General features: G+C 52.3%; 54 protein-coding genes, 14 tRNA genes, 1 rRNA gene and 1 pseudogene (1 of these 70 only partly in view). 14 read left to right on the top strand and 56 right to left on the bottom strand.

The genetic code is table 11. The annotated features are described in order from the left end of the window. The 16 genes from KNP85_RS12870 to KNP85_RS12795 form a co-directional block, all read right to left on the bottom strand. A protein-coding gene (locus tag KNP85_RS12870; RefSeq protein WP_021066691.1) for a hypothetical protein crosses the window boundary here: on the bottom strand, positions 1-169 show its 5' end (the start). Its footprint begins 242 nt before the window's first position; only the first 169 of its 411 coding nucleotides appear in the window; it begins with the start codon at positions 167-169; its stop codon lies beyond the left edge, outside the window. A gap of 130 nt (positions 170-299) precedes the next feature. After that, positions 300-3,368, bottom strand: coding sequence for an efflux RND transporter permease subunit (locus tag KNP85_RS12865; RefSeq protein WP_214803353.1), 3,069 nt, complete (start codon positions 3,366-3,368; stop codon positions 300-302). Between the two features lie 108 nt (positions 3,369-3,476). Beyond that, the gene (locus KNP85_RS12860; RefSeq protein ID WP_021066693.1) at positions 3,477-3,926 is read right to left on the bottom strand and encodes a competence protein ComK; all 450 of its coding nucleotides are present in this window, start codon (positions 3,924-3,926) and stop codon (positions 3,477-3,479) included. A 122-nt stretch (positions 3,927-4,048) separates the two neighbouring features. Then, the gene (locus tag KNP85_RS12855) at positions 4,049-5,428 is read right to left on the bottom strand and encodes a sensor histidine kinase (protein ID WP_058765793.1); all 1,380 of its coding nucleotides are present in this window, start codon (positions 5,426-5,428) and stop codon (positions 4,049-4,051) included. Beyond that, the gene (locus KNP85_RS12850; RefSeq protein ID WP_021066695.1) at positions 5,425-6,087 is read right to left on the bottom strand and encodes a response regulator transcription factor; all 663 of its coding nucleotides are present in this window, start codon (positions 6,085-6,087) and stop codon (positions 5,425-5,427) included. The genes KNP85_RS12855 and KNP85_RS12850 overlap by 4 nt, the downstream gene beginning before the upstream one ends. 345 nt (positions 6,088-6,432) lie before the next feature. After that, on the bottom strand, positions 6,433-6,639 hold the full coding sequence (gene copZ / locus KNP85_RS12845) for a copper chaperone CopZ (RefSeq protein WP_021066696.1): 207 nt from the start codon (positions 6,637-6,639) through the stop codon (positions 6,433-6,435). Further along, positions 6,636-8,747 (bottom strand): heavy metal translocating P-type ATPase, encoded by a 2,112-nt coding sequence (locus KNP85_RS12840; protein WP_214803350.1) that lies wholly within the window; start codon positions 8,745-8,747, stop codon positions 6,636-6,638. Before KNP85_RS12840 ends, copZ begins: the two co-directional genes overlap by 4 nt. A gap of 12 nt (positions 8,748-8,759) precedes the next feature. Beyond that, entirely contained in the window at positions 8,760-9,062 is a 303-nt protein-coding gene (locus KNP85_RS12835) for a metal-sensitive transcriptional regulator (protein ID WP_021066698.1), read from the bottom strand. A 96-nt stretch (positions 9,063-9,158) separates the two neighbouring features. Then, positions 9,159-10,706 carry a long-chain-fatty-acid--CoA ligase gene (locus KNP85_RS12830; protein WP_214803347.1) on the bottom strand — a complete coding sequence of 516 codons (1,548 nt, stop codon included), beginning with the start codon at positions 10,704-10,706 and terminating at the stop codon, positions 9,159-9,161. Positions 10,707-10,809: 103 nt separating this feature from the next. Beyond that, the gene (locus tag KNP85_RS12825) at positions 10,810-11,283 is read right to left on the bottom strand and encodes a PTS sugar transporter subunit IIA (protein ID WP_214803344.1); all 474 of its coding nucleotides are present in this window, start codon (positions 11,281-11,283) and stop codon (positions 10,810-10,812) included. Between the two features lie 157 nt (positions 11,284-11,440). Beyond that, positions 11,441-12,430 carry a lipoate--protein ligase gene (gene lplA, locus KNP85_RS12820; RefSeq protein WP_214803341.1) on the bottom strand — a complete coding sequence of 330 codons (990 nt, stop codon included), beginning with the start codon at positions 12,428-12,430 and terminating at the stop codon, positions 11,441-11,443. A gap of 68 nt (positions 12,431-12,498) precedes the next feature. Then, positions 12,499-13,386, bottom strand: coding sequence for a Cof-type HAD-IIB family hydrolase (locus KNP85_RS12815; protein ID WP_251136295.1), 888 nt, complete (start codon positions 13,384-13,386; stop codon positions 12,499-12,501). 89 nt (positions 13,387-13,475) lie between these two features. Beyond that, positions 13,476-14,861, bottom strand: coding sequence for a protoporphyrinogen oxidase (gene hemG, locus KNP85_RS12810; protein ID WP_214803336.1), 1,386 nt, complete (start codon positions 14,859-14,861; stop codon positions 13,476-13,478). Then, positions 14,854-15,783, bottom strand: coding sequence for a ferrochelatase (hemH, locus tag KNP85_RS12805; protein ID WP_021066704.1), 930 nt, complete (start codon positions 15,781-15,783; stop codon positions 14,854-14,856). The genes hemG and hemH overlap by 8 nt, the downstream gene beginning before the upstream one ends. Then, positions 15,780-16,829 (bottom strand): uroporphyrinogen decarboxylase, encoded by a 1,050-nt coding sequence (gene hemE / locus KNP85_RS12800; RefSeq protein WP_021066705.1) that lies wholly within the window; start codon positions 16,827-16,829, stop codon positions 15,780-15,782. Before hemE ends, hemH begins: the two co-directional genes overlap by 4 nt. A gap of 116 nt (positions 16,830-16,945) precedes the next feature. Beyond that, complete coding sequence (locus KNP85_RS12795; protein ID WP_021066706.1) at positions 16,946-17,251, bottom strand: MerR family transcriptional regulator; 306 nt, start codon at positions 17,249-17,251, stop codon at positions 16,946-16,948. Between the two features lie 129 nt (positions 17,252-17,380). On the opposite strand from KNP85_RS12795, the gene KNP85_RS12790 reads away from it, so the two are divergent. Next, a complete protein-coding gene (locus KNP85_RS12790; RefSeq protein WP_035385685.1) occupies positions 17,381-18,679 on the top strand; it encodes an ammonium transporter in 1,299 nt (432 codons plus the stop codon). 39 nt (positions 18,680-18,718) lie between these two features. Here the strand turns inward: KNP85_RS12790 and KNP85_RS12785 are convergent, their stop codons facing one another. Together KNP85_RS12785 and KNP85_RS12780 are read right to left on the bottom strand one after the other, a co-directional pair. After that, a complete protein-coding gene (locus KNP85_RS12785) occupies positions 18,719-19,849 on the bottom strand; it encodes an ABC transporter permease (protein WP_029595972.1) in 1,131 nt (376 codons plus the stop codon). Beyond that, complete coding sequence (locus KNP85_RS12780; RefSeq protein WP_029595973.1) at positions 19,846-20,583, bottom strand: ABC transporter ATP-binding protein; 738 nt, start codon at positions 20,581-20,583, stop codon at positions 19,846-19,848. Before KNP85_RS12780 ends, KNP85_RS12785 begins: the two co-directional genes overlap by 4 nt. Before the next feature lie 167 nt (positions 20,584-20,750). On the opposite strand from KNP85_RS12780, the gene KNP85_RS12775 reads away from it, so the two are divergent. Further along, entirely contained in the window at positions 20,751-21,005 is a 255-nt protein-coding gene (locus KNP85_RS12775; RefSeq protein ID WP_021066710.1) for a GlsB/YeaQ/YmgE family stress response membrane protein, read from the top strand. A gap of 47 nt (positions 21,006-21,052) precedes the next feature. Here the strand turns inward: KNP85_RS12775 and KNP85_RS12770 are convergent, their stop codons facing one another. Then, on the bottom strand, positions 21,053-22,102 hold the full coding sequence (locus KNP85_RS12770; protein WP_214803333.1) for a hypothetical protein: 1,050 nt from the start codon (positions 22,100-22,102) through the stop codon (positions 21,053-21,055). A 132-nt stretch (positions 22,103-22,234) separates the two neighbouring features. Here KNP85_RS12770 and KNP85_RS12765 point away from each other — a divergent pair, with 132 nt between their 5' ends. Beyond that, on the top strand, positions 22,235-22,663 hold the full coding sequence (locus tag KNP85_RS12765) for an HIT family protein (RefSeq protein ID WP_214803330.1): 429 nt from the start codon (positions 22,235-22,237) through the stop codon (positions 22,661-22,663). A 54-nt stretch (positions 22,664-22,717) separates the two neighbouring features. Here the strand turns inward: KNP85_RS12765 and KNP85_RS12760 are convergent, their stop codons facing one another. Then, positions 22,718-23,047, bottom strand: coding sequence for a hypothetical protein (locus KNP85_RS12760; RefSeq protein ID WP_235045179.1), 330 nt, complete (start codon positions 23,045-23,047; stop codon positions 22,718-22,720). A 174-nt stretch (positions 23,048-23,221) separates the two neighbouring features. On the opposite strand from KNP85_RS12760, the gene KNP85_RS12755 reads away from it, so the two are divergent. Together KNP85_RS12755 and KNP85_RS12750 are read left to right on the top strand one after the other, a co-directional pair. Further along, positions 23,222-23,578, top strand: a complete 357-nt coding sequence (locus KNP85_RS12755) for a hypothetical protein (protein WP_021066714.1) — start codon at positions 23,222-23,224, stop codon at positions 23,576-23,578. Positions 23,579-23,637: 59 nt separating this feature from the next. Continuing rightward, positions 23,638-24,201: an HTH-type transcriptional regulator Hpr gene (locus KNP85_RS12750; RefSeq protein ID WP_021066715.1), complete on the top strand. Its 564-nt coding sequence runs from the start codon at positions 23,638-23,640 to the stop codon at positions 24,199-24,201. Here the strand turns inward: KNP85_RS12750 and KNP85_RS12745 are convergent. Beyond that, positions 24,185-24,523 carry a DUF1878 family protein gene (locus KNP85_RS12745; RefSeq protein WP_236355805.1) on the bottom strand — a complete coding sequence of 113 codons (339 nt, stop codon included), beginning with the start codon at positions 24,521-24,523 and terminating at the stop codon, positions 24,185-24,187. The two genes, KNP85_RS12750 and KNP85_RS12745, sit on opposite strands and share 17 nt — an antisense overlap. Positions 24,524-24,674: 151 nt before the next feature. On the opposite strand from KNP85_RS12745, the gene KNP85_RS12740 reads away from it, so the two are divergent. Beyond that, on the top strand, positions 24,675-25,661 hold the full coding sequence (locus KNP85_RS12740; protein ID WP_214803328.1) for a peptidylprolyl isomerase: 987 nt from the start codon (positions 24,675-24,677) through the stop codon (positions 25,659-25,661). A gap of 126 nt (positions 25,662-25,787) precedes the next feature. Here the strand turns inward: KNP85_RS12740 and KNP85_RS12735 are convergent, their stop codons facing one another. Continuing rightward, on the bottom strand, positions 25,788-26,006 hold the full coding sequence (locus KNP85_RS12735; RefSeq protein ID WP_214803325.1) for a hypothetical protein: 219 nt from the start codon (positions 26,004-26,006) through the stop codon (positions 25,788-25,790). A 277-nt stretch (positions 26,007-26,283) separates the two neighbouring features. Continuing rightward, positions 26,284-27,156, bottom strand: a complete 873-nt coding sequence (locus KNP85_RS12730; RefSeq protein WP_051627804.1) for an HD domain-containing protein — start codon at positions 27,154-27,156, stop codon at positions 26,284-26,286. Positions 27,157-27,328: 172 nt separating this feature from the next. Between KNP85_RS12730 and KNP85_RS12725 the strand changes: the two genes are divergently transcribed. From KNP85_RS12725 to KNP85_RS12715, 3 genes are read left to right on the top strand one after another with little or no spacing between them, the layout of a single operon-like run. Continuing rightward, positions 27,329-28,240: a magnesium transporter CorA family protein gene (locus tag KNP85_RS12725; RefSeq protein WP_214803320.1), complete on the top strand. Its 912-nt coding sequence runs from the start codon at positions 27,329-27,331 to the stop codon at positions 28,238-28,240. 59 nt (positions 28,241-28,299) lie between these two features. After that, positions 28,300-29,388, top strand: a complete 1,089-nt coding sequence (gene dinB / locus KNP85_RS12720) for a DNA polymerase IV (protein WP_021066720.1) — start codon at positions 28,300-28,302, stop codon at positions 29,386-29,388. Positions 29,389-29,431: 43 nt separating this feature from the next. Then, positions 29,432-29,650, top strand: a complete 219-nt coding sequence (locus tag KNP85_RS12715; RefSeq protein WP_021066721.1) for a YhzD family protein — start codon at positions 29,432-29,434, stop codon at positions 29,648-29,650. A 32-nt stretch (positions 29,651-29,682) separates the two neighbouring features. On the opposite strand, the gene KNP85_RS12710 is transcribed toward KNP85_RS12715, so the two are convergent. The 4 genes from KNP85_RS12710 to KNP85_RS12695 all read right to left on the bottom strand — a co-directional run bounded on the left by KNP85_RS12710 (position 29,683) and on the right by KNP85_RS12695 (position 33,641). Then, positions 29,683-30,174, bottom strand: coding sequence for a hypothetical protein (locus KNP85_RS12710; RefSeq protein WP_214803318.1), 492 nt, complete (start codon positions 30,172-30,174; stop codon positions 29,683-29,685). Positions 30,175-30,236: 62 nt separating this feature from the next. After that, a complete protein-coding gene (locus tag KNP85_RS12705; protein WP_251136296.1) occupies positions 30,237-32,012 on the bottom strand; it encodes an SLC13 family permease in 1,776 nt (591 codons plus the stop codon). Positions 32,013-32,142: 130 nt separating this feature from the next. Beyond that, complete coding sequence (locus KNP85_RS12700; protein ID WP_021066724.1) at positions 32,143-32,514, bottom strand: YlbF/YmcA family competence regulator; 372 nt, start codon at positions 32,512-32,514, stop codon at positions 32,143-32,145. Between the two features lie 35 nt (positions 32,515-32,549). Then, a complete protein-coding gene (locus tag KNP85_RS12695) occupies positions 32,550-33,641 on the bottom strand; it encodes a DUF445 domain-containing protein (protein ID WP_131472313.1) in 1,092 nt (363 codons plus the stop codon). A 76-nt stretch (positions 33,642-33,717) separates the two neighbouring features. Here KNP85_RS12695 and KNP85_RS12690 point away from each other — a divergent pair, with 76 nt between their 5' ends. Both KNP85_RS12690 and KNP85_RS12685 read left to right on the top strand, forming a co-directional pair. Further along, complete coding sequence (locus tag KNP85_RS12690) at positions 33,718-34,569, top strand: PucR family transcriptional regulator (RefSeq protein WP_214803313.1); 852 nt, start codon at positions 33,718-33,720, stop codon at positions 34,567-34,569. 103 nt (positions 34,570-34,672) lie between these two features. Next, the gene (locus KNP85_RS12685; RefSeq protein ID WP_021066727.1) at positions 34,673-35,773 is read left to right on the top strand and encodes an ABC transporter ATP-binding protein; all 1,101 of its coding nucleotides are present in this window, start codon (positions 34,673-34,675) and stop codon (positions 35,771-35,773) included. Positions 35,774-35,819: 46 nt separating this feature from the next. Here the strand turns inward: KNP85_RS12685 and KNP85_RS12680 are convergent, their stop codons facing one another. The 3 genes from KNP85_RS12680 to KNP85_RS12670 form a co-directional block, all read right to left on the bottom strand. Continuing rightward, complete coding sequence (locus tag KNP85_RS12680; protein WP_021066728.1) at positions 35,820-36,470, bottom strand: amino acid ABC transporter permease; 651 nt, start codon at positions 36,468-36,470, stop codon at positions 35,820-35,822. Beyond that, the gene (locus KNP85_RS12675; protein WP_029595989.1) at positions 36,467-37,225 is read right to left on the bottom strand and encodes a transporter substrate-binding domain-containing protein; all 759 of its coding nucleotides are present in this window, start codon (positions 37,223-37,225) and stop codon (positions 36,467-36,469) included. The genes KNP85_RS12680 and KNP85_RS12675 overlap by 4 nt, the downstream gene beginning before the upstream one ends. Positions 37,226-37,350: 125 nt before the next feature. Next, positions 37,351-39,078: a phospho-sugar mutase gene (locus KNP85_RS12670; protein WP_029595990.1), complete on the bottom strand. Its 1,728-nt coding sequence runs from the start codon at positions 39,076-39,078 to the stop codon at positions 37,351-37,353. A 99-nt stretch (positions 39,079-39,177) separates the two neighbouring features. On the opposite strand from KNP85_RS12670, the gene KNP85_RS12665 reads away from it, so the two are divergent. Continuing rightward, positions 39,178-39,996, top strand: a complete 819-nt coding sequence (locus KNP85_RS12665) for a sulfurtransferase (protein WP_029595991.1) — start codon at positions 39,178-39,180, stop codon at positions 39,994-39,996. 13 nt (positions 39,997-40,009) lie between these two features. Here the strand turns inward: KNP85_RS12665 and KNP85_RS12660 are convergent, their stop codons facing one another. The 4 genes from KNP85_RS12660 to KNP85_RS12645 are packed head-to-tail and all read right to left on the bottom strand — an operon-like array spanning position 40,010 to position 46,204. Beyond that, positions 40,010-42,442, bottom strand: a complete 2,433-nt coding sequence (locus KNP85_RS12660; protein WP_214803311.1) for a glycogen/starch/alpha-glucan phosphorylase — start codon at positions 42,440-42,442, stop codon at positions 40,010-40,012. Positions 42,443-42,464: 22 nt separating this feature from the next. Next, complete coding sequence (gene glgA / locus KNP85_RS12655) at positions 42,465-43,904, bottom strand: glycogen synthase GlgA (RefSeq protein ID WP_029595993.1); 1,440 nt, start codon at positions 43,902-43,904, stop codon at positions 42,465-42,467. A gap of 10 nt (positions 43,905-43,914) precedes the next feature. Further along, the gene (gene glgD / locus KNP85_RS12650) at positions 43,915-45,015 is read right to left on the bottom strand and encodes a glucose-1-phosphate adenylyltransferase subunit GlgD (protein WP_021066734.1); all 1,101 of its coding nucleotides are present in this window, start codon (positions 45,013-45,015) and stop codon (positions 43,915-43,917) included. Between the two features lie 34 nt (positions 45,016-45,049). After that, a complete protein-coding gene (locus tag KNP85_RS12645; protein ID WP_029595994.1) occupies positions 45,050-46,204 on the bottom strand; it encodes a glucose-1-phosphate adenylyltransferase in 1,155 nt (384 codons plus the stop codon). A gap of 152 nt (positions 46,205-46,356) precedes the next feature. Here KNP85_RS12645 and KNP85_RS12640 point away from each other — a divergent pair, with 152 nt between their 5' ends. After that, positions 46,357-48,144, top strand: coding sequence for a transglycosylase domain-containing protein (locus KNP85_RS12640; protein ID WP_236355803.1), 1,788 nt, complete (start codon positions 46,357-46,359; stop codon positions 48,142-48,144). A gap of 30 nt (positions 48,145-48,174) precedes the next feature. Here KNP85_RS12640 and KNP85_RS12635 read toward each other — a convergent pair whose 3' ends face one another. The 7 genes from KNP85_RS12635 to desA all read right to left on the bottom strand — a co-directional run bounded on the left by KNP85_RS12635 (position 48,175) and on the right by desA (position 53,295). Next, positions 48,175-49,065 carry a hypothetical protein gene (locus tag KNP85_RS12635; protein ID WP_058765770.1) on the bottom strand — a complete coding sequence of 297 codons (891 nt, stop codon included), beginning with the start codon at positions 49,063-49,065 and terminating at the stop codon, positions 48,175-48,177. Continuing rightward, positions 49,062-49,619 (bottom strand): DUF5366 family protein, encoded by a 558-nt coding sequence (locus KNP85_RS12630; protein ID WP_021066738.1) that lies wholly within the window; start codon positions 49,617-49,619, stop codon positions 49,062-49,064. Before KNP85_RS12630 ends, KNP85_RS12635 begins: the two co-directional genes overlap by 4 nt. A gap of 225 nt (positions 49,620-49,844) precedes the next feature. After that, complete coding sequence (gene trmL / locus KNP85_RS12625) at positions 49,845-50,318, bottom strand: tRNA (uridine(34)/cytosine(34)/5-carboxymethylaminomethyluridine(34)-2'-O)-methyltransferase TrmL (RefSeq protein ID WP_021066740.1); 474 nt, start codon at positions 50,316-50,318, stop codon at positions 49,845-49,847. Positions 50,319-50,328: 10 nt separating this feature from the next. Continuing rightward, positions 50,329-50,772: a methylated-DNA--[protein]-cysteine S-methyltransferase gene (locus tag KNP85_RS12620; RefSeq protein ID WP_214714060.1), complete on the bottom strand. Its 444-nt coding sequence runs from the start codon at positions 50,770-50,772 to the stop codon at positions 50,329-50,331. Next, positions 50,753-51,901: a tRNA epoxyqueuosine(34) reductase QueG gene (gene queG, locus KNP85_RS12615; protein ID WP_031200100.1), complete on the bottom strand. Its 1,149-nt coding sequence runs from the start codon at positions 51,899-51,901 to the stop codon at positions 50,753-50,755. The genes KNP85_RS12620 and queG overlap by 20 nt, the downstream gene beginning before the upstream one ends. A gap of 78 nt (positions 51,902-51,979) precedes the next feature. After that, a tRNA-Gly gene (locus tag KNP85_RS12610) sits at positions 51,980-52,050 on the bottom strand. A gap of 225 nt (positions 52,051-52,275) precedes the next feature. Next, the gene (gene desA, locus KNP85_RS12605; protein ID WP_021065768.1) at positions 52,276-53,295 is read right to left on the bottom strand and encodes a Delta(5) desaturase DesA; all 1,020 of its coding nucleotides are present in this window, start codon (positions 53,293-53,295) and stop codon (positions 52,276-52,278) included. A 294-nt stretch (positions 53,296-53,589) separates the two neighbouring features. On the opposite strand from desA, the gene KNP85_RS12600 reads away from it, so the two are divergent. Then, positions 53,590-54,249 (top strand): DUF6241 domain-containing protein, encoded by a 660-nt coding sequence (locus KNP85_RS12600; protein ID WP_214803308.1) that lies wholly within the window; start codon positions 53,590-53,592, stop codon positions 54,247-54,249. A 41-nt stretch (positions 54,250-54,290) separates the two neighbouring features. On the opposite strand, the pseudogene KNP85_RS12595 reads toward KNP85_RS12600, so the two are convergent. The 15 genes and pseudogenes from KNP85_RS12595 to rrf all read right to left on the bottom strand — a co-directional run bounded on the left by KNP85_RS12595 (position 54,291) and on the right by rrf (position 56,750). Beyond that, positions 54,291-55,330: pseudogene (locus KNP85_RS12595) on the bottom strand (DUF2332 domain-containing protein). 159 nt (positions 55,331-55,489) lie between these two features. After that, positions 55,490-55,570: transfer RNA gene (locus tag KNP85_RS12590), tRNA-Leu, on the bottom strand. 9 nt (positions 55,571-55,579) lie between these two features. Next, positions 55,580-55,653, bottom strand: a tRNA-Cys gene (locus KNP85_RS12585). Between the two features lie 8 nt (positions 55,654-55,661). Then, a tRNA-Gly gene (locus KNP85_RS12580) sits at positions 55,662-55,736 on the bottom strand. A 4-nt stretch (positions 55,737-55,740) separates the two neighbouring features. Further along, positions 55,741-55,815: transfer RNA gene (locus KNP85_RS12575), tRNA-Gln, on the bottom strand. A gap of 6 nt (positions 55,816-55,821) precedes the next feature. Beyond that, positions 55,822-55,897 (bottom strand) — tRNA-His (locus KNP85_RS12570). An 18-nt stretch (positions 55,898-55,915) separates the two neighbouring features. Beyond that, positions 55,916-55,986, bottom strand: a tRNA-Trp gene (locus KNP85_RS12565). 3 nt (positions 55,987-55,989) lie between these two features. Beyond that, a tRNA-Tyr gene (locus tag KNP85_RS12560) sits at positions 55,990-56,073 on the bottom strand. Between the two features lie 3 nt (positions 56,074-56,076). After that, positions 56,077-56,152, bottom strand: a tRNA-Phe gene (locus KNP85_RS12555). A 27-nt stretch (positions 56,153-56,179) separates the two neighbouring features. Beyond that, positions 56,180-56,255: transfer RNA gene (locus KNP85_RS12550), tRNA-Asp, on the bottom strand. Between the two features lie 7 nt (positions 56,256-56,262). Then, a tRNA-Met gene (locus KNP85_RS12545) sits at positions 56,263-56,336 on the bottom strand. Between the two features lie 17 nt (positions 56,337-56,353). Continuing rightward, positions 56,354-56,428 (bottom strand) — tRNA-Glu (locus KNP85_RS12540). A 19-nt stretch (positions 56,429-56,447) separates the two neighbouring features. Then, positions 56,448-56,538 (bottom strand) — tRNA-Ser (locus KNP85_RS12535). 13 nt (positions 56,539-56,551) lie between these two features. Continuing rightward, positions 56,552-56,626: transfer RNA gene (locus KNP85_RS12530), tRNA-Asn, on the bottom strand. A gap of 8 nt (positions 56,627-56,634) precedes the next feature. Next, a 5S ribosomal RNA gene (gene rrf, locus KNP85_RS12525) occupies positions 56,635-56,750 on the bottom strand. Between the last annotated feature and the right edge of the window lie 160 nt (positions 56,751-56,910).

The following is a 56,910-nucleotide window of genomic DNA, read 5'->3' as shown; positions in this document are numbered from 1 at the left end:
TTCCATGCTCATCCGTATACGGACGACGGACGCGTTTGACACCGCGAACCGTCTTCCCCCGCGCTGCATCCGGACGGACGACGCGTTCGCTCGTCCACGCCCGGCCCCCTGTCGCACTGTAAGCCGGGCGAATCGTCCGGCGGTTTAACCATGTGTATGAATCATTCATCGTTGATTCCCTCCAATATTGTGAAGTCCTTCTCTTATTATACCCATAGAGCATCTCACAAAAACATACGTCTCCCGACGTAAACGAACAAAGGATGGCCCACCTCGGGCCATCCTTTGTCGTCATGCAATTACTCTGTGAACGGTTTATCCCGGTGGCGACGTTTCGCTAAAATCAAGTAGTAAGCCGGAACGAGCACGAGCGTCAGTACCGTCGAGAACAGAATCCCTGACACGATACAGATGGCAAGTGGTTTGAAGAGTGGGTCTTGTCCGAACGCGACCGGCAAGAGGGCGACGACGGCGGTCAAGGCCGTCAACAGGATCGGACGAATCCGGGCCCGCCCTGCCTCATAGACAGCGGTCGTGACAGCCATGCCGTCCCGAATCCCTTGCTCGATGAACTCGAACAAGACAACGGCGTTCCGAACGACGATTCCTGCGAGCGAGACAATCCCCATCGAAGCCATGAAGCTAAATGGCGTCTGTGTGATGAACAGTCCGACGACAGCTCCGGCAATCGCCAAGTAAATCGTGAACAGGACGAGCATCGGTAGTGACAATGAATTGAACTGGAATGCGATAATCAAGAAAATTAAGAACAAGACGACGACGAACAACGTGGCGAGTTCAAGGAAGAACTCGTTTTGTGTGTCACTTGCCCCCGATTGATCAAAGGCGATCCCGTCATCGGTCAATGCAGACTCCGCATCGGCGAGCACGCGGTCGACGTCTTGTTTGAACGCTTCCTCGTCCATACCTTCGCTCGCAAAGATTTGGAGCGTCACGGTCCGTTCTCCGTTTTCACGCGGAATCTGTTGAATCTGTTCCGTCGTCGTTTCGGTGACGAACGTGCTGAGCGGTGCGACCGGTGGGCCGGCTTCCGTTTCGACTGGGACGAGAATATCGTCTAAAGCGAGCGCCTCACGGTTTGCTTCCGCATCGACGACAATTTTCACATCGCGCTGTTCGACACCATCATCGAACGTTCCGATCGGAATCCCGTCCGTGACGAGGCGAATCTGGTCACTGATCGCTTTCGCGGTCACGCCAGCGGCCGCCATCGCGTCACGGTCGAGCTCATACGTGAGTGTTTGGAACGGCTCTTTAATGTTATCGAGGACGAGTGCGCCGTCAATCTCTTCGAGGTCTGTTTTCACGGTATCCCGTGCCGCCACGAGCTCGTCGATTGTCTCGCCGCGCATCGTGAACTCGACAGGTGCCGAAGTCGGCGGTCCTTGTTGTTGCGTATCCAAGAAGATTTCAGCGTCCGGGTTGTTTTCCCGGATTTGTGTCGTATACTCATCAATCAATTGAATCGCATCGATTGTCTCGTTATCGACACGGACGACGATTTGGCCGGTGTTGTCACCCGTTTGGTCGAGTCCTCCCGTGAACAGGCTCGGTAACCCGCCCCCGGCAAAGATGGACGTCTCGGTGACGCCATCGATGCTTTGGAACTCTTCCTCGATGGCTTGAAGTCTCCGTTCCGTCTCCTCCAAGTCGGTCTGGACCGGTAATGTGACGCTCGTCACGACTTCTGGTCGGTTCGCGGCCGGGAAAAATTCGAATGGTGTCAATAGAATCAATCCGTACAAGGCGGTCGTGATGACGAAACCGACGAGTCCGAACGTCCATGGACGCTTCGCAACTTTTGGCAACAACGTGTCCGCATAGAAATTACTGAGACGGTTGAGTGGTTTCCCTAACCAACCCGGCTCTCGTTTCGAGACTTTGACTTGTTTCCGGTTCAACCAGTATTGGGCAATCGGGACGAGAGTCAAACTGATGACCATCGAAGCGAGCACCGATAACGCCAATACGGTCGGCAAGGCGCGGATAAAGTTCCCGTTCGCACCTGACAAGAGGGTCAATGGCAAGAAAGCGAAGACGACGGCGAGCGTCGAAGTGACGATCGAGCCCCACACTTCTTTCGTCCCGCGTACGGCACCTCCCATCGCCGTATCCCCTTTCCGGTAACGACGCAGGATGTTGTCGTTGACGACGATGGCGTCATCGACGAGAATCCCGAGGGCGATGATGGCACCGATGATGGAGATTTGGTTCAAGTCGACCCCCGTGAAGCGAAGCGGGATTAACGCGAGCAAGAACGATAATGGAATCGCCAAGCTGACGATGATGGATCCTGATACCGTCAATCCAATCGTCGTGACGACGATGACGGCAATCATGGCGACGATGAACTCTTTTGTCAACGACGAGAAGATCGCGTCGACCGCTTTGGCCTGCTCGTAATAAGGGACGAGCTCGACGCCAGAGACGTCTCCGACTTCTGCGGCGACGACTTCATCGACGCGTTCTTGCAGCGTCGGGATATCTTGTCCCGACTCGATTGTGACCGTCAAGGAAATGGCGGGCATCCCATCGAGCGAGACGAGGTCGGTGACCGCTTTTTCCGTCTCTTCGACCGTACCGACGTCTTCGAGTAGAACGGGCGTCCCGTCTACCGATCCGACGACGACTTGGCCCATATCATTGACGTTCGTCAAACTGTCGATCGCCAACTGATAGATGCCCTCTTCCGTCGACTGGCGTCCGAGCGGTGTCGTCTTATATTCTTCATTGATGGCCGTCAAAACGTCCGGGAAGGCGAGTTGACGCTCCCCGAGTTCGGCCGAGTCGAGCGAGACGACGAATTCGGTTTCTGGCAATCCTTTGATTGTCACACCGGTCACGCCTTCGGTCCGCAACAATCGTTCCTCCAACCGCTCGACATCTTCTCGAGCCGCTTGCAACGTTTCGCGGTCGTCCGAAGTCAACAAATATGAAGCGACCGGCAATTGTCCGATCGAATCATTGACGGTCGGTGCCAGCGCATTCTCAGGCAAGCGCGGTGCGGCATCCGAGATGGCTTGGCGCACGTTCGCCTGGAGCTCACTTCGGTCGAAGCCGTCTTCATACTCGACTGTGATGTTTGAGAACTCGGAGGCGGATAATGATGACACATTCTCGATTCCTTCGAGTCCTCTCAATTCAGTCTCCAAAATATTCGTGACGTTCCGTTCGACCGTCTCTGCGGTCGCGCCTGGATATGGCGTCTGAATCAAGATGATATTGACACTCGTCTCCGGAATTTCACGCTTCGGAAGTTGGAAGAACGTGAGCACCCCGACAACGACTGCGACGAGTAAAAACACGATGACCAGTTTTCCTCGTTCAATCATTTTTTGAAAAAACATGTTGACCCCTCACTTTCAGATGATGTGCAAATACACATATGAACTATTCTTCTTCATCATAGAGGGGTTCGTCATCGATTTCAATCTTTAAACCTGATTGAATGTGTTTCAGTGAAAGCGTTTTTGAAACGAATACGATAACTCGATGGAACGCTGCTTCTGCTTATAGACGGTATGATTCGACACCGGCACTTCGACCGATTCACCTGAATGAAAGATAATTCGGCTCCCTTTTCCGCTCTTCTCCGCATCATAGACTTGAGAGAAGTTGATCCAGGCACAGTCGGGGCTTTCTTTGGCAATGGTCGGGAAAAATACGGCATCTGCATGCCAATCCATGATGACGGGCGTTTTCCGGTGCGGTCCGAGTACGTCACGGGCCGCTTCAATCCGTCCTTGGATACTTGAACCGTAATACAGACAGGCGGATTCGAGTAAGTGAAGGGGTGAGCCTTTTAAGCGTCGGACACCATCGGATTGATAGACGAGCGTCTCCGCCTCCCCGTACTCATTAAACACCGGAATCAAAGCTCTTGTTTCATTCGTCAACTGAGTCATCTGATCTGCCTCCATCATGGATGTATTGCCTTACCTCTCATTCATACCAAGGAGTCACCGTTTCCACAAATCGAGCTCAAACATTTCCCACTAAAAAAATCAGCCAACGAGTGGCTGATTTTTTAATTTCGATGATCTAACTTTAGTTTTGGATTCGAATTCGATGGCGGAAAGTGAAAATGTACAGCAACTCCGTCACTCGTATTTCCCAAGGCGACCGTCCCCTCATGGAGCGTCACAATCCGTTGAACGATGAAGAGACCGAGCCCAAACTTTCCTTGTTTTCCGCGTGAGAATTGATGGAACAAATCGAGGTTCTCATCGACCGGTGGACCATCGTTCTCAATCGTAATCTCGACGCCTGCCTCAGTGTGAGACAGACGGATATGAATCCTCGATTCGGCGTAGCGCAAGGCGTTATCGAGCACGTTCTCGAACGCGACGCGAATCTGTTCCCCATCACCGAGCATCTCACCGGCATGTCCTTCGACCGTCCAGTCCAAGTTGCCACGCAATTTGAACCGGCTGACGAGCAGCTCCACCAATTTATCAAGATTGATTGGTTCAAGTCGCATCTCTTGGCCTTTGAAATATTCCAGCTTGGTGACGTACAACAAATCGACGACTTTCTTCTCGAGACGCGATGCCTCTTCATCAATGACTTCGGCCGACCCTTTCAAGTCTCCGGTCGGATAGATGCCGTCCCCGATCGATTGGGCGTAACCACGGATGACCATGATTGGCGTCTTCAAGTCGTGGGAGATGTTTTGAAGCAACGCCTGTTGGGCCACGTCCTGCTCTTGCAACTCTTGCCGCATCGCGTCAATCGAGCGGGCCAATTGGCCGAGCTCGTCTTGACGGGCGAGCGGGAGCACCGTCTCCCATTGACGGTTCGAGATTTTTTCGACCGCCCGTTCCATCTCGACGATCGGCTTCGTCAGCTCACGCGACATCCATAAGGCTGGAATCAACGACAGCAAGCTGATGACCCCGATTAAAATCGAGATGCGCCAGTAGAGCGTCGAGACGAGCTCACGGCGATAGGCGTCCCACGCATAAGATGCCTGATAGATGAGCTCCCCGTCGTATTCGTTTTGACGGATGATATAGTAGACATCCTCTCCGTCAATCGTCGTCTGATATTTAGCGACCTCGCTCGTCTGTTCGATCGCCTCTTGATACATCCGGTTCGTCAGTTCGAGTGGGGCCGACCCATAAATGATTCGTCCGTTCGGCAGAAAGATGAGCTGGTTGACCGAACGGGACTCTTGTTGGCGACGGTCATATTCAATCGGATTTTGCGGGATATTTTCCAACTCGTTCGTATTACCCAGGTAATAATCGACATCTTGTAACGTCTCATACACTTGTTCATCGATAAACTGCGTGATTGAGGAACGAATCGTCAATAAAATCATCAAGGCGAGCGTCACGATGATGAGGAGAATCAACACCCAGATTTTCCACATGAGCCGCTTCGGCTGAAGGTGATCGAGCTTCATGGCTTAACGAGTCGATAACCGACGCCATAAAGCGTCTCGAGCTCCAAGCGATGCAATTTCTTCCGCAGGCGCCGCACCAAATCATCGACGACGCGGTCCGAACCGAAATAGTCATGGCCCCAGACGCCTTCGAGAATCTGTTCACGCGACAACGCCGAACCCGGGTGTTCGAGGAAGAGGAGCAATAAGTCGAACTCTTTCGACGTCAAATCGATTTCATCCTGTTCGTGTCGGATGAGACGTTTCTCGGGATAAATCGTATATTCCCCATACTCGATATGTTCGTTCGATTTTGAGCCGTATACCCGGTCAATCAACTTCTTCACCCGGATGACAAGCTCGCGCGGCAAGAACGGTTTGGCGATGTAATCGTCAGACCCCATCTCGAGCCCGATGATTTTATCGATGTCTTCGTCACGTGCCGAAATAAAGATCGTCGGCGTGAAGGCGTTCGTCGCCTTGATTTGTTTCAACAGTTGGAACCCGTCCAAGTCTGGAAGCATGATATCGAGCACCCATAGATCCGGCTCGTCCTTGATGGCAGCTTGAGCCGAGATTCCGTCCGTGAACGACCGAACGCGATACCCTTCCTGCTCCAAATATGTGACGAGCATTTTGTTCAAATTGATTTCGTCATCCACTAAATAAATTGTGTACATTCGAGTCACCTCTGCAACGTTTTTACATATCATATCAAACAATTATGGACAAAAGATGGGAATGGGGTCGTTTCTTGGGCGCTGAATGTGCTCGCCACACGTCAACGAATCGACAAAAAAAGAAGGGTCTCCCCTTCCTTACCGTGTCGGCCGAGTGCGCATCTGTTGCGCGAGGAATACTGTGCCTCCACTTAGTAAGGCCAGTACGCCGCTAATCATTACGAGTTCCATCTTGTCCCCACCCTCCCCATTGATATCGATTCTCATTATCACCTATAATATAGCATGTTTTGACTCGCTTGAACATCACAAAAAAAGCTCCCGCCGTCAGGCGAGAACTTTGAATCATGCGTTGACGTCGTAGCCTTGTTCTTCGATGGCTTCAATCATCGCTTGTTTCGAGATTTTATCGTTATGGATGACATCGACCCGATGGTCCTGGAGCGAGACGATCGCTGATTCGACGCCGTCTAATTCCGTCAGCGCCCCTTCGACCGCTGCTTTGCAATGGTTGCATGTCATACCTTCTACTTTTAAGGTCGTTTCATTCATGTTGATTTTCCTCCTTGTGTTTTCAATCGTAACGCATTCAAGACGACAGAGACCGAACTGAACGCCATCGCTGCCCCAGCAATCCAAGGGGCGAGTAGACCCGCCGCTGCAATCGGGATGCCCAGACTGTTATAGGCCAGCGCCCAGAACAGGTTTTGCCGAATGTTGCGCATCGTCAATGAACTCATTTCGATGGCACGGTTCACGCCCTCGATGTCTTGTCCCATCACTGTGACGTCAGCCGCTTCTAACGCGACATCCGTCCCGCTTCCGAACGCGATGCCGACATCCGCGACGGCGAGAGCCGGCGCATCATTCATGCCGTCCCCGACCATGGCGACACGTCCTTGGCGCTTCAACGCTTCGACGTGATCCGCTTTCTCGACCGGTAGCACCTCGGCGATGACGTTCGTTTCGGGAATCCCGAGTTGACGGGCGATATCAAATGCGACTTCTTTGCGGTCACCGGTCAAGACGTACACTTGTCTCGTCAAGGCTAGATGTTGCACGACGGCACGGCTCCGCTCTTTCAATTGATCTTGTAGACCGAACGCCGCGACGATTCCAGACTCGTCGGCCACATAGACAGGCGTCATCGCCTGCATGTCCCAGTCCGGTAAGGCGAATCCGGCTTCTTGCATCATGCGGACCGAACCGATACGTAGAGGTTTCCCATCCACGACCGCTTTCAATCCTCGACCGGCCAACTCTTCGACACGTTCAACCTGGCCGCTTCCTTCACCACGACCGATTGCCTCGGCGAGCGGATGTGTCGACTGGCGTTCGGCCATGATGGCCAACTTCAAGAACGCCGCGTCTCCGAACGTCGCCACCACTTCCGGCGTCCCTTTCGTGAGTGTCCCCGTCTTATCGAAGACAACGATGTCGACACCGTTCAACGATTCGAGTTGGCCACCACCTTTAAATAAGACGCCTTGTTCGGCGGCACGGCCTGTCCCGACCATAATCGATGTCGGGGTCGCCAAACCGAGCGCACACGGACAGGCGATGACGAGGACGGCGATCGAGGCCCGAATTGCCATATCTAAATCGTTGAACCCGAGTGTCCACACCGCGAACGTCAAGGCGCTGATGGCGACGACGATCGGGACGAACACACCCGAAATCCGGTCGGCCTGCCGCTGAATCGGCGCCTTGTCCGTTTGGGCCTGTTCGACGACGCGGACAATTTGAGCGAGCATCGTCTCGCTACCGACACGTTCGGCGACCATCAACACCCGATGTGAACGGTTAATCGTTCCGCCGACGACGTCAGCTCCGACAGTTTTCTCGGATGGGATTGACTCCCCGGTCAGCATCGACTCATCGATGACCGTCTCTCCTTCGACGATTTTCCCATCGACCGGCACTTTCTCACCTGGACGAACGACGATGACGTCACCGGCTTTGACCAAATCGATCGCGACCGAGCGTTCGACACCATCGACGAGTAAAATCGCCTCTTTTGCCTGTAACGACAGGAGCGATTTGAGCGCGTCCGTCGTTTTCTCTTTCGCTCGGGCCTCTAACCATTTCCCGAGCAATACGAGCGTGATTAGGACAGCACTCGTCTCAAAATAAAGTGACGGATGCATCGGATGGGCGAGCATCTCGAAGACGGAGTAAAAATAAGCCGCCGACGTCCCGGTCGCCACGAGCACGTCCATATTGGCCGCGCCGCTCTTCAAACTCTTATAAGCACCCTTATAAAACTGGGCCCCAATCCAAAACTGGACCGGCGTGGCGAGTGCGAATTGCCACCACGGGCTCATCAGCCAATCGGCCTGGAACGTCACACCTGGGATGTGCGTAATCATGACGAGCAGAAGCGGTGCCGACAACAGCGCCGAGATGAGCACTTTTCGCTCGAGCGGGCGCAGGTCGTGTTTTGGCGTCAGTTCCGCCTTTCGTTCTGCACCGTAACCGATTTTTTCAATGCGGGCGATCAGTTCGTCTTCGGTGATGCCGTCGTCGACGCGAATCGTCGCCGTCTCGAGCGGCAAGTTGACGGTCGCTTCAACACCGTCCATTTTATTTAACACTTTCTCGATGCGGGCCGAGCATGCGGCGCATGTCATCCCTTGAATCGACAGTTCGACGGTTTTCATCGGAACACCTCCTTACTTCTTGATGCGGCTGACGATTGTCATCAATTCGTCAATGTACGGGTCCATGTCTTCCGTTTCACTCGCATGGACTAAACATTTACGCATGTGACGTTCGAGCAGTTGCATCTCGACTTGTTTGAGTGCCGCTTGAATGGCTGACGTCTGGGTCAAAATGTCGACGCAGTAGCGGTCGCTCTCGACCATCTTTTGAATCCCACGTACTTGTCCTTCGATCCGGCGCAGCCGTTTGCTGAGCGCTTCACGTTCTGCGTCTTCACGCGGAACGATTGGTTGGTCATGCATGAATTCTTCCATGATTATCACCTCACCACCAATATACCCCTACCCGGTAACGGTGTCAAATCTTTTGAACAAAAAAAGGACGACTGATTTCGTCGTCCTTCTCTCCCGTCAATTGCGTTGGAATTGCTCGCTCTTCAAGACGGTCCGTAAAATCTTCCCGGTCGTGTTCCGCGGCAGCTCCTCGATGATCTCGATGTGCGTCGGCTGTTTGTACTTCGCCAGTTTCGTCGCCGCGAACGCTCGGATCTCGTCGAGCGTCACCTGTTCGTCTCGCGTGACGATGAACGCTTTGACCGCTTCCCCTTGTTCGGCATCCGGTACCCCGATGACGGCTGCTTCGACGATGCCCGGATGTTGATAAAGCACTTCTTCGACTTCGCGCGGATAGACGTTATAGCCCCCGACGATGACCATGTCCTTCTTCCGGTCGACGATATAAAAGTAACCGTCTTTGTCACGTTTCGCCAAGTCGCCTGTATAGAGCCACCCGTCGCGAAGCGTCATCGACGTCTCTTCCGGTAGTTTATAATAGCCTTTCATCACGTTCGGTCCACGGACGATCAGTTCACCGACCTCGTCGATCCCGACCTCTTCGCCGAGTTCGTCGACGACCTTGTTCTCGACGTGGACGATTGACGGACCAATCGATCCGGCTTTCCGCTCGCCGTGGAGCGGATTGAAACACGTGACCGGTGACGCCTCGGACAGACCGTATCCTTCGAGAATCTTACACTCGAACTTTTGCTCGAACGATTCGAGCAACTGTACCGGCAGACTCGCTCCACCGGATACGAAGACGCGGACGTGCTTGAGCGCCGAAGCGTATGCTGGAACTTTCATCGCCGTCTGCAACAGGAAGTTGTACATCGTCGGGACACCGGCAAAAATGCTGACGCGATGTTTTGGGACGAGGTCGAACACGTCCTGCGGTGAGAATTTTGGCAAGATGACAATCGTCGCCCCGCGCAGGAGCGGTGCGTTGACGATGACCGTCAAACAGAAGACGTGGAACATCGGTAAGGCGGCGAGCGCTTTGTCTTCCGGCGTGATCTCCAAATACTCCCCAATCGAATGGGCGTTCGAGAACAAGTTGAGATGTGTCAACAAGGCGCCTTTCGGTTTCCCGGTCGTCCCGCTCGTATACAGGATGACAGCGACCTCTTCCTCATCGACTTCGACCACTTCAACTTTCGTCGTCGCGAACGCCTCGCTGAACGGTAAGAACTCGATGTCCCCATCCCGCTTCAACGCCGGTACGTCTGCATACGGGACCGAGATGACGAGTCGGAGTTGCGGTAATTTCGTGAGTGCGGCTTCCGCTTGCGCGACGAGCGGCGACAACGCGACAATCGCTTTCACGTCGCCATCGAGCAAGATGTAGGCCATCTCGTCCGGTGTGTATGTAGGGTTGATCGGAATGACGACCCCACCTCGGGCGAGCACCGCGAAATACGAAACCAAGAACGCGGGGCTGTTGCCGAGGACGAGCGCGACGTGGTCGCCTTGACCGATGCCTTTTTGCTCGAGCGTCGCCGCCATCGCCTCGACTTGTCCATAGAACTGTCCGTAGCTGACCGTGTCTTCCCCAAACACGTAGGCCGCCTTGTTCGGATGCGCGGCCACAACGCCTTGTAGTGCCGTGACTAAGTTTGCCATGATAATCCCCCTTTGAAAATGAATGACTATTCACTTTTGAGCCGTAAAAAAGAGCACGGCAGCCGCGCTCTTTTTCAGTTATCTTCATTGTACATGAAACGCCTCAATAAGAAAACGCTTTCAAGTCCATCGTCTGCAAATGATACAATCCGGTCCGGCTCTGTACGTGCACGAGCGCCTGTAACGTCTCATCGTCCATGAGCAAGTCGTCCATCAACTTATGGAGCGCCGACTGTTTCGCTTCCGTCGTCGCCGTGATGAAGAAAATCGCTTCGGCCCGAATACTCTCTCCCGCAATCGTCTGCATCGCAAACGGTTGATTGAGATGCAACAAGGTGATGCCGTCTTGTTTTGAGACGTGAAGCGGTACATCGACGACAGCGACCGGTACGGCGACATCGGTAACGCCCGACGGGATCGTCCGCTCTTGCTCCGTCACGACGCGCGCGAACGTGTCATTGACGATACCTCGACCTTCGAGTTCAAGTCCAATCGCTTGGACGGCGAGATCAAATGTCGGTTGCTCCGTCACCCACATCAAATTCGTGTCCATCCATTCGGTGATAAATCGATACATATCGTTTCCTCCCATTGGTTGACTCCATCTCACGAAAGCGCTTGCACTGATTATGATACGCCTCGCCGGAACGACACGCAACGGTCCAGACAACCTGTCACGAAAACGCCAAAAAGAAGGACCTCTGTAGGGAGGCCCTTCTGCATGAAAACCCGCTTCAGCTAATGAGATCGACGAGTTCTTCGAGCTCGACGTTGCCGAAGTAATGTTTGACGTCAAGCTGTGACAATTGTTCCCGAATCGCGCCGCGTTCGAACCGCGTTCCGACGAGGGCTTGTTCGACGTCATGGATATCCCCGACACCGAAGAAGTCCCCATAGATTTTCGCTTCCGTGATTGTACCCTTGTTAACGTTCAAGCGGACGTCAATCGTACCGATCGGGAATCGACGTTTCGACTCGACATCAAACTTCGGCGATTTCCCGAAGTTCCAGTCCCAGTTCGCATAGCGCTCTTTCGAGATATCCTGAACAATTTCCCAGTCCTCATCGCGAAGCACGTAACGTTCTGGTTCCTGTCCGTCATAAATCGAATGGAGCAGCGCCTCGACAAAGTGCTCCATCGCCATCTCTTCTTCTAAGAACTCCGTGATGTTGGCGACACGGCTACGGACCGACTTGATGCCTTTTGAACGCATCTTCTCTTCCGAGACGTTGAGCGAGTTGACGACTTCCTCGATGTTCGAGTTGAACATGAGTGTTCCGTGGCTGAACATACGGCCGCGCGTCGTGAACTGAGCGTTACCGCTGATTTTCCGTTCGCCGACTTGGATATCGTTACGTCCCGTCAACTCCGCCTCGACGCCGAGCTGCTTCAAGGCGTCGACAATCGGTTGCGTGAACTTCTTATAGTTGTTGAACGAGTTGCCGTCATCTTTTGTGATGAAGCTGAAGTTCAAGTTGCCCTCATCATGATAGACAGCACCGCCGCCCGACAAACGACGGACGACGTCGATCCCGTGCTCTTCGATATACTTCAAGTTAACTTCTTCTGATGTGTTCTGGTTCTTGCCGATGATGATCGACGGGCCGTTAATATAGAACAAGAAATAATCCTCATGCTCGACGTTCAAATGTTTGAGGATATACTCCTCGACCGCCAAGTTGAGTTTCGGATCCCGGATATCCGGGTTGAAAATAAATTTCACAGTAGGTTCCTCCTAAGGATAATCGTTAATTGTATTATACGAGACGGCGGCCCGGCGCTACAACTTGTTTACTTCCATTCCCCGTTCATGACGCGCTTCAATGCGTTCGCGACGCCGTATTCGTCATGACGCTCTGTGACGTGGTGGCTAATGGCAATCAAGTCTTCGTGACTATTGCCCATCGCGATTGCTTTACCGGCCACCTCAAACATCGGGACATCGTTCAAGTTGTCCCCGATGACGACCACTTCCGATAAATCGAAGCCGAAATGCTCGGCCAATTTTTTGACGCCGTGCCCTTTATCGGCCCCGTTCGCCATGACTTCGATATTGTCATTGCCTGAAGACGTAACGTAAACGCCTTCCACGCGCTCATCGATTTCCTTCCACAGTGAGGACATCTTCTCGAAATGACTCGAAAAAGCGATGAATTTATAGACGCGTCCGGCCTCATTCTTGATGAAATCCTCGATGTCTTCGACGAGACGGACGTCCTCGTTGACGTAATAACGTTTTTGGAAGAACTCATACATCTCGAGCGACCGCTCATCGCCGTTCTGCTTCAAGTTCTCCATCGTCGCATCGATCAAATCGAGTCGGCTCGCGACGAGGCCCGCCTCTGAATACATTTCATAGAAGACGTCCGAATATTTGTGGTCTTGATGCAACACCGACACGACTTCGAGCGCTTCTTCTGTCGTCAAATCGATTTCATGAAGCACTTCACCCGTTTCCGTCAGCACGCGACCGCCGTTCGAAGAGACGATCGGGCACGTGAGGCCCACCTCGTCGAGAATCTCTTTCGCGTTGAAGTAATTGCGTCCCGTCGCAATCGCAAAGCGAATCCCTTGTGCTTCTGCCGCACGGACGATTTCTGCCGTCTCGGGTGCAATTTTCGTGTGGTTGTGCAGGATCGTGCCATCCATATCGGATACGAACAATTTGTACGTTGTCATCAACATCCACTCCTCTTTTTCTGTTTCGCTTATAACTATAACAAAAAGAGAGGCCATCGGAATAATCCGACACCTCCCTTCACGAATCTTTAACCTTCTTCTGCGAGCGCTTTGATTTGTTCATGGACGCTCTTGATGCAGTCTGGCATGCCGATTCCGTCATAGGCGATGCCTGCGAGCAAGATCCCTGGATAGACGCGGCCCATCTCGGCGCGCAACGCGCGGACCCGGTCGGAATGGAAGACGGCGTAAGGTGGCAACCCGTCCCGGAGCCGGCTGACGACCGTCTCGAGCGGCGCTGCTTTAATCGTCATCAAGCCGCCAAGGTCACGTAACGCCGTCGCGACAATCTCCTCATCGGACGCATCGACGATCTCATCGGCGTCCGGACGTCCGAGAAAGACGCGCAGGACGTGATACCCTTCCGGCACGGCATGCGGCCATTTTTGGTCGATGAACGTGCACGCCGTAATCGTCACATCCGCCTCTTGGCTCGTGACGAAGCCCGTCCCGACGAACGGCAGCTCGATATCGTCTTCTTTGAATACGAGCGAACACGTCGCTGTCGCGTGCGGTTTCATATCCGCGAGAAAATTACTGTCGACTTTCGGTAAGAACTGACGGATGAGCCGGGGCGGGACCGTCAAGATGAGGTGGTCGGACTCGATATCGCCTCGATTCGTCAGCAGGCGATAGCCGCCTTCAATCTCCTCGACTTGTTCGACCGAACAGTTCAAGATGATTTCGGTGCGCTCTAGTCGCTCGGCAAGACGATCAGTGAGCGACTTCAATCCTCGCTTGAGTGAAGCGAACTGTCCAACTTTCTTGGCGCCGACTTCCGCGACCCGTTGTTCAGGACGCAAGTGACGCATCCCTTCATACAAGTTCCCATGTTTCTTCTCGCCTTCGATAAACTGTGGGAACGTCGACAAGGCGCTCATTTGATCGATGTCTCCCGCGTAAATCCCGGAAAGAAGCGGTTCGATCAGCCGGTCGACGATCGGGTCCCCGACCCGTTCACGCAAGTACAAGCCAAGGGAGACGTCCGTTTCCGGTGCTTCGACGTCCGGTGGCGATAAGAGCATCGCCCGGAGTGCGGCATGTTCTTCGTCCGATAAGAGTGTCGTGTCCTTGAACGCATCGACGTCGAGCGGGATGCCCATGACCGTCTGTTTCGGAATCGGATGCAGCCCGTCATGATGGAGCACGTACGCTTGACCGACCCCGTTTCGGACGATTTCATCGCCGAGACCGACGTCATGAATCAAATCCGTCATCGCTGTCTTGCGGAACACGTACGAGTCGGGCCCTCGTTCGACCGCAAATTCCCCCGTTTCAAACGTATCGATTTTTCCGCCTAACCGTCCGCTCGTCTCGACGAGCTTGATCGTGACGTCGTTCGGTAAATAACGCTCGGCATAAAAAGCGGCGGTGAGACCTGTGATCCCACCACCGACAATCGTTACATTACGCATGATGTACAATCACGCTTTCCATGCGATCGGCGATGGCTTCAATGAAGCTCCGCTCCGCGTTTGGCATGTTAGGACGCGCGTAGTGAACGCCGAGGCGGTCACAGACGACTTTACATTCCACGTCGTTATCGAAGAGCACCTCGAGGTGATCCGCGACAAATCCGACCGGCGTGTAAACGAACGCTTCATAGCCATGCTTTTCATAAAGTTCAGCCGTCAAATCTTGGACGTCCGGCCCGATCCACGGGTCAGGCGTGTTGCCTTCCGACTGCCAACCGACCTCATAGTTCGGTACGCCCGCCGCTTGGGCGATTTTGTCAGCCGTTTCTTTCAATTGATCCGGATACGGGTCGCCACCTGCCAAAATCTTCTCTGGCAGACTGTGCGCCGAGACGATCAAGCAAGCCTTCTCAGCCGGCACCGGCAAGTTCGCGAACGTCGTTTTGATGGCTTCCGCCCACCAATTGATGAATTTCGGCTCATCGTACCACGATTCGACCGAACGGATCTCGATGCCGTATTTCGCGGCTTCTTCATGCGCCCGTCCGTTGTACGACTTGACGCTGTATGACGAGTAGTGCGGGGCCAATACGACCGAGACCGCTTCTTTGATGCCGTCGTTCGCCATTTGCGCGACCGCGTCTTCTACGAACGGTTCGATGTGCTTGAGCCCGATATAGAGCTTGAAGTCGATTTCGCCCACGTGGCGCTCGTTCAAGATGTCACGGAGCGTCTCCGCTTGATCGATTGTGATTTTCGCGAGCGGCGACACGCCACCGATGGCCTCATAGCGCTCCGTCAAGTCTTGGAGTGCTTCCGGTGAAGGCTTGCGGCCATAACGAATGTGCGTATAGTAGCGCTCGATATCTTCAGGTTTGTACGGTGTCCCATAAGCCATTACGAGTAATCCGACGGTTTTCATAATGATTTGCCTCCCATTTTTTCACGTGAGTAGTCATGGATAAATGCTGTCAATTTGACGAGCACAGACGGATCGACTTCCGGGAACACCCCATGTCCCAAGTTGAAGACGTATCCAGGTTGTTTCATCCCCTCATCGAGGATTTCTTTCACTTTCGCTTCGATGATCGGCCACGGAGCCAGCAAGAATGACGGGTCAAGGTTGCCTTGGACCGCTTTCGTGATGCCGCGGTCACGCGCTTCTTGAATCGACAGACGCCAGTCGAGTCCGACGACGTCGAGCGGCTGGTCTTGCCACTCTTCGACGAGATGGCTCGCTCCGACACCGTGCATGATGAGCGGGATGTCGAGCTTGCGCAACTCGGTGAAGATCCGTTCTGTCGTTGGTTTAATATAACGAACATAATCTTTGCGGCTAAGCGTCCCGACCCATGAGTCGAACAACTGGAACGCTTGGATGCCAGCCTCCGCCTGCGCCGTCGCATACGTGATGACCATGTCGCCAAGCTTCTCCATAAGTGCGTTCCATACGTCCGGCTCAGCGTACATGAGCGCTTTCGTCCGATGGTAACTCTTCGATGGGCCGCCTTCAATCATATAACTCGCGAGTGTGAACGGTGCGCCCGAGAACCCGATGAGCGGGACTTCCAAACGTTCCCGAAGCAAACGGATCGTCTCGAACACGTACGAGATGTCGTCCGTGTTGAGCGGTTTTAAGCGTTCCACGTCTTCCATCGTCCGGTACGGGTTATCAATGACCGGACCGATGCCGCTCTTGATTTCCACATCCACGCCCATCGACGGGAGTGGCGTCATAATATCTTTATACAGAATGGCCGCGTCGACTCCTAGTTGTTTTACCGGGAGCTCTGTCACGTAGGCACACAATTCGGCATCATGCGTGATTTCGAATAATGTCCTCGTTTTTTTGATCTCACGATATTCTGGTTGGTAGCGTCCGGCTTGGCGCATGTACCAGACGGGCACATAGTCTGTCGCCTCTCCTTTAAACGCCTTCAAAATAGTATCGTTCATACGTCGCGTCATTCCCCTCTATAATTCTCCTACACTCTTCTTCTATAGGTATGTGAACTCAAAAACATTATACAGAAATTAATTAGAATAATGCTAATGTGAAGCATTTTCATTGTGTTTTCTTTGTGTCATTTCTTTGGCGGATACGTGCGGAATGCCGAATTGAGCTGACCACGAATCAAATCGTCACGCTGTTTCGTCGACAAACGCTTCTCGCGATCTTTAATGTCTTGAATCCGCCAGCCGTCTTCAAGCTTCGAGGCCACATCAATTAATCGTTCCACATCATGGAAAGAATATTTACGTGAACCGCCTTTTGTCCGTTCTGGAAAGACGAGCCCTTTTGACTCATAATAGCGGACTTGTCGCTCCGAAAGTCCCGTCAGTTCAGTAATGACGCCCATTCCAATTACTTTCTTCGACTTATAGTCCATCGCTCGTCCTCCTCCCTCACAAAAAAACTATGTCAGATAATCTGACAAATTGCAATCCAAGTCGAATTTTTCGTCTTACACTGAAAACAACTTTTGAATCACCAATCGAAAAAAAGGAGGAATCGCAACATGGAAGACATCTTATATTATATGGACACGCTGTTCGTACTCATCGCCGCTTTGCTCGTCCTGACGATGCAACTTGGATTTGGGTTGCTCGAGACGGGGACGCTCCGGGCTAAAAACGCCGGGCACGTCGCAGTCAAACAAATCATCAGCCTCTCTGTGGCGGCACTCGCCTTTTGGGCTGTCGGCTTCGGCCTCTCATTCGGGGACGGGACCCGCTGGTTCGGGACGGAAGGATTCTTCATGAACGGATCGTTCACGAGCCTCGATTGGGCCAACGTCTCAATCGACATCAAATTCTTGTTCCAGTTGTCATTCGTCGCCGTAGCGCTCGCCATCGCCTGGGGCGGGTTCGCAGAACGGGCTAAACTGTCTGCATACGTCTTGTTCGGCGTCTTCTTCGTCGCCATCCTGTATCCAATCGTCGCCCGCTCTGTATGGGCTGGTGGACTTCTCGGGACAATGGGCATGCAAGACTTCGCCGGTTCGGCTGTCGTCCACCTTCAAGGCGGAATGGCTGCCCTTATGGCCACCATCATCTTAAAACCACGTCGTAAAACGGAATCACTCGCCGGTCATAACCACGTCTTGACGGTCGTCGGTGGACTCGTGCTCTGGCTCTGCTGGTTCGGTTTCAATGCCGGATCGACGATGTCGGTCGCGGACGGCTTCTTCGGTTACGTCGCTCTTACGACGATGCTCGCCACGGCTGCCGGCGCTCTCGGCGCTCTCGCCGTCGTCATGATTCACAAGAAAACGGCCGACATCCCGACAATCGTCAACGGTGTCCTCGGGGCACTCGTCGCCATCACCGCTGCCTGCGCCTTCGTCGAACCTTGGGCCGCCATCGTCATCGGTGCCCTCGCTTCGATTGCCACGTACGGTACGAGCATCCTCATGGCGAAATATATTGACGATCCGCTCTGCGCCTTCTCGGTGCACGGTGTCGCGGGAATCATCGGGACGCTCGCGCTCGGATTCTTCGCCTCGCCTCGCTTGGTCGAGATCACAGGCATCGGTTCGGCCGGCCTCTTCTACGGCGGCGGCTTGACTCAACTCGGTGTGCAAGCACTCGGCGTCTTGATTGCGATGGTCATCGCCGGTGGCGGTAGCTACGCCTTCTTGAAACTCCTCGACGTCACGATCGGTCTTCGTGTCACGGAAGAACAAGAAGAAATCGGCCTCGACATCGCCGAGCACGGTGTATCCGCATACGGTGAAGTCGAGACAGAACCTGAAACTCCGGCACGTCTCCCGAAAATTCTCGGGTCGAGCGTATCGGTCATGTCACCAAAAAAATAACGACAACAGTCAGGGACACCCAATGCGGGTGTCCCTGTTTCATGTCAATCGACTCAAGTAGTATCGGACGACCAGGTACGCGAGTCCGAGACCGACGAGCGCGTCCCACGTCGCCCCAAACAAGAGCGAGGCAACGCCGAGGGCGAGCAGTTGCGCGAACAATAGCCGCGTCGCCCACCATTTATAGGCGACAAGCCGCTCGGTACGTGTGATTGGCAACCACGACGCCATCGACACGGTGTCGAGCCGTTTAAATAATGGCACGAGCTGGAGCGCCGTCAACCCGACGAAAAGCGGGACGACCAACCCGACATACCATCCACCCGAGAGCCACATGACAACGAGCGCGACGGCGGAAAGACGCAACACGAGATCGAGCGAATCGTTCGACCGCATGACCCGGAGCCCGTACACGTATCGGGCGGCATCGGCCCGTTTCAACACCGACCGCTCGAGCAGGCTCACGATGAACGACCGTTCCCGCACGTCTTCCCGCATCGCCGGCACATCGACGAACCAACTGACGACCCGGTTGAACTGGGCTTTGCTCTTTTCTTCGAGCGTGAGCCAGTCAAGCAGCGGGATGCGCCGATTCCGTCGCACGTGGAGCAGGACAAACGGGACGAGTGCGGGCACTGGCGTCAACAACGGCACACCGAACAATACGAGGAAGCCGCTGGCGAGTGCGCTCGGCAAGACGACGTATTTAATCCCCTCCAACTTGGCGAGACGACCCGCGGCTGAAATGAGTACACTCGTGGCGAGGATGGCTCCGACTTCGACCGACGTGAGCGCTTGCGTCCGGACGAGCAGCGGCAACACGACAAGCATGACGAGGATGGCGCGGACGGCGGCAAAGACGACATTGAACAGGCGGATGCCTGTCATGAACGCTTGAATCTCACCGAGACGCGGCAATAGGAAGACTTGATCCGCTTCTTGAATCAACGTTCGGGGACGATGGCCGAGCGGAAGGAGCAACCAAATCAGCGCCACAATCCATTCACTCGGAAAAGCCGGGTCCAAATCCGTCAAAAATTGGTTATACACGAACGCCCCGTAGATGAGCGTGAAATAAAGCGTGAATAACAAGCCACCGTTCGCGACGTAGCGGCTGTATTTCACGACGTCTTCCACCCAGACGCCAAATCGTTGTTTGAATACGTTCATCGTTTCCGCTCCTCGGCCTCAATCGCCTCGACATAGATGTCATCGAGCGTGGCGTCCGGACGCAGACCGTATGTCTCGCGCAGTTGCGCGGCCGTCCCGGTCGCGATGACCGCCCCTTGGTGCAAGAAGACGAAACGGTCGCAGTGGCGCTCGGCCGTCTCTAGAATGTGTGTCGACATTAAGATGGCGCAATCTTCCTTATACTCGTCAAACAATCGCAATAGTTGACGAATCGCGAGTGGATCGAGTCCGACGAACGGTTCATCGACGATGAGAAGCGGGGACTTCGTCACGAGCGCACAGAGAATCATCGCTTTTTGACGCATTCCTTTCGAAAAGACGGACGGGAACCAGTCCAGTTGCTTCTCCATCCGCATATCTCGTGCCAATCGCTCGGTCCGGTTCGTTAAATCTGCCGCATCAATGTCATACGCTTTTCCGATCAACGTCAAATGTTCACGTAACGTCAGCGTGTCATACAAAATAGGGGTCTCGGGTATATAGCTTATTTTCTTACGATAATTCTTTTCTGACGAGCTGAGTGTTTGACTATCGACTTCGACCGATCCTGAAATCGGATCAAGCAATCCTAAAATATGTTTGATTGTTGTCGATTTTCCGGCTCCGTTTAGCCCTATCAGCCCGACGAGCTCACCTTTTTTTACATCAAATGAAATATCGTGCAACACTTGTTTACCTATATAACCGCCATTCAAATGGTCGACGTGCAACATGAAAAATCCACCCCTCATTTTCAACTTTTTTTTGTGATATATGTTTTAAAAGCTGTCACATGGGAATAATCTGAACTGTAAGGCATTTTAAAACTTATTCATTACTTCCATTGTTCCATAAAATTGTTAGTGAGAACAATGGACAAAACAGAAAGGAGAATGTTTTTATGGGTTGGATTATCACTTTAATCGTCGGGGGTATTATCGGTTGGTTAGCAGGTCTTATTTTAGGTAAGGATGTACCAGGTGGCGTCATCGGGAACATCATTGCTGGTATCATCGGTGCTTGGCTCGGTGGCCTCATCTTCGGAGACTTCGGTCCTGCAGTTGGCGGCATCGCGATTATCCCAGCACTTCTCGGTGCGATTATCTTGATCTTGATCGTATCGTTCGTTATGAAATCAATGAACCGTAAACGTTAATCTACGGCTCACGTAAAAGGGACCCTCGCCGAGGGTCCCTTTTTTTGTCATGTCAAAATGAGATAGATGGCTTCATCCCGCTCGATGAACCGTTTCTCGCTCTGTAAGCGCAAGAACGTGAAAATCGACTCGAGCAACGTCCGGTCGTAGAGCCATTCGAGGCCGAGGTCCGTGTCGACTTTTTCATTCGGTTCGCCCAAGAGCGCGAGCAGGTCGTCGGGCCGCTTCTGTAAATCGATATCAATGCGATCGACCCGGCCGTCGACAAACCGGAGCTCCATCCCATCATAGCGCCAGACGTCGCCCCGTTCCATCGGTTCACCAATCTCGTCGACGACTGTCTGTTCCCGTTTGTTCATGAGCGCCTCAAGCGTCTCGATCGAATGACCGGTTTGCGCTTCGACCTCGATTTCAATCAATTCGGCCCTCTCGAGGTCGAATTGTCCGGCCACCGTCTCGTCCTGGTCCGGCAACAAGCCAAACGCCAGTTGTGCATCTTCCGTCAACGTCACGGCCTCGGTCTCGGTCACCGTTTCCCCATCGACGACGGCGACGGCTTTGACGTCGTAGCGGCCTGGCATGCGAACAATCTCAACTGCTTCGCCGGCCTCATCAATCCGTCCCTCCTGCACCCCGTCGATCCAAATATTTGTCAGCGGAACGTCTGCAGACGTCCGCAACGTCTTTGGCAACAACTCAATCCGATAATCCGCAAAGCCGAACCGCCCTTCGCCCGTATCGACGAGACGGAACAATCCATCCGTCTCCATGCCTTGTGCCCGGTCCGACCGGTCCTGCGCCACTTCCGAGATGGCCTCGCCGCGAATCGACTTTTCTTCATTCAACCACCCCATGAACCGGAGCGCCTCAGCTCGCGTGAGCGGTTCTGATTCATATTCGACATTCTCCTGGAAGAAGCTGACGTCTTCGGTCAACAAGGCGTCCTTGAAGCGAACGTGAATCTTGTCGTTGGCGGCAGCCGGTTTATATCCCCATTGATAGAAAACACCGACCGCGAGGCCGACACCGAGCGTCACGAGGAGCCCGAGGTAGATATTTCTTCGCCGCGACGGTTTCTTCGATCGTACATACGCCATCCGTTCCCTTCCTCTCTCTACTTGCTATTGGTTTCAGTGTAAGGGGCATCGTCTGTCCGGACAATCGTTCTTCCGCCCGAATTTCCATGTTATGATGAGATGGATTAGTCATTCATGAATGGAGGAGTCAGCATGCACACTGAGGACAACTGTATCTTTTGTAAAATCGTCAACAACGACATCCCGTCGTATAAGGTATACGAGGATGACGCCGTCGTCGCGTTCCTCGATATCTCTCAAGTCACGAAAGGGCATACGCTCGTCATTCCGAAACATCATGCCCGTAACATCTATGAATTGCCGGCCGACGTGGCCCGTGACGTCTTCCAAGCCGTCCCTGCCGTCGCGAACGCGATTCAGCGTGAAACAGGTGCGATCGGGATGAACGTGTTGTCTAACGCCGAAGCGATTGCCGGACAGACCGTCTATCACTTCCACATCCACCTCTTGCCGCGCTACGGCGAGGCGGACGGGTTTGGTGCCAAGTGGGAAACGCATCAAGACGCGTACTCATCTGACGACATGCAGGCGATCGCCGCCGGCATCAAAGCAAACCTGTAACGAACAAATGGACCGCCGCCTGTTGAGCGACCGGTCCATTTTTTGTCTTGCGCCTCATGACGAGTTGATTGAATCGAGATGGCGTTTCCGCTCCTCTTCGATTTGGGCACGCTCGACTTGTAATTTAATCGCCTGCTCGTATAACTGTTGCCGCGATTTGACAGATTCCGCTTGTTCGAATTCTTTTCTTAACAAATTTAGACGGGCGTCTATTTCAATCAGTCGCTTTTCAAGCAAAGTTTGTTTCCGCGTCTGTTCATTATGTTCCGACGCTTCATATCCCGCCTCGAGTGCTTCCATTATTGTCTGTGCCCAAGGGTCATCTCCCAGTCGCTTGGCCGCGTTATACAGGTCTAACATGTCATCAACCCAACGCTTTTGCATATTCACTGGAGGTCACCTTCCTTTACCTACAGTTTAAAATAAAATGATTTTTCGGTCAAAATTGAATGTTCTGAAAAATTTTATTTAAGATATAGGTTTTTAATCTCTCTTTTTTGGTAAAATAATATGAAAAGAATGTATTCTAGTATGAGTGTGCTCGAGGAGGGGAATGTATTGTCGAATCACAATCGTCGCGATTGGGTTGCTTTCGGCTTTGTCGTAGCGTTTCTAGGAGCTGTGACCGTGAAAAAACTCGCCCGTGGAACGGCGAATGACGCGGCGGCCAATCAACACCGAGCGTCTACAATCACTACGTTGAAAGAACAATTCCAAAAAGTCGCTAAAGATGCGTCGCAAGTTGCGGCGGCAGGTAAGTTACAAGGAAAAGAATTGACAGATCAAGTGAAAGCCGAAGTCGAACGCTATCAACAAGACATTCAGCCTTCAATCGAGCGGATCCAAGGAAACCTAAACGAGCTTTCGAACGTACAGTCAGATGCGACCGAAGCGAAAGCGGAAAAGGCCAACTGACCGGTCTGTCGTCATCGCCCGTCGTTTTAGTCACATTGTATCGGAAAGGATGGATCGACATGGAACACGAAAAAGAATTCACTGGCCCTGAGGCCATGCTCTATAGTCATAAAATCATTCAACTTAGTAAGGCACTGTGGAAGACGGTCGAGAAAGACTGGCAAAATTGGATTAAACCGTTCGACTTGAACATAAACGAGCACCATATTTTATGGATCGCTCACGCCCTCGGCGGCGCCTCGATCTCAGAGATCGCCAAATATGGGGTTATGCACGTATCGACGGCGTTCAACTTCTCGAAGAAGTTAGAAGACCGCGGTTTGCTCACGTTCTCGAAAAAGGAGACGGACAAACGAAATACGTACGTCCAATTGACGCCTGAAGGTGAGGCGCTCTTGCTCGAGACGATTCATGCGTTCGATCCGGAAGAGAACGGCGTCTTCCGCGCCTCGCTCCCGCTCCAAGAATTGTACGGGAAATTCCCGGACTTGACGGACATCACCGCAATCGTTCGCCGCTTGTATGGCGACAACTTCATGGACATCTTTGCAGAAACGTCGAAGATGATCACGGAAGAAGCCGGACGTCGCCCTGAGGACGACGAGATCAGTAAAGAAGCTTGACCTGCCGATACAGCGGTTCCGTGACGTCTAACGCCATCCCTTGGCGCACACACGCCGCGAGAATCGTCTCGGCCTCTAAATGAGGATGAAGCATCCCGACGAAATGAACGAGCAAAGGCTCCACGGACGACAGCCCGTAGCGCATTTGCTCGTTTTGTCGTTCTCGGATATCATCAAGCAACGCGAAAAACGCAACGACGTCTTGCCGTGTCAGATTCGCCTTGAGCACCTCATGTTCAAAGGGCCGCTCCGACCAATCGACCGCCCCGAGCAACAGTTCCATTTGAAACGATAATTGATTGATTTTCTCTTCTAACGACACGTTCTCCACCCCATCATTTCACATTCTCTTTCATCATTATACGACACGTTTCTGTGCTATGATACTACACAGGTAAGAGAACAGCTGTTATCATTAACAAAATGTGGTATAGTCGGATTTAGAAACTTATAGATTTATAGGGGTGGAATATATGTCAAACGGAATGACGAATGAACCGAACAAACAGAATAAGAAGTTTTCAACAGGCGCCCTCGTCGGCGCATCAGCGATTGCACTTCTCATCGGTGTCGGCGGCACGTACGCGGCGACAAGCGGCGGGTCTTCTGACAACTCTCCAGTTGTTTCATTTGAAGGCGGCGAAGTGACGCGCGGCGAAATCGCCGACATGAGCTACGACCGCATGGTCCCACAACTTGCGTTCCAAGAAACGATGAACGAATTGCTTGAAAAAGAGTACGGCGATAAAGTCGAGCAAGAAAAAGTCGACGAAGAGTTCAGCAAGACCGAAGAGCAGTTCAACTCGAAAGAAGAGTTTGAGCAAGCGATTCAACAAGCCGGCATGACGAATACGGACGAGTTCAAAGAAGCGCTCCGCGGTCAAATGCTCGTCGATGCTGCGAAATCAGAACTCGTCGAAGTCACAGACGAAGATATCGAAGCACAGTTCGCGAAAGAAAACGTCGAAGTCAAGGCGAGCCATATCCTTGTCGAGACAGAAGAAGAAGCACAAGCGATCATTAAAGAATTGAACGACGGCGGCGACTTCGCTGACATCGCGAAAGAAAAATCGACAGACACAGGTTCTGGTGAAAAAGGTGGCGACCTCGGTTACTTCTCAGCCGGCGCCATGGTCCCTGAATTTGAAGAGTACGCGTTCCAAGAAGACGTCGTTGGCAAAGTTTCTGAGCCGGTTCAGTCACAGTTCGGCTTCCACGTCATCAAAGTCATGGACCGTAAAGAAAAAGACCTTAAACTCGAAGACGAGAAAGATCGCATCCGTGAAGCATTGGCGACTGAAAAAGCCGCTTCTGTCGACGCGAATAAGATTTATGCCGAGTTGATCGAGAAATATAACGTCGATGTGAAAGATGCGAAAGCATCGACACAGTTCGATGCTGTGAAAGACGCTCTTAAAGCGGAAGAAGAAGCTCCGGCCGAGGAATCGACTGAGAAATAAGCAACAAGTGAGTGGCACCGTCACTCACTAACTGAGTAAAAAAGAGGCCCCCTGCCGCGATTTGTTTGCGCCAGGGGGCCTCTTTTCATGCATATGGTCAGTGATTCAACTAACAACTAAGAATGATTATCTTGGATTTGATGTTTTCCTGTTCTGTTCGTCATTGGTCAAATCTATATAAAACCCTAAAATAGAAACATATTTTATAATGACCGTTCCACCCGTCTGCGTATAAAATTCACGCTCGTAGTTTTGCCAAAAGTAGGCGTCTCTCTCACTATAACTTTTGAATGTTAGCTCTCCATACTCTTCGCTATAATAAGTTATTTCGTGTGCTGGATACATGTGATACTTCCTCTGTAAGAAACTATCTTCTTTAGTTAAGTCTATATATGTTTGAAGAAGAAAAACAATAAGCAGCAAAGCGATCACTTTTCTAAAAATCGACATTCATTTTTGCCCCAATCTTAAATGCTTCATTCCTATTAACCAAACCAAGCCTGTGAGAAATTCACTGAAAAAAATTCGTTTCATAGTACTTACCAGAATAGAACAGGAATGCTAATCATCTTCAATTGAATTTGAATCATAAACTTTAACTATTCCGAAGTTATGGTGCTTCTTACAGTTTAGGTTTATAAAATGCCCGGTTATCGAGCGCCATGACCCGTTCTGTGAACGTCCCTGGCTCGACGCCTTCGAACGCCTTATCGAACATGTTCATCCGGGCATCGATGTTGTCGATAAAGAAGAGCATCTCGGCTTCCGGGAGCTGCGGCGCGTTCGCCGACCCCCACTCCGGTTTCCCGTGATGGCTGAGGACGAGGTGTTGAAGCAACGTCACGACTTCACGGTCGGTGCCGAGCTCGCGTGCCACGACTTCAATCTCTGATGCCATAAGCGACAAGTGCCCAAGCAGTTTGCCTTCGAGCGTATATTCCGGTGTGATTGCGTCCGACAACTCGATTACTTTCGCCAAGTCGTGGAGCACGACGCCTGCAACGAGCAAGTCCCGATTCAATTGCGGATACAGGTCGCACATCGTGTCAGCCAGCTTCAGCATCGACAGGACGTGGAACGCAAGCCCTGAATAGACCGCATGGTGATGGCGCACCGCTGCCGGATACGTGAAGTAAGCTTCCTCGTTCCGGTCGACGAGCGCCGTCACGAGTTGTTTCATCCCTACGTGCTCCATCGCCTCGATATAGCCGCGAATCCCCGTCTCGAGTTCTGACTTCGGCACTGGGGCCGAGCGCACGTATGGCGCGATGTCCGTCTCACCTTCGATGATGGAGATTTGTTTCAACTTCAACTGGGTCCGGCCACGGTAGTCCATCACTTCCCCGGAAGCATGGACAATCTTTTTCGTCGCATATTTGTCCGTATCGGCACTGTCCCATACTTTCGTCTCAATCTCCCCGCTCTCATCGCATAGGATGAGCGTCAAATATGGTTTGCCGTTGCCGGCGAGTCCACGATACGATTGTTTAATCATCACATATTGGTTCAACGTGTCGCCCACTTTGAGCTGACCGATTTTAGTAGTCGTCAAAAAAAGCACCTCTCTTCTTGTCAGTACCTACATCTTAACGAAAGTTCAGGTCAGATGCCAACTTTCTAAGAAAAGCGGGAATACTTGAGAGAGAAGCATATTGGGGGAATGGAAGATGAATTGGAATTGGTATACACGACCAGAAGAAATTGTACATGTCGACAATCACTATGAGGAAGCGTACACGTATTGGCTCGAACAATTGACGACGGCGAAAGTGACAAAAATCATCGTCGAACGCGATTATATGTACGGATCGCTCACGCTCGATTATGAACAGTTGGAACGCGAACCACAAAAAATCGGGCACTATTTCGTGACCCGGGACTTTTTATGGACAATCGGGTTTGATGAGCTGTATTGCGAGACGGTGGCCGCGAAGCAGTATGACTCGCCAATCGAGGCGTTCTATGACCTGCTCTCTGAAAAAATGGACTATTATTTTCATGGAATCGATGAGTATGAAGAACGCTTGATGATGACCCAGCGTGAGATGAGCGGCCAAGTCCCGCCTGAATTTATGAATGAGATTTTCGGACTCCGCAACGAGATTGAACGATGGTCCGACACCGTCGTCCCATATCGTGAATTGCTCATGGCCGGACGTGAGGCGTTCCTCGATGTCGACTTAGATGAATTGAAAGCCTATCGCCTTGCCACGTATCGGGTCGACCGGCTCTTGACGCTGATTGAACATTACCAAGAGGATGTCATCGCGTTAACCGACCTCGCCTCGACGCTGTCGAACTTTCGCGGCAACGAGATTATGAAGGCGTTGACCGTCTTCACGGCGTTAACGACACCAGTCGTCGCCTTCGGTGCCATCTGGGGCATGAACTTCAAAGCGATGCCTGAACTGAAGTGGCCGCTCGGTTATCTGTTCGCCTGGATGATGATCATGCTCTTCACAGGCTTGGTCTATGCGTGGTTGAAACGGAAGAATTGGATTGGCTCGCTCTTACAGTTCCCGAATCAAGTCCACAATCAAAAACGTCTAGAAAAACAACGGAAAAAGAGAAAACAGTAAAAAAACGAACAAAAGTTCGGTATACTGAAAGGAGCAGCTGCCATAGAAAGGTGATGTACATGGAACGATTGATTATCCACGTTGATATGGACGCGTTTTACGCCTCGGTCGAACAGCGGGACCGTCCTGATTTACGTGATAAGCCTGTCATCGTCGGTGGCGCCCCCCACAGCCGTGGTGTGGTCGCCACCTGTTCGTATGAGGCGAGAAAATACGGGGTGCACAGCGCCATGTCGTCACGGCGTGCGTTTGCGCTCTGTCCTCAGGCGACATTCGTCAAACCGCGCTTTCACGTTTATCGGCACGTCAGCCAACAAGTGATGGCGATTTTCAAGTCTATCACGCCGCTCGTCGAACCGCTCTCGCTCGACGAGGCCTATTTGGATGTGACCGAGAACACACTCATGAGCACGTCCGGCCCTTATATCGCGCGCTATATCCTCGGGGAAATCAAACGCCGGACGGGACTGACGGCCTCGGCCGGAGTCGCCCCGTCGAAGTTCGTGGCCAAGATCGCCTCAGGATTCAACAAACCGAACGGACTGACTGTCGTCGAAGCAGCCGATGTCGAGTCGTTCCTCGCCCCGCTCCCGATCACGACGATGCACGGGGTCGGTAAAGTGACGGCCCAAACGCTGTTCAAGCACGGCTACCATACGATTGCCGATTTACAGCGTGCGCAACCTGAACAACTGAAGGCCATTTTCGGATTCGACCGTGGGAGCCAACTATATGAACTCGCGTCCGGTCGTGATAACCGTCCCGTCGTCCCGACGCGGGAACGAAAATCGATTGGCTCCGAGACGACGTTCGCGTTTGACCTCGATGACCCGGAGGAAGTATACGAACGGGTCGTCCCGGAAATCGAAGACGTGCTCCATCAACTCGACCGACGCGAACTCAGTTGCCAGACGGTGACGATTAAAATCAAGACGAGCGAGTTCCAGGCCAGGAGCCACCAAATCAAACTGAACCATCCGACGCACGACCACGACGAGATTAAACGGCTCGCCCGCCGCCTGTTCGACGAGATGGCGATCACTGAACCGGTCCGCTTAATCGGGATGACGGTGTCCGATTTGATCCCCCGGACTGAGACGGCGCGCCAGCTCACGTTCGAGGAGCTGACGAAACCTTCGCTTGAATAATGAATGGTCATTCAGTACAATGGAAGTAAAGGGGGGCGAACGGATGGAACAGTATACGATCACAGCGTTCGAGAACGACGGCACGGTCGTCTTGAACGATTCATTTACTGCGGCAAGCGATGACGAGGCGAAAACGAAAGGACTCACGTTGCTTGAGGAAGCCGGGCACCTCCATAAAGGGGCCCGCATCGCACGTCGCGGCCAACTGATCTACTTCGAGCGCTGTAAACTGCCAGGAAAACTGAAAGGCACGGCCTCATAACAGAAGCGCCTCGGGAATCCCGAGGCGCTTGTTCATTCACTATATTTGGCTTCCCACTCGCTGCGCCACTCCATGTAATCGGGATGCAGCTCTTCCGCCGTCTTCCCATCGAGTGAATAGCTCGCTCCGGTAAGCGGCTCGGCCGAATCCGGATATGACGTCCCGCCGATGATCTCGCCGTCCACCATCATGACCGAGACGTTCGTCTGGCCGAGTTCTGCAACATCATCGAGCGGATGGTCGCGGACGATAAAACGCTCTTTCCGAATATCACGTCCGATATAGTCATCCGGCGGCGTCGTCTGCACCTCCCACGTACTGCGCGTCGGCAACTCAAGCAAATCCGCCTTCTCAAAGCTTAACGTTCGATCCCCTTCATAAGAGACGACGTCATAGCCTTGCTCCTCTAAGTACGCCTTGGCCACTTTGGCGTCCGCCCCGAGCGTCGGTGCCGGTTGATCGCTCTCATTCGAGCAGGCCGCAAGCAAAAACACAGCCAAAATCATCCCAACTCGTTTCCACATTGTCTCTCCACCTCACCGTTTAGCATTTTTTTACATATTCGGCAGATTGACCAACATGTCCTTCAAAACGGAAAGATGAGTAAGATCGTGAAGATGGCGATGACTGCCGTCACTACTTGCAACGGCAAGCCGACTTTGACGAAATCAAAGAAACGGTAGCCGCCGATTCCGAACACCATCGCATTCGTCGGCGAACCGAACGGGGTCATGAACGCGAGCGATGCCGCAATCGCGACGGCGACGACGAACGGGACGGGGCTCACTTGAAGCGCCATGGCGAGCGATACGGCGAGCGGTGCGAACAAGACGGCCGTCGCCGTATTCGAGATGATTTGACTGAGCGCCATCGTCGCGAGGAAGATGGCGACGAGCACCCAGACCGGTCCGTCTTGACCGAACGAGTCGCTGATCCACGTGACGAGCCAGGCCATAATCCCGGCATTGTCGAGTGCTTGACCGACGGGAATCATCGCGGCAATCAATAACAACGATGACCACTGAATCGAGTCATAGGCGACATCCATATGCCGCACGGCTCCGGTGAGCACCATGGCCAGTGCTGCGAGCCATACCGCCACAGTCGGGTCGACCCACTCGAAGACGAGGAGCGTGACCATCATGAGCATGATGAGACCCGCTGCCAGCTGATGACGCTCGGACACGGCCCGGTTCGCGACATCGGTCACCCGCTCATTGGCGAGCAATAGGGACGTCTCGTCCCCAGCTCGTTCTAAGTCACCCCACTCCCCTTGCGCGACGAGCATATCTCCACGCTCGAGCGGAACGTCTTTCAATCGTGTGATGGCAATCTCTTCGTTCGGACGGATGACTTGAAGCACGTTCAACCGATATTCGTTGCGCAAGTGACTATCCGATAAACAACGGCCGACGAGCGGGCTATCCGTTGGGATGGTGAAGACGGCTACGCCGGCCGCTTTCCCATAGACGGACTTCAAGTCGACGTGTTCGACCGTCACCCCTTCCCTTCCGGCAATTCGCCGGACATCCGCCTCTGCTCCGCTGACATACACTTGACCTTCAGTGAGACGCGTATCCGCACGTGCTGTGACAAAGCGGTGCGTCATGCCTTTTTGTTGTTCGCCGACGACGATTAGACCGTCTCGTGACCAATTGACGTCGCGGAGCGTCCGCCCGATTAAAGGGTGCCCTTTCGAAAGGGATAAGGCGAATAGGCTCACATGCGGCACCGCCAAGCGTGGCATCGTCGCGGCGCGCACATCGCTCGTACCGAGCAGCCGATTGCCGATGACATAGAAATAGAATAAGCCGATGACTGCCATGACGAGCCCAATCGGTAAGAGCGCGAAAAAACCGAGCGTGCCAGCGGACGTGTTCCGTAACGTCTCAGCCGCCACCAGGTTCGGCGGCGTCCCGATCAGCGTCATCGTCCCGCCGATACTCGAGAAGAACGCGAGCGGCATCAAAAGTTTGGCAGGACTCGTCCCCATCTGTCTCGACATGGCGAGGACGACCGGAATCAATAAGGCGACCGTCCCCGTATTCGACATGAGACTCGACAACAAGGTCACCGTGACCATCAAGACGAGAAAAAGACGCACCTCACTCCCTTTTGCGAACGGGATAAGCGCAGCACCTAACCGTTCGGCCAAACCTGTGTGAAATAGGCCGGCCCCCACAATGAACAGCCCGGCGATCATGAGCACGACCGAATTCGAAAAACCGGCCATTGCTTCAACCGGCGTCAATTGATTCGTCAAGACGAGCAACAAGAGACCAATCAGCGCAACCAAGTCGGCTCGGAGCCAGCCTCCAATAAACCCGATAATCATGATCATTAAAATCACTAAGGTGACCATCACGTCCACCCTTCCTTGTGAAAGTTTCTACAAGCTTACTATACCACGCATCATGTAAGCGTTATCATAAGGCGGGTGACAATCTTGGCAACAAAAAAACGGATGGCTCGATTGCCATCCGCATCACGTCTTATTGAACTTCGTGATCATTAACCATCGGAGCGTAAAGCTCTTCAAGTGGCTTCATGATAATTTTCGTCACTTCTGTGACGAGTTGATGCATGCGTTGCTCTTCTTGCATGAGCTCCATGATCAATTCGTTCTGTTGAACGCCCATCATTTTCGTTTGCGCGTCCATCATCTCTTGTTCAGAGATTTCTTCGCCTTGCATCTGCTTCTGTTGAAGCGTCATTTGGATGTCACGGAAGTCAGCGAATAACTGGTTCGCTTCTGCATCCGCATTGACACGGTCGTATAGTGAAGAGAGATTTGTGAACTCCTCAGAATCGCGAAGTGCTTTTTCCAATTGGTAAGCATGATCGTACAAGTTTGTTTGTGACATGTGACGTCCTCCTAAATACTATTAGGGCGTGCCTCTTAAATGATGGCAATCAACCCTTGAATCAACCCAATCATACCACCTAACAAGGCGCCAAGCCATGTTATTGCCCGGAACTCTCGTTTCGAGATCGAGAGAACAATCTCTTCGAGGTACGATGTATCGAGCGAGCTCACCTGCTCTTGCACGATTTGGTCGATTTTGAGGCGGTCCATGATCGTCTCCATTTGATCCGTGAAGCGCGTAATGACGAGTCGTACTCCAGCCGGGACGAGCTCGTCGACGACGCGGTCTTCAATGTCCCGTGTGTACGAGTGGACCGTTCGATCGAGCAGCTCCCCGACCGGCAAGCGCGAGACGACTTCCGTCGTCACACCGTCAATCAACCGTTCCTCTAGACGGTCGTCAAGCAACGTATCGACCGACCGTTCGCTGAACCGTTCGAACTCACGTGTAATCATTTCCGCCATACCCGATCGCGTCGAGCCGCCGCGGAGGATATTGATAATCTCCGGTCGAATCATCTCGACAAAATTCAAGTTCTGGACGAAACCGGCGATGAATCCAAGCCGACGCTGGACGAACGAGTCGACCATGTGTCGAAGTTGGGCCTCACCCTCGACGGAATAGAAATACTCCTCCGACTTGACGAGCAAGGTATCGACAATCTCCGGAATGATGCCCCGAACGCGGTCCATGCCGTCTTCACCGAGAATCTCATACAGTTTACGCGTCTTCACATCTGCGAGGACGAGCCGGAGCTCTTGGCGGAGCTTCGTGTCCGCTTCTGCCAAGACACGAGTCTCGGCATCCGGATAAAGTGGTTCGATGAGCGATCGAATCGTCTGATCCGAGCGCAGCATCGTCCGCACTTCACCTTGGACGTAATACGTGATGTGACCGCCGACCTGTTCATCGAGCAGGCGCTTGCGCATCCCTTCCGGCGTCAACAAGTGTTTGACGACGGTCTTACCGAGGCTCGTCGCCAACTCATCGCGCCGTTTCGGGATCAAGCCTGGCGTGAACGGGACGCGCATGTTCCCAATATATTTAGGGTGATGGGGCCGGAATAACATTTTGATGGCGAGGAAGTTGGTCACTCCCCCGATTGTCGCACCGATGGCGATCATGATGAATACTTTGACTAGACTCTCCAAACTGTCTGCCTCCGATCTGAAATATGATACATTTATTGAAGAGGTGATTGTGTTGACTACGTTTGAACGAATTAAATCGATTTTCCCGATGGCTGTCCATCGGTCCGAAGAAGCGTCCAGTGACGTTCGCTGGTATCAAGCCCAGGACGGCACGGTATTCGGTCTCCCTAAACTGGAGCTGACGGAGCGTGAGCGACAGTTGCTTGAATGGTTCGCCACCCCACTCCTGACAAGACTCGACCCACGACAAGCCAAATGGCAGGACCGTCTACTCACCGATGCGTACCGGTTCGACCGGCCGTTCCGTCTCATGTCGCTCGTCCTGCATTATCAAGACCCTGAGGCACTCGAACAATTTTTAGACGTGTTAGCTGACTTTATGCCTGAAGCAGAGATTGTTCTCATGACCCGGTCTCACGTTGAAATCATTGAGACCAATCAGTTCGTCGAGCTGACCGAGTTCGAAGACGTCTTGCGGGCGATCGCGAGCGATTGTTACGTCGAGGCGCATGTCGTCTATAGCGCACGTCCGCTCGGTGACCTTGCGCCACTTTATCACCAGCATCAGGCGCTACTCCCACTCGCCAAGCTCTCTACTAAAGCTTACCCTGCTAGTCAATTATTATACCATTATTTACTACAACGCCATGAGACTTTTGATGTACGTCCCCGTCTGACGGCCCCTGTCGTCGCGTCACTCGATAAGACGACAATCGATTTATTGGAGGCGTTGTTCGCCAACTCGTTGAACGTATCGCACACGGCCAAGGCGTTATTCATGCATCGAAATACGCTCAACTATCGGCTCGATCGGCTCTACGAAGCGACCGGTTATGACGCTAGGCAGTTCTACGATGCCAGTCTGCTCCAATTGATTGTCACGTTGCACAAATCTGAGTAATCGTTTTTGTGCAACGTGTACATATTCGATGCAAGCGGTTTCATCGTATAATCAGTCTTGTAAGCGCTATTATACAAGAACAGATTCCCAGGAGGCTAACGACATGGCAGAAATTCAATTAAATCACATTGATAAAATATACGACGGTGGTGACTCGAAGGCAGTCAGCGATTTCAACTTGCACATCAAAGACCGCGAATTCATCGTCTTCGTCGGACCTTCAGGTTGTGGTAAATCGACGACGCTCCGTATGATCGCAGGACTCGAAGAAATCTCGAGCGGCGACTTCATCATCGACGGCAAGCGCATGAACGACGTCGCACCGAAAGACCGCGACATCGCCATGGTCTTCCAAAACTACGCACTTTACCCGCACATGAGTGTCTATGACAACATGGCGTTCGGTTTGAAACTTCGCAAGTTCCCGAAAGATGAAATCGACCGTCGCGTCCAAGATGCGGCCCGTATCCTCGGACTTGAAGAATACCTTCAACGTAAACCGAAAGCACTCTCTGGTGGTCAGCGTCAACGTGTCGCCATCGGCCGTGCCATCGTTCGTGATGCCAAAGTGTTCTTGATGGATGAGCCGCTCTCAAACTTGGATGCCAAGCTTCGCGTTCAAATGCGTAAAGAAATCATCCAGTTGCACAACCGTCTCGACACGACGACGATTTACGTTACCCATGACCAAACGGAAGCGATGACACTCGCGACTCGGATCGTCATCATGAAAGACGGAATCATCCAACAAGTCGGTTCGCCAAAAGAAGTATACGAAAACCCAGACAACATCTTCGTAGCCGGCTTCATCGGATCACCTTCGATGAACTTCTTCCGCGGAAAATTGGCTGATGGGAAGTTCCTCGTCGGCGGCGAAGAAATCAACGTCCCTGAAGGCAAAATGAAAGGTCTTCGTGACCGCGGTTACGTCGGCAAAGAACTCGTGCTCGGAATCCGTCCAGAATCGATTCACGATGAGCCAATCTACATCGACTCGCCAACGACGCACACGTTCCGCACGCACATCGACGTTGCCGAGCTCATGGGCGCTGAGTCGTACTTGTACGCTGAACTCGGTGGCCACCAGTTCACGGCACGGATCGATGGACGTTCGAACATCCACATGGGTGACGACGTCACACTCGCGCTCGATATGACGAAAGCTCACTTCTTCGACACGGAGACAGAACTCGTCATCCGTTAATACAAAAATCCCTTCGATTGCAACCAATCGAAGGGATTTTTTTTTGTTAGCGAATCGCATACCGACGTTCGAGACGATGCTGCCCCGCTTGGATGAGCGTCGACAAGATCCAATAGATCGATGCCGAGAACAAGAGGAGCGGCATGACGAGATACGTCGTCGCGGCGATTTGGTCTGACACGTACGTCAACTCTTGGACGGCGATGACCGAACCGAGTGACGTCGATTTGATGATATCGATGACCGAGTTGGACACCGGTGGGATCGCACGCGATAACGCCTGTGGGAAGATGATATCCTTGAAGCGCTTCGCACGCGGAATCCCGAGGGCGACGCTCGCCTCGACTTGCCCACGATCGACCGAATTGATGGCCGCGCGGAACGCTTCCGAGATATAGGCCGCAAAGTGAAGGCCTAATCCAAAGATAAGTGCCTGCATCCCGCTCAACTGGACGAAACCGGTCAGACCGACGTACAGGATGAGAAGTTGCAAGAGGAGCGGTGTGCCCCGGAAGAACGAGATATACGTACGAGTGAACAAACGAACGACTTTGACAGGGCTGCTGTGTAAGACAGCGATGATCAGACCGAGCACCAAGGCGAGGAGAATCGACAGGATACTGGCGATCAACGTCAATTGTACGGCTTCGATATAGGCCGAACGGTTCTCGATGACGGTCGTGATCAGTTCACTCATTGACTGATGTCCTCACCGAAGTACTTCTCACCGATCTCAGCCATCGTGCCGTCTTCTTGCATCTCAGCTAACGCGTCGTCCAACTTGTCGAGCACGTCTGAGTCTTGACGTGTCATGTAGCCCGCTTCACTCTTATTGAAGACGTCTCCGACCGCTTTCACGTCGTAACCTGTCTTCTCAAGCTCCGTCAAGATGAAGAGACGGTCGTTGAGTGCCGCATCGAGACGTCCGACTTGAAGGTCTTGGAGCACTTGGTTCGCGCCTTTGTAGAACTTCACTTCAGCACCGGCTTCTTCAGCGAGCTGCGCGTAGACTGAACCTTGTGTCGAGCCGACGACTTTGCCGTCGAGGTCATCGATGCCTTGAATGTCTTCGTTGTCCGAAGCGACGATGACTTGCGCACCTGATACCGCGTACGGAGTTGAGAATGCGTATTTCTCTTCACGTTCTGGCGTGATACTCATTTGGTTGGCAATCATGTCGATGCGTTCTGCGTCGAGGGCCGGTACGAGTCCTTTGAAGTCCATTGGCTCGTATTCGACCGTGTAACCGGCACGCTCGGCCGCTTCGTTCAATACATCGATGTCATACCCTGTGATTTCACCTTTGTCTTTGTACGTGAATGGCGGGTACGTCGCTTCTGTCCCGACTGTGATGACGGCTTCTTCTGAGCCGCTGTCTGTCTCTGTCCCGCAAGCCGCGAGCACCCCGAACGATGCTCCGATTGCAAGTACTGCTGTTAATGATTTTTTCATGGTAATTTCCGCCTTCCTGATAATCCGTATATGATTACATGGTTATGAACAATACACTCATCATACTGAGGGGGGCATATCTTGTCAAACAAAAGACACCACCCTCGTCAGGGCGGTGTCGTCGATTAATCGATTGCTTTCGCTTGCTTCATGACATCGCGTTCAATCGCTTCCCGTTTCACTGTCGTTTTCTCCGCGCTATCGGCGTGGACACTGAAATAGAATTTGATTTTCGGTTCGGTCCCAGACGGACGCAGGCAGAACCATGAGCCGTCCTCGAAGATGAATTTGAGTACGTTCGACGATGGCAACTCGATCGCTTCCGTCTCGCCTTGCTGCAAGTTTTTCGCGACTTGTTGCTTGTAATCCTCGAAGCGGACGACTTCGTAGCCGCCGACTTCTTGTGGCGGATTGGCGCGGAACGCCTCCATCATTCGACCGATTTGTTCGAGACCGGCCTTTCCTTTCAACGTCATCGATTGGAGCGACTCCTCGTAGAAGCCATACTTCTCATAGACGGCTTGGAGGGCATCGTACAACGTGCGCCCGTGCTGTTTATGGAAAGCCGCCATCTCGGCGCCGAGTAAGCACGCCTGGACGGCATCTTTGTCACGGCAGAAGTCTCCAATCAAATAACCGTAGCTCTCTTCGTAACCGAATAAGAACTGGTACTGGCCCGACTCTTCATACTGCTTGATTTTCTCGCCGATGAATTTGAAACCGGTGAGCGTGTTCTCGAGGTGGACCCCATACGCCTTGGCGATGGCCGCCCCGAGTTCTGATGTGACGATCGTCTTCGCGACGAAGCCGTTCGTCGGAAGCGTCCCCGTCTCCACTTTTTGAGACAAAATGTAATCCATGAGAAGCGCCCCGGTCTGGTTCCCCGTCAAGACGAACCATTCGCCATTGCGGTCACGGACCGTGAAGCCGACACGGTCGGCGTCTGGGTCCGTCGCCATGAGCAAGTCGGCCCCGACGCGGTCGCCGTACTGCATCGCGAGCTCGAAGGCAGCTCGTTCTTCCGGGTTCGGATAACTGACCGTCGGGAATGCCCCGTCCGGCTCAGCCTGTTCGTCGACGATGGTGACGTGTTCGAACCCATATGCTTTCAATCCTTCCATGACCGGGCGACGTCCCGTCCCATGAAGTGGTGAATAGACGATTTTGAGCGGATCGCCTTGGACGTCCGTATGAATCCGAATCGATTGGAGAGCTTCCATGTATGCCGCATCGACCGACGCATCGACCGTGACGAGTGTGCCCTCGGACCGAAGCGGTGCCTCATCTTTAACGTCAATCTTCAATTCATCTTCGATGGCATTGACGTACGAGACGAGCTCATCGGCTTCGGCCGGTGGCAATTGTCCACCGTCGGCGCCATACACTTTGAAGCCGTTATATTCCGGCGGGTTGTGGCTCGCCGTGATGACGATGCCGCCGAAGGCGTTCAAATGACGGACGGCGAATGACAACTCTGGCGTCGCCCGCAAACTCGGGAACAAGTATGTCTTAATCCCGTTCGAAGCGAGTGTGCGTGCCGCCTCGAGCGCAAACTCTGGCGAGAAGTGACGCGAGTCGTGGGCGATGACGACGCCGTGACGTTTCGCTTCTTCCCCTGACGCGGCGATAAAATCGGCAAAGCCTTGCGATGCCTTGCGAATCGTATAGATGTTCATCCGGTTTGCCCCTGGACCGATTTCACCGCGCATACCGCCCGTCCCGAATTCGAGCGTCTTATAGAAGGCATCCTCGAGTGATGTCTCGTCTTGCTCGAGCACCTCGAGTTCGGCGCGCAAATGCGGCTCGAGCGCCTCGTGTTGTTTCCATCGGTCATATGTCTGTTGCCATGTCATGGTCAGTTCCCCTTTCGACATTCAAAAATTCAATCGAAGTACTCGCCAATTTGTTCCATCTTGTATACGATGGGAGTAACGAAACTTCGAGGTGATACTATGTTTCCAACTATGCGTGCCCAAGAATTGAAACACATCGTCCATACGGACTCGATCCGCTTCATTGATTGCCGCTATTCATTAAACGACGCCTCATACGGAAAGTATGCGTATCGACAAGGACATCTGCCTAACGCCGTCTTCCTTGATTTGATGGAAGACTTGTCCGGACCGTTGTCCGAGCACGGCGGACGCCATCCGCTGCCGTCTAAACAGGCATGGACCGAAACGCTCCGCCGCATCGGGATTCAACGCGATGACTTGGTCATCATCTACGACGACGGCTTCCCGTTCGCCGCTCGTGCGTGGTGGTTATTCAAGTGGGCCGGCCATGAGCGCGTCATCGTGCTCGAAGGCGGCATCCAATCCGGCATCACTTACTGCGGGGAGACGACGACAGACGTCCCGTCCTATCCCGTTTCCGACTATACACCCGTCTTCCAAGACGAGATGATCGCGACGATTGAAGACGTGCGCGCCGCCACCGTCACTGGTGGGTTATACGATTCAAGAACGGCCGACCGTTACGACGGCAGCCATGAACCGATTGACCGCAAGCCCGGGCATATCCCGAACGCCGTGCTCTGTCCCTATACCGAGGCCGTCACCGACTTAGGGACGCTTCAAGACTTCCACGATTTGAAAGAGCATTACGCCGACGTCCTCGATGTCCCGAATCCCATCTTTTATTGCGGGAGCGGGGTCACCGCCTGCGTCAACATTTTGGCGCTACACGCCCTCGGTAAAGACGATGTGCGTCTGTACCCCGGCTCTTACTCTGATTGGATTAGTTATCCAGAAAACAAGGTCCACCCGTAACGGGTGGATTTTTTTATTTGACGCTCGTCGGTTTAATGTTCCAAACGGCGTTCGCATATTCTGTGATCGTCCGGTCACTCGAGAAGATACCCGATTTGGCCGTATTGACGATCGAACTCTCGGCCCAGCGTGCCTTGTCGGCGAATACTTCATCGACACGACGCTGTGCCTGCATGTATGACGCGAAATCTTTCAAGACGAGGAAGTCGTCATTATAGACGAGAAGCGAATCGAAAATCGCTTGGAATTGGTATTCTCCAACCTTGTCGAATGTCCCGTTGACGAGTCCGTCGACGACGTTGCGCACGTCCGTGTTCGCATGATAGATGTCGGCCGCATGGTAACCGCCGAACTTCTTATAGTTCATGACTTCTTGCGGCGTCAATCCGAAGATGAAGATGTGGTCGTCGCCGACCGCGTCGCGAATCTCGATATTGGCGCCGTCGAGCGTCCCGATTGTGAGCGCCCCGTTCATCATGAACTTCATGTTGCCGGTACCTGACGCCTCGTAGCTCGCTGTCGAGATTTGCTCACTCAAGTCCGAACCTGGGAAGATGCGCTCGGCCATCGAGACGCGATAGTTCTCAAGAAAAACGATTTTGATGAAGCGGCTCGCCCGTTTGTCATTGTTGATCATCGACGCAAGGGCGTTGATATAGCGAATGACTTCTTTGGCATAATAATACCCTGGTGCCGCCTTCGCCCCGAAGATGAACGTACGTGGGACCATCGTGAACGTCGGATCGGCTTGAATCTTTTGATAGAGCGCGTGAATGTGCATCGCGTTCATCAATTGACGTTTATAGGCGTGCAGTCGCTTGACTTGGACATCGAAAATCGAGTCCGGGTCGACGGCGATGCCCGTCTCGGCTTGGATATAACTTGCCAAATCCAGTTTGTTCTGTTGTTTCACGTTCATGACCTGTTCTTGGAAGCTCGCATCTTTCGAGACACCCATCAACTTCTCGAGATCGTTCGGATGTTCAATCCATGATGGACCAATTGCATCCGTAATCAAATTCGAGAGGCGTGGATTCGACTTGAGGAGCCAGCGTCGATGCGTGATGCCGTTCGTCTTGTTGTTGAACCGGAGCGGGAACATCTCGTACAAATGACGCATTTCGCGTTGCTTCAAGATGTCCGTATGAATCCGGGCCACCCCGTTCGTCGAGTGCGAACCGACGACGGCAAGGTTTGCCATGTTGATGTGTTCGTTCGATACGATTGCAATCTCGCCCATATGTGGCTCGAGATGCGGATAGTTGACGAGGACATCTTTACAGAAACGGCGATTGATTTCCGTGATGATTTGATAAATGCGTGGCAATAACCGTTCATACATCTCGACCGGCCACTTCTCGAGCGCCTCGGCGAGGAGTGTGTGGTTCGTGAACGACATGACGCTCTTCGTCACACGCCACGCTTCGTCCCAGCCGTAACCATGATCGTCCATCAAGATCCGCATGAGTTCAGGAATGGCCACGACCGGATGCGTGTCGTTAATATGGACCGCATAATGGTCGCCTAAGTGCTTCAAGGATTTATTATGACGTAAGTAAGACGCGATCATCGACTGGACGCCCGCCGAGACGAAGAAGTATTGCTGCTTCAAACGAAGCACTTTTCCTTCGTACGTCGTGTCGTCCGGATACAGGAATTCAGAAATGGTCGCAATCGACTGCTTATACTTCAACAAATCTTTATACGACCCTTTCGTCCGTTCCATATACTCCTCATCATCAAACGGCGACTCGGCGTTCCAAAGTCGGAGCGTGTTGACGACGTCGTTTTTGTACCCGATGATTGGCATATCGTAAGGGACGGCCCTTACGACTTCGTCCGGATGGTGGACGACCCGGAGCCGGTCACCGATTTGACGCATCTCAATCCAGCCGCCGAAATTGACGTCGATGGCGCGATCCGCTCGGCGTGTTTCCCACATGTTCCCGTCACGAAGCCAGTTGTCTGGCAACTCGACTTGATAGCCGTCAACGATTTTTTGTTTGAACAAGCCGTAACGGTAGCGAATTCCGTTCCCGTGTCCTGGGAGACTGAGCGCTGCGAGCGAGTCAAGGAAGCAGGCGGCTAGGCGGCCGAGACCGCCGTTACCGAGACCTGGTTCCGGCTCATATTCGGTAATATCGGTGAAATTGAATCCGAGCTCATCGAGTCCCTCTTGCACGACTTCGAGGACGTCCATACTGAGTAAATTGTTGTACAGAAAACGACCGAGCAAAAATTCAAGTGAGAAATAAATGACTTGTTTACTTTGTTTTTCTTCATGCTTGTCGCGGGTGTTGATCCATTTCGGAATTGCCTGCTCGCGCACCATCGTGGCCAACGTTTGATACACTTCCTGGTCGGTCCCTTCATCAAACGACTTCCCGTTTAATGCGACAAATCTCTCTTGGAATGAAGTGACGAAGCTCTGTTTGTCTGTAAACATATGTGTGTAAAACTCCTTCCGGTCATGCAAATAGGTGATACAACTCACGGTATTGCTTCGCAGATTGTTTCCAACTAAAGTCCGCGGTCATCGCTTGGTGGACGAGCGCGTTCCACGTGTTGTCCTCGTAGAAGACGCGAATCGATTTCTCGATCGTCGCGAGCATCTCGTGAGCGTTATAGTTCAAGAAACCAAAACCTGTGCCTTCTTGTGTGTATTCGTTATACGGTTTGACTGTATCGCGCAGTCCACCCGTTTCGCGTACGATTGGAAGCGTCCCGTAACGCATCGAGATGAGTTGGCTGAGACCGCACGGCTCGAAGCGGGATGGCATGAGGAATGCGTCCGATCCGGCATAAATCAAGTGGGCGAGTTCGATATCGAAACCGATATATGACCCGACCTTGCCAGGGTGTGACGCCGTCATATGATGGACGATGCCTTCATACTCCGGTTGGCCCGATCCGAGGAACACGAACTGACAGTCCAAGTTCCCGAGCTCCTCACTCACCGCTTCAATCAAATCAAGACCTTTTTGTTCGACGAGTCGACTGACGAAGCCGATCAACATGACATCGTCACGTACCTCGAGGCCGAACCGTTCTTGGAGCACACGCTTGTTGGCGAGCTTCCCTTCTTTGACCGTATCGAGATTGTACGTCTGGGCGATGCGCTTGTCCGTGCTCGGGTCATTCGTCGCCAAATCGAGGCCGTTCAAAATCCCTCGGACGTCGACAGACCGATAACGGAGTGTCGCGTCGAGCCCTTCCCCGTAGTACGGTTCCATGATTTCGTCACGATACGACGGACTGACCGTCGTGATTTGGTCTGAATGGACGATGCCCGCCTTCATGTAGTTGACGAGACCGTTATGTTGAATTCCTTCCGCCGTGAAGTGTTCCGGACCGAACTGTAACAGCTCGCCGAGGACCGCTTCCGGGAAGATGCCTTGGTATTGCAGGTTATGGATGGTAAAGACGGTACGAATGCGTTGATACGCCTCGATATGTTGATAATGGATCCGCAAGAAGGCTGGGACGACACCGGTCTGCCAATCATGACAGTGGAGCACGTCAGGCACGTCTTCCGCTTCGAGCTTCCCGATCATCTCGAGCACTGCACGAGAGAAGAATGCGAAGCGCTCGGCATCATCGTAATGGCCATAGAGCACGCCTTCCCGTTTAAAGTAATATTCGTTGTCGATGAAGTAATACGTGATTCCATCGCGTTCAAGCTTGAGGACGGCACCGAACTGCTTGCGCCAGCCGACCGGAACGATCAGATCGAACATGTATTCCATTTCATCTACGTACTCTTGAGCAATCGTGCCATACTTCGGCATGATGACACTCACTTCTTCACCAAGGCTAGACACCGCTTGAGGGAGCGAGCCGATGACATCGGCAAGCCCCCCCGTTTTCATGAACGGTGCTGCTTCTGAAGCGACATACCATATTTTCATAATATCCCCCTTACACCGTTGTCCGTTTTCCGATTACGATCGGTTCATCGACCGTACCACGAATGACTTGCCCTCGTTTGACGACCACTTCTTTATCTAAAATGGCGTTCTCGACGACAGCCCCTTCTTCGATGATCGATTTGGATAGAATGATTGAGTTTTTAACGCGGGCGTGTTCGCTGACGACGACACCGCGGAAGAGAATGCTGTTTTGAACTTCACCGCTGATTTTACAGCCGTTCGCGACGAGCGCCTCATTCACCTTCGACCCGTTCAAATAGCGTGTCGGTGGCTCATGTTTAATCTTCGTATAAATGTGTGGGAAGTCGTAAATGATTCCCTCATGACGAAGTAAGCGCATACTCTCATTATAGTATGAAAGCACAGAGTGAATCACCTGCATTTTGCCAGTATAGTGATACCCGTGAACGTGAAGGCGGTGCAGCTGCGGACGGATGACACCGTCGAGCAAGTCATACTCGCCTCTTGACGTCGCTTCATCGACGAGACGAAGGAACAGGTTTTTCGACATGACAATCGTCTCCGTATACGTATACTCATCGCTCGGGCTGTATCCGCGCTCACCGATGCCGACGACGCGATCGTTCTCGCCGAGACGGATCGGGCGGCAATAGCCACACTTCTGTTCATGGCCTGTATAGGCGAGCGTGATGTCCGCCCCCATCGATTTGTGATGCTCGAGCATGTCTTGGAAATCGATTGTCGTCAACACGTTCGACCCTGTGATGACCACATACGGTTGCTTGCTACGCACAAAATGTTCGCGGTGCATCGAGAAGTTGGCCAAATCGCCGAGGTAGGCTTCTCCGTCAGGTTTGAGTGCCGGCGGGAAGATGTGCAGGCCGCCTTGTGAGCGGTCTAAATCCCATTCTTTCCCTGATCCCAAGTGGTCCATGAGTGAGCGGTATTTATCAAGTGTGAAAATACCAACTTGGTTGATGCCTTGAGTGATCATGTTCGTCAATGTAAAGTCAATTAGGCGATAACGCCCTGAGAACGGGACAGCCGCTAAATTGCGGTGCCCCGTGAATTCAGGAAATAAACCCTCTTCAGTTCCTAGGTTGATGATCCCTAACAAATCATTCGTCAACAGTAACGCCTCCTTGCGTCGGTCTTTTTTTAAATCAAACACGTTGTTTGAAGACTGTGCCGCTCTCGATATTTTCATGTGGTTCAATGACAACGATCTCACCACCCGGCTCGCCAACTGTCGCCCCGTCTTGAATGACGGCACAGCTCGCGACGATCGCTCGATGAATCGTTACATCTTTTCCAATCCGTGCTCCCGGCATGATGACCGAGTCTTTGACGAGCGAGCCTTCACCGACACGTACATCGTAGAACAAGACCGAATGTTGGACCTCGCCCTCGATTTGGCAGCCTTCGTTAATGACCGACTGTTCGACACACGCATCTTTCCCGATGAATTGCGGTGTTTGGTTCGGGTTGACCGAATAGATTTTCCAGTTCGGATCGTAAAGGTCGAACGGTGGATCTTCTTCGAGCAAATCCATGTTGGCTTCCCAAAGCGATTGAATCGTTCCAACGTCTTTCCAGTAGCCTTTGAATTTATAAGCGAACACGTCTAAGCCGTCGAGAAGCGTGTTCGGAATGATGTTTTTCCCGAAGTCGAAACTTGATGTCTCGTCTTCCGCGTCTTGAATCAAATGCTCCCGAAGTACTTTCCAGTTGAAGATGTAAATCCCCATCGAGGCCAAGTTGCTCTTCGGCTTCTCTGGCTTCTCGTCGAACTCATTGATGCGAAGATCGTCGCTCGTATTCAAAATCCCAAAGCGTGGCGCCTCGTCCCATGGCACTTCCATGACTGAGATTGTGACATCGGCTTGTTTCTCTTTATGGAAATCGAGCATCTTCTCATAGTCCATCTTGTAAATGTGGTCCCCCGATAGGATCAACACGTACTCCGGATCGTAGTCGTCGATATAGCTCAAGTTCCGATAAATCGCATTGGCCGTACCTTCGTACCAGTTTTTTCCCGACTGAGCTTGGTATGGTGGTAAGATGGCCAAGCCTCCATTGCGGCGGTCCAAATCCCAGGCTGACCCGATGCCTAGGTAACGGTTCAATTCCAGTGGCTCATATTGTGTTAACACGCCCACCGTCGTGATTCCCGAATTGGTACAGTTCGATAATGGAAAATCGATGATCCGGTACTTCCCTCCAAAGTTGACAGCAGGTTTTGCCGTCTTCCGTGTGAGAGGCCCGAGTCGTTTCCCTTCTCCTCCTGCGAGGAGCATCGCAACCATTTCTTGCTTCATAGTACAGCCTCCTAAATTCATAATATAAACATCTATTACCCTCTTTCTCTACTTCCTAATGTATTCCTGCCCAAATTATTATATGATAACGTTTACATTTTGAATTTTTTTGAAAGATTGACGATATAATGTATGAAGAGAGAGGTGAGACGATGCGAGCGTGGATTGGGACACTATTTTTTGCTGGACTGTTAGCCGTCGGCGGGACGATCAGCGGAGCGTTAAAAGAAGAAATTGAGCAAGCGAAACAGATTATGACGTGGGGTGAAAAGACGGTCAACGCTACCCCGCTCGCGTCGAAACATGCCGTCACGTTGACGTACAAAGGCGGGACGGAACGGCTCTATTTGAACGGTCGACGCGATGACGTCTCTGTCGCGCGCTTTCCGGCCCACCTCCGTGAAGCCATCATGACCATCGAAGACCGCAAGTTTAACGCCCATCCGGGATATGACCTCGGTGGTATCGCTCGGGCTTTCATCAATAACGCCAATGAATCCTCGCGCCAAGGCGGCAGCACCATCACCCAACAGCTCGCCCGGAACGTCTATTTGACGCACGAGCGGACATATGAGCGCAAAGTGAAGGAATTATTGCTCGCCCGGGCGCTTGAAAAACAATATAGTAAAAAAGAAATTATGACAGCATACAGCAATGTCATCTTCTTCGGACATAACGTTTACGGGATTCAAGCAGCAGCCGAGACGTATTTCGCCCGCCCGCTCGAAGATTTGAACTGGAATCAAATCGCTTTCCTGTTAACCATCCCGAACAATCCATCTTTATATGATCCGCTCGATCCGTCAGAATCGTTCTATGAGCGCAAAGATCGAATCCTCACCCAGCTCCGTGATGCCGGCGTCATATCGAGACAAGCGTATGAAACGCATCATGGGGTGAAGCTGACGGCGACGTACCGTCAACACGTCGTCCGTTATCCCGATTATATGGATACGGTCATGAAAGAGGCGATTCGACTCGTCCGCTCACGTTATGATCTCGATGAAGAAGCAGCCAGAGACTACTTGGCGACCAATCAAGCGACAATCGAGACGCATCTGTCCGTCGCCCGGCAACAACAGGCGAAACAAGTCATGACAAAACTGCCGAACGGTTTGAACGGCGGCTACGCCGAGCTGACGCCGAACGGACGCATCATCGCCCTCGTCGATTCAGAGATGACCCAATCGGGTGAATTCAATCGGGCCACGCAAGCGTTCCGCCAACCTGGGTCAGCCATCAAACCTGTCCTCGTGTTCGCGCCCTATATAGAAGAGACCGGAGCGAAACTCGATACCATCCTCGACGGTCGGCCAGTCTGTTACGGGACGTATTGTCCGACGAACAGCGGAAATCGTATCCTCGGTGATGTATCGTTCCGCGATACGGTCGCGTATTCCTACAACACGCCGGCGCTCGCCGCCTTCACCGCGATCGATCAAGAGGCAGCGTATACGACGGCGGACATGATGTTCAGCCAGTGGGACGCTAAGAGCGATAACAGTCTCGCCAGCGCACTCGGCGGTTTGACCCAAGGCGTGTCGCCCAAAGAGCTTGCCGCCGCCTATACCCCGTTTCTCAACCAAGGCGTGTACGTGTCCGGCCAGACGATTAAACAGATTCGCTTCGAGTCGGGCGCAGCTACGATCACGCCAAGCATGACGAAGCAAGCTGTCTGGTCGAAAGCGACCGTCGCGACGATGCGGGAGGCGTTGTCCGCTGTCACCACTTACGGGACGGGACGTTACGCCAACCAAATCAAAGGGCCTTATATCGGCGGGAAGACCGGTACGACGAACTCGCATAAAGACATGTGGTACGTCGGTTTGACCGATGAGTCAATCACGGCCATCTGGCTCGGCGCCGACACGCCGCGGCCGTTCCCGGAGCTCGCCAACCGGGCCTATCCTGCTATCGTTTGGACGGAAGCACATCGCTAAAAAGCCAGGGACATCGTTGTCCCTGGCTTTTTATGGTCGTCGATACGTCTGGCACGTGTAGTCCCCCCATGCCTCGAACAGTTCATGTTGTTGAATCAGTTTCCATGGATTGAACAGCGTCTGCCCGTTCTTGTTGAAGAAGAGTCCGGCGCCGATGCAGTATGTCGCGTGTTGGACACGCCCTGCCTCATCAACGAACGTGAGCACATCCCCTCGTTCGGTCAGTTCCGACTCGGTTCTCATGTAACCAGCCTGACCGAGCGTCTGGAGGAATGTGCCAGGATGGACCCATTGCGTCGCCATCCACTCCGCACCTGTCACCGCGAACAGCGTGGCCGCGAGGCAATTGCTGCCTGACGTGACCGGGAAGGTGTTAGCAAGGCGTCGCACATGGTCAGGACAAGTATCGGGAATAGAACTCGCCGTCCACTCGTCCCAAGCTTTGGCGTACTCGAACGTCAGTTGACGACGCATCTCGTCTGGCATCACCTGAAAGGCTGACTGATGTAAGATGAGATACGGCACATCGTCTACCGTCACAATCGAAGTCGCCAACGAATCGATTTCCATGTCAGTCGCCGGGAAAACGAGCCCCCGTCCGACCGTGACTTGATAGGCAAGCAACTCGCGTCTCACTTCTGGCAATAATGTCGCGACCCACCCCGGCGGCGCATGCAAGACGACAACAGCCTCGCGGTCGATGGTCCAATACGTATAGGCGTTGGCCATGCGGATGTCCCGATAAGACGGATGCACGTCGAATTCTGCCCGTGGGATCATCAAGACGTTCGCATCCGCACCGAGTCGCGTCACGAGTCTCGCATCCGCCATGAATAAGTCCATCGGTGGCACCATCGAACCCATCCATGCCTGGACGACTTCTTCGGTCGGAATGAGGGGAATCGTCGCATTCACCGTCATAGGATGATGTCCCCGACCGAGTTAAACAAGCGTAGCATCGCCCAAGCGAGGCCGCTCAACAGGATGGCCCACATCATCGCTTGAATCAAGAGCAGACCGATTGCCCGAAACGTCGACATCAACTGACTGACTTGCCATATGTAATAGAACAAATAGAGGACGAATGTGCCGAGCAATACCGCGATGACGGCAAGGAGCGAGTTCAGGAACAAGAAGCTGATTCCCGACCCGACCAGAAAAATCGTCGCCCCTGGCTTGAGACGATGGAGCGAGCTGCCGTTCGTCTCACGCGCGAAGAAGGCGAATCCGAGTTGATTGAACGTGTCGGCCACGAGCTTGAAGGCGCTGAACAGCATGAAGTAAATGGTAAAGAACACGACGAGCACGAGCACTTTTGACTCCTGTACGGACAACAGGGCGATAATCTCGCTGTAGACACCGACACGGGTCAGCCATTGAATCACATACTCGCTCGTGGCGATCGCAAGCGACATCGAGAACAGAATAATCCCAATCAACGGGGCATAGCTTAACAAGTACACGTTTGTTTTCATATCGGCTCCAATTTCACAAGAATTTCTCATATTCAGTGCAAATCTATTATCAAGTATATTATAATATTCGTAGTCACGGAGAACAAAAGGGGGATTTTCAGATGGGTTTGTTACTAATGGTCGGAATCAGCGTCGTCTTCCTCGCAGCTATCTTTACAGCTGGATACAACAGAAAACCTGAAGGTAATCAATAAGAGCCGAGATTCTCACGAATCCGGCTCTTTTTTATTTCAACCCAGCATATCCTTGTTGGCGGAGCGCCTCATAGACGATAATCGCCGCCGTGTTCGAGACGTTGAGCGATCGCACGAGGTTCGATTGCGGCAAGCGGATGCAACGGTCGAGGTTATTCTCGATCACTTCCATCGGCAACCCTTTCGTCTCGCGACCGAAGACGAAGAAATAGTCTTTGTCGACCGCAGACACGTCGAGGTCACTCGGGTACTGTTCCCCGTACTTGGTAATGTAAAAGAACTCTCCGTCCGGGTGCTTGGCCCACAGTTCGTCAAGCGAATCGTGATACCGCACATCGACGAACTGCCAATAATCGAGCCCGGCTCGTTTGAGCATTTTATCGTCTGTCGAAAAACCTAACGGACGAATCAAATGAAGCACCGAATTCGTCGCGGCACATGTGCGCGAGACGTTACCTGTATTCGCCGGGATTTCTGGTTGGAACATTACTACATGGATTGCCATAATCTACTCCTCACTTCACTTGTTCGAGATCAAGTAATCGTTGTTTTTGATGAATACCGCCACCGAAACCGGTCAGTTGTCCTCCGCTACCGATGACGCGGTGGCACGGGAAAATGACGGGCAACGGATTCCGGTTCAGTGCCTGGCCGACCGCACGAACCGCTTTTGGTCGTCCGATCTGTTCGGCGATTTGTTTGTACGTCCGCGTCTCTCCGAACGGGATCGTTAAGAGCGCATCCCATACTTCTTGCTGAAAGACGGTCCCGTTCATCTCGATCCACTCGCGGTCAGACGGTTGAAGCCCGTCTTGTTCGACACGTTCAATCAGTTCGGTCAGCCAAGCTGGTGCCGAACCATCATCCGCTTCCGTCTCCGCAAAGTCTAACGCACATAGCTTTCCATTGGCGTTCAATTCATAGCCTAACGTTCCCCATTTAGATGACACGGTCTTCATGACTCCACTCCTCTCGGAATAATCGAATCTCTTCATGTACGAGCTCCGACGTCTCCGTCGACTCGATCTGTTGATAAATCGTCTCGGCTTCGGCTCCAAGAATCGCCCCGATTGCCCAGACCGCTGTCGCCCGCATGTCTTCGCGCTCATCCTGTTGGATGAAGTCTTCGAGCACCGGCACGGCTGACGGTTCCCGATAATGGGCCAACGCTAAAATCGCATTTCGCTGAATCGGTTTTTTCCCGCGCCATGCGCCAGACAGATGACCGAACTTTGCTTTGAACTCGCGATTGCTCATATTCAAGAGCGGGACGAGCAACGGTTTGACGATTTCCGCTTCCGGAATCAGTTCCTCATGATGACGCCAGTCCTTCTTCCGATTATACGGACAGACTTGTTGGCACGTGTCACAGCCGTATAGCCGTCCGCCGAGCTTCGAGCGGAACTCGCGTGGCATGAGCGTCTTCATTTGCGTCAAATAGGCGATGCAACGTTTTGCGTCGAGCACACCCGGTTCGATGAGCGCCGTCGTCGGACATGACGTCATGCATTTCGTACATTCTCCGCACCCGTCCTCAATCATCTCATCCGGTGGTAAGTATGTGTCCAGGATCATCTCGCCTAGATAGAGGTACGACCCCTTCTCGGGCGAAATGATGGAACAGTTCTTGCCGCTGAAGCCGATTCCGGCCCGTTCGGCCACCGCCCGATCGACAAGCTCTCCCGTATCGACCATCGAGCGTGTCCGGACGCCCGGGACGAGCTGTTCAATATACGCCTGCAATTGTTCGAGTCTCGAGCCGACAGCGCGATGGTAGTCGAGCCCCCACGATGCCCGGGCGAATAAACCGCGGCGCTCATCGGCCACACTACGCGGCGCATCCTTCAATTTGCTCGGATACAAGATGGCGATTGCAATAATCGACTGCGCTTCTTCAAGTAACAGCGTCGGTGTCGTCCGTTTGTCCAAGTCAGGCTCCTCGAACCCCGAAGCGAATCCCTTTTCTTGTTGCTTCACGAGACGTTGCTTCATGACGATGAACGGGTCGGCCGTCGTCACTTTCAACTCGTCAATCCCAATCGTCGTCGCGTACGCCACAATCTTCTGTTTAAGTCTTTCCGGGCTCATCCCGTTCATCGAATCACCTCTTTCATGCCTATTTTCGCATACAAAAAATCTCCCCGCCAGTCGGCAGAGAGATGATGAAGCGGGTGAAGAGAATCGAACTCTCGTCATCAGCTTGGAAGGCTGAGGTTTTACCATTAAACTACACCCGCATGGTTCATATGAGTCGGCTGTAAAAGCGACTACAATCAATATACATCTATACCTTTCGGAAGTCAACACTTTTAAAGAAATTTCTTTGATGGCTTATCAAGTCTATATGTTTATTGTCTGAGTACATCTAATTCCCTTATTTATCTTCTTTAAATCATATCTCAATATAAGATAGCTGTGGCGATATAAAAATATCCTGCCGACAAAGCCGGCAGGAATGTGCGTCACAACGATGACGTCTTCGGTTCCCGAAGCAAGTGCTTAATATCGCGGAACGTGACGAACGTCTTGTTCTGAGCATCGTACAGTTTGTAGCGTAGCGACTTCAAACTCGACCATAGACCAATCGTCGTCGCTTTTTGGAGCGGCGGCGTCGACGTATGAGCTTGTTCAAGGTTGTAGTTCGGTACACGCGGGCTCAAGTGATGAACATGGTGGAAACCGATATTCCCGGTTACCCACTGCAACACTTTCGGCAACTCGTAATACGAGCTTCCCTCGATCGCAGCCTTCACGTAGTCCCACTCGCTCTCGTCCTCGAAATACGAGTCTTCGAACGTATGCTGTACGTAGAACAACCAGATTCCAAGGACACCGGCTGTGAACATTGTCGTGCCTTGAACAATCAAGAACGCTTTCCAACCGACGATCGCGATGACGAGCGCATAGAGAACGACGAGCGACAAGTTAATGAGGTATGTGTTATTCCGTTCTTTTTTACGCGCATCTTTCCGATTGAAACGGCTTGTGACAAGAATCAAGAACAACGGCCCGAGACCGAACATGACGAGCGGGTTACGGTATAGACGATATTGCAATCGAGTCCATCTCGATGCCTCGACGTATTCTTCAATCGTCATGACCCAAATGTCACCGACGCCACGTTTGTCCAAGTTACCACTCGAAGCATGGTGAATCGAATGCTCTCGTTTCCATTTCTCATATGGGAACAACGTTAGAATCCCCATAATCGTCCCGACGATAGCGTTCGCTTTTTTATTCTTGAAAAACGAACCGTGCGTACAGTCGTGGAAAATGATGAACATCCGGACAACAAAACCAGCTGCGACGATGGCGAGTGGAATGGTCAAGAAGACCGAGATTTGGAGCGCCTGATAGGCAAGAATCCAGGCGGCAAGAAACGGCAAGATCGTGTTGATCATCTGCCGGACGCTCTTCTTCACATCAGCCTTTTCAAACGGCGAGACATGCTTTCGGAGCTGGGCGATTTTTTCTTTACTCATGTAGAACTTCCTCCTCAATTGCAAATAGCGATGACGACAACAAAAATGAAATATGAAACCAAATACACTATGAGATTGACGAGCAACGTGACCGTCATTAGAATTTATTCATCATAAAATATTATTACCAGGTAATTATATCACATCACAGACGGAAAATCGTTTATTCCAAATGAGTTATCAAATCATTTTTTTGTTTCTTTTATCTATTTTTCCATATTAATCCCTTATATGGGATTAATGGTATTTGAAGTATGTTAGAATCCAACTATGTACAGATAGGAGGAAATGATTTTGGTCTCAAAACTGAAACAGCTATTTACCCCGAAGCGACTCATCATCGTGACGAGTGTCTTCATCTTGCTCATTCCAGTCTTTTGGATCAGCTACACGTTTTATAAAAACTTAAGTCAAGGTGTCGAGAATGAGAATCTTGATGACAAATACGCCAAACGCGTCAAAGAATTACAAATCGAAGTATCTAAAGAAGACCCATTAGACCGGAGAGGCAACTCCACCGCAAAGACTCGTGTTGAATTAGAGGTCTCTTTCAATGAAGAGAAACCAAGTCGAACTGAATTAATCAAAAGCATGCACTTGATGACACACCAAAAAATATCAGCCCGTTCTAAATGGGGTGCGATTCCAATGACACCAGACAATATACAACAGTCGACTGAGTATTTGGAGCTCCTAAAAACTAAATTCAAAATTGGTGACAGTATGTACTCGGAATTGAAAACGATGCTCGATCACTGGTCACAAGGTGACTTCTCTCAAGCGGACAAGGAACAAGATCGTTTGTTGCACTTCCTCCAAGCAAACAGAGGATTCTCGAACGGATTGGCGACTGAGAACGAAGAAGAACTCTTTATCCTGAACAATTTCGGACCTGATTATTTAAATACTTTGGACGAAGCGACGTATACGTCATATGAAGAATCATCTCCATGATGGTTCTTTTTTTCATGGATCCTAAAAAGCTCTAACCGAGGTTAGAGCTTACTGAGTCTTCGCTTAAGACTTTCTTGCGCTTCTGGTGGTAACAACCAGTTGAACCAACGTCCATGCCATCCGTTTCGGCGAGCACGAACTCACTCTTTCTGCCGTCGATAATAAGATCGAGGTGGAGTAGCTTGTCTTGGACATTATTATAGATGTGACAGACGTCCCGGTACTCCCCGATACAGTCGACTTGACGCAAAAGCTCATACTTGGTTTCAAGTGGCATTTGATTCGCCACGTGTGTATGGAAGATACAGACGATGCTGTCCGTTTCAATCGAATCGACTCGTGTTTTTAATAATTGAACTCCATCCCCTTGAATCAACTCCAATGGGTGTGACCCGATCAACGCACTCGCCTGTTCAAATAGCTCGAGACGAGTTTCATGTTCCGGCCAGATGAGAGCCTTCAACCACAATTTTTCATCTGCATCGGTCAAATCGACGATATTCAAATCGAACCCGATTCGTTCCCGGACTGGAGGAAGCGGTAGATTCAGTCGAGGTCTTCCTTCGCCAATCACCTCCGCTGAAATCTCGAGAGATGACGTGACGTTCCCGACCAGTTCGCTGTCGCCATATCGATAGCTGTACTGATCCCATAGGAGCTGTAGACCGGCGCTCGTACCAATCTCCACTAAAGACAACGGTTGCTTTGAGTATCTAGAAATCATACCGAACACTGGATATAAATACGCACACCGTCTCACTTCGTTCGTTTGAACGAGCCTAGTCTGTAAGAGAGCAACCAACTCAGTTTCATAAGTTGTGCAAAATTGCTGAAAACTCGGAAATAGTCCTTCATCTACCTCTTTCGCTTCAATGGCCACGCTTGGGTAATAGTCTCCTAATGGATGCTGGTGCCCACTCAAGAGCAGATAATGGACTGCCCCAAACAACAGGTTCGGAATAGGCTGTCCTGGATTGGCTTGCTCACATAATGTGAGAATCGACACGTCTGTCGCTATCTCGTTCGACAATGATTCATAAAGAACACTCGAACCTCTACACTCGTTTGCAGCAAATCTCATAAAAGCTTGAGCGATTTGATCTGTCGGCAATGTACTTCCCCCTTCGTCCCCTTGCACAATCGTACACTCCTTGCTTATTCCTTACGCATCGCTCACTTCCCTTTATTTTTAAACTTTCACATACAAAAAAAGACCCTAGCCTCAGCTAGGATCTACGGATACCGGTGGTCGGAGTCGAACCGACACTCCAGAGGAACACGATTTTGAGTCGTGCGCGTCTACCAATTCCGCCACACCGGCATATTATGTTGGAGGCGCCAGTCGGAATCGAACCGACGATAGAGGAGTTGCAGTCCTCTGCCTTACCACTTGGCTATGGCGCCAAATTTAATGGAGCGGAAGACGGGATTCGAACCCGCGACCCCGACCTTGGCAAGGTCGTATTCTACCACTGAACTACTTCCGCATAATGGCTGGGCTGGAAGGGATCGAACCTACGCATGTCGGAATCAAAATCCGATGCCTTACCACTTGGCTACAGCCCAATAAAATGGGGCGACTGAAGGGAATTGAACCCTCGAATGCCGGAATCACAATCCGGTGCGTTAACCACTTCGCCACAATCGCCATAATTATATTAGAAAGCAGGGGCAGCAGGAATCGAACCCGCGCTGACGGTTTTGGAGACCGTAGTTCTACCGCTAAACTATGCCCCTAAGTGGTGGGGGGGGGCGGATTCGAACCGCCGAACCCGAGGGAGCGGATTTACAGTCCGCCGCGTTTAGCCACTTCGCTACCCCCCCACATGGTGGCTTTGGACGGAATCGAACCGCCGACACAAGGATTTTCAGTCCTTTGCTCTACCAACTGAGCTACAAAGCCATGTATGTAGTAATTTAATTTAAAAAATGGCGGTCCTGACGGGATTCGAACCCGCGATCTCCTGCGTGACAGGCAGGCATGTTAACCGCTACACCACAGGACCACACTAATTGCGGGGGCTGGATTTGAACCAACGACCTTCGGGTTATGAGCCCGACGAGCTACCAGACTGCTCCACCCCGCGACGATATAAAATTTAAATGGTGACCCGTACGGGATTCGAACCCGTGTTACCGCCGTGAAAGGGCGGTGTCTTAACCGCTTGACCAACGGGCCATACTATTGATTGAAAAACTGGCGGAGAGCAAGGGATTCGAACCCTTGAGACGGTTTTGCCGCCTACACGAATTCCAATCGTGCTCCTTCGGCCACTCGGACAGCTCTCCAAAAAGAGAAAAGTGGCTCCGCAAGTAGGATTTGAACCTACGACCTACCGGTTAACAGCCGGTTGCTCTACCACTGAGCTATTGCGGAACGATCTTGCCTGGCAGCGTCCTATCCTCACAGGGGGAGACCCCCAACTACTTTCGGCGCTGAAGCGCTTAACTTCCGTGTTCGGCATGGGAACGGGTGTGGCCGCTTCGCTATCGCCACCAGACAAGTATTATATTAACATTATTTAGTCATAACGTCAATATTTTTTAAGAGATTGTTCTCTCAAAACTGAAGACTCATCAATTCATGCAAACCTTAGACTAGATCAAAGCCTCGACCGATTAGTATCATTCAGCTCCACACGTCGCCGTGCTTCCACCCAT

The sequence above is a fragment of the Exiguobacterium sp. s194 genome, from assembly GCF_018618275.1.
Lineage (GTDB): Bacteria > Bacillota > Bacilli > Exiguobacteriales > Exiguobacteriaceae > Exiguobacterium > Exiguobacterium chiriqhucha.
This window is presented reverse-complemented; position numbering and strand designations above follow the sequence as displayed.

Excerpts from the sequence above, each read along its gene's own strand:
- KNP85_RS12830 (WP_214803347.1), bottom strand. The coding sequence starts at position 10,706 with ATGGCAAACTTAGTCACGGCACTACAAGGCGTTGTGGCCGCGCATCCG.
- KNP85_RS12670 (WP_029595990.1), bottom strand. The coding sequence starts at position 39,078 with ATGACATGGCAACAGACATATGACCGATGGAAACAACACGAGGCGCTC.
- KNP85_RS12710 (WP_214803318.1), bottom strand. The coding sequence starts at position 30,174 with ATGTGGAAACGAGTTGGGATGATTTTGGCTGTGTTTTTGCTTGCGGCC.
- KNP85_RS12630 (WP_021066738.1), bottom strand. The coding sequence starts at position 49,619 with ATGAAAACAAACGTGTACTTGTTAAGCTATGCCCCGTTGATTGGGATT.
- KNP85_RS12795 (WP_021066706.1), bottom strand. The coding sequence starts at position 17,251 with ATGGACTATAAGTCGAAGAAAGTAATTGGAATGGGCGTCATTACTGAA.
- copZ (WP_021066696.1), bottom strand. The coding sequence starts at position 6,639 with ATGAATGAAACGACCTTAAAAGTAGAAGGTATGACATGCAACCATTGC.
- KNP85_RS12695 (WP_131472313.1), bottom strand. The coding sequence starts at position 33,641 with ATGATCGCCATCGGTGCGACAATCGGGGGAGTGACCAACTTCCTCGCC.
- KNP85_RS12785 (WP_029595972.1), bottom strand. The coding sequence starts at position 19,849 with ATGAACGTATTCAAACAACGATTTGGCGTCTGGGTGGAAGACGTCGTG.
- glgA (WP_029595993.1), bottom strand. The coding sequence starts at position 43,904 with ATGAAAATATGGTATGTCGCTTCAGAAGCAGCACCGTTCATGAAAACG.
- KNP85_RS12645 (WP_029595994.1), bottom strand. The coding sequence starts at position 46,204 with ATGAAGCAAGAAATGGTTGCGATGCTCCTCGCAGGAGGAGAAGGGAAA.
- KNP85_RS12770 (WP_214803333.1), bottom strand. The coding sequence starts at position 22,102 with ATGGCGTATGTACGATCGAAGAAACCGTCGCGGCGAAGAAATATCTAC.
- hemH (WP_021066704.1), bottom strand. The coding sequence starts at position 15,783 with ATGAAAACCGTCGGATTACTCGTAATGGCTTATGGGACACCGTACAAA.
- queG (WP_031200100.1), bottom strand. The coding sequence starts at position 51,901 with ATGAGCCCGGAAAGACTTAAACAGAAGATTGTGGCGTACGCGACGACG.
- hemE (WP_021066705.1), bottom strand. The coding sequence starts at position 16,829 with ATGACGCGACGTATGAACGATACTATTTTGAAGGCGTTTAAAGGAGAG.
- KNP85_RS12860 (WP_021066693.1), bottom strand. The coding sequence starts at position 3,926 with ATGACTCAGTTGACGAATGAAACAAGAGCTTTGATTCCGGTGTTTAAT.
- desA (WP_021065768.1), bottom strand. The coding sequence starts at position 53,295 with ATGAGTAAAGAAAAAATCGCCCAGCTCCGAAAGCATGTCTCGCCGTTT.
- KNP85_RS12780 (WP_029595973.1), bottom strand. The coding sequence starts at position 20,583 with ATGTTGCACGTCGACCATTTGAATGGCGGTTATATAGGTAAACAAGTG.
- KNP85_RS12790 (WP_035385685.1), top strand. The coding sequence starts at position 17,381 with ATGGAAGACATCTTATATTATATGGACACGCTGTTCGTACTCATCGCC.
- KNP85_RS12855 (WP_058765793.1), bottom strand. The coding sequence starts at position 5,428 with ATGAAGCTCGATCACCTTCAGCCGAAGCGGCTCATGTGGAAAATCTGG.
- KNP85_RS12835 (WP_021066698.1), bottom strand. The coding sequence starts at position 9,062 with ATGGAAGAATTCATGCATGACCAACCAATCGTTCCGCGTGAAGACGCA.
- KNP85_RS12735 (WP_214803325.1), bottom strand. The coding sequence starts at position 26,006 with ATGTATCCAGCACACGAAATAACTTATTATAGCGAAGAGTATGGAGAG.
- KNP85_RS12620 (WP_214714060.1), bottom strand. The coding sequence starts at position 50,772 with ATGAAGACCGTGTCATCTAAATGGGGAACGTTAGGCTATGAATTGAAC.
- trmL (WP_021066740.1), bottom strand. The coding sequence starts at position 50,318 with ATGGCAATCCATGTAGTAATGTTCCAACCAGAAATCCCGGCGAATACA.
- dinB (WP_021066720.1), top strand. The coding sequence starts at position 28,300 with ATGGAACGATTGATTATCCACGTTGATATGGACGCGTTTTACGCCTCG.
- KNP85_RS12725 (WP_214803320.1), top strand. The coding sequence starts at position 27,329 with ATGAATTGGAATTGGTATACACGACCAGAAGAAATTGTACATGTCGAC.
- KNP85_RS12850 (WP_021066695.1), bottom strand. The coding sequence starts at position 6,087 with ATGTACACAATTTATTTAGTGGATGACGAAATCAATTTGAACAAAATG.
- KNP85_RS12715 (WP_021066721.1), top strand. The coding sequence starts at position 29,432 with ATGGAACAGTATACGATCACAGCGTTCGAGAACGACGGCACGGTCGTC.
- KNP85_RS12825 (WP_214803344.1), bottom strand. The coding sequence starts at position 11,283 with ATGTATCGATTTATCACCGAATGGATGGACACGAATTTGATGTGGGTG.
- KNP85_RS12685 (WP_021066727.1), top strand. The coding sequence starts at position 34,673 with ATGGCAGAAATTCAATTAAATCACATTGATAAAATATACGACGGTGGT.
- KNP85_RS12660 (WP_214803311.1), bottom strand. The coding sequence starts at position 42,442 with ATGTTTACAGACAAACAGAGCTTCGTCACTTCATTCCAAGAGAGATTT.
- KNP85_RS12640 (WP_236355803.1), top strand. The coding sequence starts at position 46,357 with ATGCGAGCGTGGATTGGGACACTATTTTTTGCTGGACTGTTAGCCGTC.
- KNP85_RS12775 (WP_021066710.1), top strand. The coding sequence starts at position 20,751 with ATGGGTTGGATTATCACTTTAATCGTCGGGGGTATTATCGGTTGGTTA.
- KNP85_RS12730 (WP_051627804.1), bottom strand. The coding sequence starts at position 27,156 with ATGATTAAACAATCGTATCGTGGACTCGCCGGCAACGGCAAACCATAT.
- KNP85_RS12680 (WP_021066728.1), bottom strand. The coding sequence starts at position 36,470 with ATGAGTGAACTGATCACGACCGTCATCGAGAACCGTTCGGCCTATATC.
- hemG (WP_214803336.1), bottom strand. The coding sequence starts at position 14,861 with ATGCGTAATGTAACGATTGTCGGTGGTGGGATCACAGGTCTCACCGCC.
- KNP85_RS12840 (WP_214803350.1), bottom strand. The coding sequence starts at position 8,747 with ATGAAAACCGTCGAACTGTCGATTCAAGGGATGACATGCGCCGCATGC.
- KNP85_RS12865 (WP_214803353.1), bottom strand. The coding sequence starts at position 3,368 with ATGTTTTTTCAAAAAATGATTGAACGAGGAAAACTGGTCATCGTGTTT.
- KNP85_RS12760 (WP_235045179.1), bottom strand. The coding sequence starts at position 23,047 with ATGCAAAAGCGTTGGGTTGATGACATGTTAGACCTGTATAACGCGGCC.
- KNP85_RS12700 (WP_021066724.1), bottom strand. The coding sequence starts at position 32,514 with ATGTCACAAACAAACTTGTACGATCATGCTTACCAATTGGAAAAAGCA.
- KNP85_RS12750 (WP_021066715.1), top strand. The coding sequence starts at position 23,638 with ATGGAACACGAAAAAGAATTCACTGGCCCTGAGGCCATGCTCTATAGT.
- KNP85_RS12635 (WP_058765770.1), bottom strand. The coding sequence starts at position 49,065 with ATGACGGTGAATGCGACGATTCCCCTCATTCCGACCGAAGAAGTCGTC.
- KNP85_RS12665 (WP_029595991.1), top strand. The coding sequence starts at position 39,178 with ATGTTTCCAACTATGCGTGCCCAAGAATTGAAACACATCGTCCATACG.
- KNP85_RS12740 (WP_214803328.1), top strand. The coding sequence starts at position 24,675 with ATGTCAAACGGAATGACGAATGAACCGAACAAACAGAATAAGAAGTTT.
- KNP85_RS12765 (WP_214803330.1), top strand. The coding sequence starts at position 22,235 with ATGCACACTGAGGACAACTGTATCTTTTGTAAAATCGTCAACAACGAC.
- KNP85_RS12675 (WP_029595989.1), bottom strand. The coding sequence starts at position 37,225 with ATGAAAAAATCATTAACAGCAGTACTTGCAATCGGAGCATCGTTCGGG.
- KNP85_RS12705 (WP_251136296.1), bottom strand. The coding sequence starts at position 32,012 with ATGGTCACCTTAGTGATTTTAATGATCATGATTATCGGGTTTATTGGA.
- KNP85_RS12815 (WP_251136295.1), bottom strand. The coding sequence starts at position 13,386 with ATGACAACGTACAAATTGTTCGTATCCGATATGGATGGCACGATCCTG.